At 69.7% G+C, this 57671-nt stretch carries 47 protein-coding genes (1 of these 47 running past the window's edge); 18 read left to right on the top strand and 29 right to left on the bottom strand.

What is annotated here, in order from left to right; genetic code table 11:
• On the bottom strand, positions 1-1169 hold the 5' portion of the coding sequence (murC, locus tag AMS65_RS08375) for a UDP-N-acetylmuramate--L-alanine ligase (RefSeq protein WP_053383725.1). It extends 304 nt beyond the left edge of the window; the window shows 1169 of its 1473 coding nt (coding positions 1-1169); the start codon lies at positions 1167-1169; its stop codon lies off the left edge, out of view.
• 530 nt (positions 1170-1699) lie between these two features.
• Here murC and AMS65_RS08370 point away from each other — a divergent pair.
• Entirely contained in the window at positions 1700-2617 is a 918-nt protein-coding gene (locus AMS65_RS08370) for a type IV toxin-antitoxin system AbiEi family antitoxin domain-containing protein (RefSeq protein WP_169787577.1), read from the top strand.
• Between the two features lie 111 nt (positions 2618-2728).
• Here AMS65_RS08370 and AMS65_RS08365 read toward each other — a convergent pair whose 3' ends face one another.
• From AMS65_RS08365 to AMS65_RS08315, 12 genes are all read right to left on the bottom strand, one after another.
• Positions 2729-3802: a UDP-N-acetylglucosamine--N-acetylmuramyl-(pentapeptide) pyrophosphoryl-undecaprenol N-acetylglucosamine transferase gene (locus AMS65_RS08365; protein ID WP_053383724.1), complete on the bottom strand. Its 1074-nt coding sequence runs from the start codon at positions 3800-3802 to the stop codon at positions 2729-2731.
• Complete coding sequence (locus tag AMS65_RS08360) at positions 3799-5046, bottom strand: FtsW/RodA/SpoVE family cell cycle protein (RefSeq protein WP_053383723.1); 1248 nt, start codon at positions 5044-5046, stop codon at positions 3799-3801. The genes AMS65_RS08365 and AMS65_RS08360 overlap by 4 nt, the downstream gene beginning before the upstream one ends.
• On the bottom strand, positions 5043-6131 hold the full coding sequence (locus AMS65_RS08355; protein WP_241489386.1) for a Mur ligase family protein: 1089 nt from the start codon (positions 6129-6131) through the stop codon (positions 5043-5045). The genes AMS65_RS08360 and AMS65_RS08355 overlap by 4 nt, the downstream gene beginning before the upstream one ends.
• Positions 6113-7195 (bottom strand): phospho-N-acetylmuramoyl-pentapeptide-transferase, encoded by a 1083-nt coding sequence (gene mraY / locus AMS65_RS08350; RefSeq protein WP_053383722.1) that lies wholly within the window; start codon positions 7193-7195, stop codon positions 6113-6115. Before mraY ends, AMS65_RS08355 begins: the two co-directional genes overlap by 19 nt.
• Positions 7192-8625 (bottom strand): UDP-N-acetylmuramoyl-tripeptide--D-alanyl-D-alanine ligase, encoded by a 1434-nt coding sequence (locus AMS65_RS08345; RefSeq protein ID WP_053383721.1) that lies wholly within the window; start codon positions 8623-8625, stop codon positions 7192-7194. Before AMS65_RS08345 ends, mraY begins: the two co-directional genes overlap by 4 nt.
• Positions 8622-10187, bottom strand: coding sequence for a Mur ligase family protein (locus AMS65_RS08340; RefSeq protein WP_053383720.1), 1566 nt, complete (start codon positions 10185-10187; stop codon positions 8622-8624). The genes AMS65_RS08345 and AMS65_RS08340 overlap by 4 nt, the downstream gene beginning before the upstream one ends.
• A gap of 26 nt (positions 10188-10213) precedes the next feature.
• The gene (locus AMS65_RS08335; protein ID WP_053383719.1) at positions 10214-12013 is read right to left on the bottom strand and encodes a peptidoglycan D,D-transpeptidase FtsI family protein; all 1800 of its coding nucleotides are present in this window, start codon (positions 12011-12013) and stop codon (positions 10214-10216) included.
• A 56-nt stretch (positions 12014-12069) separates the two neighbouring features.
• Entirely contained in the window at positions 12070-12678 is a 609-nt protein-coding gene (locus AMS65_RS08330; RefSeq protein ID WP_053383718.1) for a hypothetical protein, read from the bottom strand.
• On the bottom strand, positions 12675-13661 hold the full coding sequence (gene rsmH, locus AMS65_RS08325; RefSeq protein WP_053383717.1) for a 16S rRNA (cytosine(1402)-N(4))-methyltransferase RsmH: 987 nt from the start codon (positions 13659-13661) through the stop codon (positions 12675-12677). Before rsmH ends, AMS65_RS08330 begins: the two co-directional genes overlap by 4 nt.
• 12 nt (positions 13662-13673) lie before the next feature.
• Positions 13674-14105, bottom strand: coding sequence for a division/cell wall cluster transcriptional repressor MraZ (mraZ, locus tag AMS65_RS08320; protein ID WP_053383716.1), 432 nt, complete (start codon positions 14103-14105; stop codon positions 13674-13676).
• Positions 14106-14492: 387 nt separating this feature from the next.
• Positions 14493-14621, bottom strand: coding sequence for a hypothetical protein (locus tag AMS65_RS20470; RefSeq protein ID WP_277620061.1), 129 nt, complete (start codon positions 14619-14621; stop codon positions 14493-14495).
• A 63-nt stretch (positions 14622-14684) separates the two neighbouring features.
• Positions 14685-15071: a DUF3040 domain-containing protein gene (locus AMS65_RS08315; protein WP_053383715.1), complete on the bottom strand. Its 387-nt coding sequence runs from the start codon at positions 15069-15071 to the stop codon at positions 14685-14687.
• 93 nt (positions 15072-15164) lie between these two features.
• On the opposite strand from AMS65_RS08315, the gene AMS65_RS08310 reads away from it, so the two are divergent.
• The gene (locus AMS65_RS08310) at positions 15165-16265 is read left to right on the top strand and encodes a polyprenyl synthetase family protein (protein ID WP_053383714.1); all 1101 of its coding nucleotides are present in this window, start codon (positions 15165-15167) and stop codon (positions 16263-16265) included.
• 19 nt (positions 16266-16284) lie between these two features.
• Here AMS65_RS08310 and AMS65_RS08305 read toward each other — a convergent pair whose 3' ends face one another.
• Positions 16285-16632 carry an Rv2175c family DNA-binding protein gene (locus tag AMS65_RS08305; RefSeq protein ID WP_053383713.1) on the bottom strand — a complete coding sequence of 116 codons (348 nt, stop codon included), beginning with the start codon at positions 16630-16632 and terminating at the stop codon, positions 16285-16287.
• A 118-nt stretch (positions 16633-16750) separates the two neighbouring features.
• Between AMS65_RS08305 and pknB the strand changes: the two genes are divergently transcribed.
• Complete coding sequence (pknB, locus tag AMS65_RS08300; protein WP_053383712.1) at positions 16751-18859, top strand: Stk1 family PASTA domain-containing Ser/Thr kinase; 2109 nt, start codon at positions 16751-16753, stop codon at positions 18857-18859.
• A 175-nt stretch (positions 18860-19034) separates the two neighbouring features.
• On the opposite strand, the gene AMS65_RS08295 is transcribed toward pknB, so the two are convergent.
• Positions 19035-20405, bottom strand: coding sequence for a class II 3-deoxy-7-phosphoheptulonate synthase (locus tag AMS65_RS08295; RefSeq protein ID WP_053383711.1), 1371 nt, complete (start codon positions 20403-20405; stop codon positions 19035-19037).
• 102 nt (positions 20406-20507) lie between these two features.
• Complete coding sequence (locus AMS65_RS08290) at positions 20508-21179, bottom strand: lysophospholipid acyltransferase family protein (protein ID WP_075200922.1); 672 nt, start codon at positions 21177-21179, stop codon at positions 20508-20510.
• Between the two features lie 138 nt (positions 21180-21317).
• Between AMS65_RS08290 and AMS65_RS08285 the strand changes: the two genes are divergently transcribed.
• A complete protein-coding gene (locus tag AMS65_RS08285; protein ID WP_053383710.1) occupies positions 21318-23147 on the top strand; it encodes an AMP-dependent synthetase/ligase in 1830 nt (609 codons plus the stop codon).
• A gap of 91 nt (positions 23148-23238) precedes the next feature.
• Here the strand turns inward: AMS65_RS08285 and def are convergent, their stop codons facing one another.
• The gene (def, locus tag AMS65_RS08280) at positions 23239-23730 is read right to left on the bottom strand and encodes a peptide deformylase (protein WP_053383709.1); all 492 of its coding nucleotides are present in this window, start codon (positions 23728-23730) and stop codon (positions 23239-23241) included.
• A gap of 110 nt (positions 23731-23840) precedes the next feature.
• Entirely contained in the window at positions 23841-27239 is a 3399-nt protein-coding gene (locus AMS65_RS08275) for a pyruvate carboxylase (RefSeq protein WP_053383708.1), read from the bottom strand.
• Between the two features lie 327 nt (positions 27240-27566).
• Between AMS65_RS08275 and AMS65_RS08270 the strand changes: the two genes are divergently transcribed.
• A complete protein-coding gene (locus AMS65_RS08270) occupies positions 27567-30350 on the top strand; it encodes a M1 family aminopeptidase (protein ID WP_157502159.1) in 2784 nt (927 codons plus the stop codon).
• Between the two features lie 121 nt (positions 30351-30471).
• A complete protein-coding gene (locus AMS65_RS08265; RefSeq protein WP_053383706.1) occupies positions 30472-31281 on the top strand; it encodes a ParA family protein in 810 nt (269 codons plus the stop codon).
• Between the two features lie 50 nt (positions 31282-31331).
• Here the strand turns inward: AMS65_RS08265 and AMS65_RS08260 are convergent, their stop codons facing one another.
• The 4 genes from AMS65_RS08260 to AMS65_RS08245 form a co-directional block, all read right to left on the bottom strand.
• Positions 31332-31934 (bottom strand): MerR family transcriptional regulator, encoded by a 603-nt coding sequence (locus AMS65_RS08260; protein ID WP_083451569.1) that lies wholly within the window; start codon positions 31932-31934, stop codon positions 31332-31334.
• 155 nt (positions 31935-32089) lie between these two features.
• A complete protein-coding gene (ftsR, locus tag AMS65_RS08255; RefSeq protein ID WP_053383705.1) occupies positions 32090-32767 on the bottom strand; it encodes a transcriptional regulator FtsR in 678 nt (225 codons plus the stop codon).
• A gap of 1 nt (position 32768) precedes the next feature.
• On the bottom strand, positions 32769-33233 hold the full coding sequence (locus tag AMS65_RS08250; RefSeq protein WP_053383704.1) for an FHA domain-containing protein: 465 nt from the start codon (positions 33231-33233) through the stop codon (positions 32769-32771).
• A gap of 125 nt (positions 33234-33358) precedes the next feature.
• On the bottom strand, positions 33359-34840 hold the full coding sequence (locus AMS65_RS08245; RefSeq protein WP_053383703.1) for a helix-turn-helix domain-containing protein: 1482 nt from the start codon (positions 34838-34840) through the stop codon (positions 33359-33361).
• A 145-nt stretch (positions 34841-34985) separates the two neighbouring features.
• Between AMS65_RS08245 and aceB the strand changes: the two genes are divergently transcribed.
• The 12 genes from aceB to AMS65_RS08185 all read left to right on the top strand — a co-directional run bounded on the left by aceB (position 34986) and on the right by AMS65_RS08185 (position 49012).
• Positions 34986-36638 (top strand): malate synthase A, encoded by a 1653-nt coding sequence (aceB, locus tag AMS65_RS08240; protein WP_075200921.1) that lies wholly within the window; start codon positions 34986-34988, stop codon positions 36636-36638.
• Positions 36639-36833: 195 nt separating this feature from the next.
• Positions 36834-37586, top strand: coding sequence for a DUF1266 domain-containing protein (locus AMS65_RS08235; RefSeq protein WP_053383702.1), 753 nt, complete (start codon positions 36834-36836; stop codon positions 37584-37586).
• On the top strand, positions 37574-37759 hold the full coding sequence (locus tag AMS65_RS08230) for a hypothetical protein (RefSeq protein WP_053383701.1): 186 nt from the start codon (positions 37574-37576) through the stop codon (positions 37757-37759). Before AMS65_RS08235 ends, AMS65_RS08230 begins: the two co-directional genes overlap by 13 nt.
• The gene (locus tag AMS65_RS08225; protein ID WP_241489385.1) at positions 37756-38892 is read left to right on the top strand and encodes an ankyrin repeat domain-containing protein; all 1137 of its coding nucleotides are present in this window, start codon (positions 37756-37758) and stop codon (positions 38890-38892) included. Before AMS65_RS08230 ends, AMS65_RS08225 begins: the two co-directional genes overlap by 4 nt.
• Positions 38893-38976: 84 nt before the next feature.
• Positions 38977-39465, top strand: a complete 489-nt coding sequence (locus tag AMS65_RS08220) for a type III secretion system chaperone family protein (protein ID WP_053383699.1) — start codon at positions 38977-38979, stop codon at positions 39463-39465.
• Between the two features lie 72 nt (positions 39466-39537).
• The gene (locus tag AMS65_RS08215) at positions 39538-41427 is read left to right on the top strand and encodes an HSP90 family protein (RefSeq protein WP_053383698.1); all 1890 of its coding nucleotides are present in this window, start codon (positions 39538-39540) and stop codon (positions 41425-41427) included.
• Positions 41424-43367 carry a hypothetical protein gene (locus tag AMS65_RS08210; protein WP_053383697.1) on the top strand — a complete coding sequence of 648 codons (1944 nt, stop codon included), beginning with the start codon at positions 41424-41426 and terminating at the stop codon, positions 43365-43367. The genes AMS65_RS08215 and AMS65_RS08210 overlap by 4 nt, the downstream gene beginning before the upstream one ends.
• Before the next feature lie 199 nt (positions 43368-43566).
• A complete protein-coding gene (locus AMS65_RS20755) occupies positions 43567-44217 on the top strand; it encodes an HPr family phosphocarrier protein (protein WP_394324724.1) in 651 nt (216 codons plus the stop codon).
• Between the two features lie 21 nt (positions 44218-44238).
• Positions 44239-45897 (top strand): phosphoenolpyruvate--protein phosphotransferase, encoded by a 1659-nt coding sequence (ptsP, locus tag AMS65_RS08200; protein WP_053383696.1) that lies wholly within the window; start codon positions 44239-44241, stop codon positions 45895-45897.
• Positions 45898-45912: 15 nt separating this feature from the next.
• Positions 45913-47421: a PTS mannitol transporter subunit IICB gene (locus tag AMS65_RS08195; protein WP_394324723.1), complete on the top strand. Its 1509-nt coding sequence runs from the start codon at positions 45913-45915 to the stop codon at positions 47419-47421.
• Positions 47418-47855 (top strand): PTS sugar transporter subunit IIA, encoded by a 438-nt coding sequence (locus tag AMS65_RS08190; protein ID WP_053383694.1) that lies wholly within the window; start codon positions 47418-47420, stop codon positions 47853-47855. The genes AMS65_RS08195 and AMS65_RS08190 overlap by 4 nt, the downstream gene beginning before the upstream one ends.
• Positions 47852-49012 carry a mannitol-1-phosphate 5-dehydrogenase gene (locus tag AMS65_RS08185; protein ID WP_053383693.1) on the top strand — a complete coding sequence of 387 codons (1161 nt, stop codon included), beginning with the start codon at positions 47852-47854 and terminating at the stop codon, positions 49010-49012. Before AMS65_RS08190 ends, AMS65_RS08185 begins: the two co-directional genes overlap by 4 nt.
• A gap of 94 nt (positions 49013-49106) precedes the next feature.
• Here AMS65_RS08185 and AMS65_RS08180 read toward each other — a convergent pair whose 3' ends face one another.
• The 7 genes from AMS65_RS08180 to AMS65_RS08150 are packed head-to-tail and all read right to left on the bottom strand — an operon-like array spanning position 49107 to position 57447.
• On the bottom strand, positions 49107-51023 hold the full coding sequence (locus AMS65_RS08180; protein ID WP_053383692.1) for a BglG family transcription antiterminator: 1917 nt from the start codon (positions 51021-51023) through the stop codon (positions 49107-49109).
• A gap of 10 nt (positions 51024-51033) precedes the next feature.
• Positions 51034-51408 (bottom strand): monovalent cation/H(+) antiporter subunit G, encoded by a 375-nt coding sequence (gene mnhG, locus AMS65_RS08175; protein ID WP_053383691.1) that lies wholly within the window; start codon positions 51406-51408, stop codon positions 51034-51036.
• A complete protein-coding gene (locus AMS65_RS08170) occupies positions 51401-51703 on the bottom strand; it encodes a monovalent cation/H+ antiporter complex subunit F (RefSeq protein ID WP_241489384.1) in 303 nt (100 codons plus the stop codon). Before AMS65_RS08170 ends, mnhG begins: the two co-directional genes overlap by 8 nt.
• An 8-nt stretch (positions 51704-51711) precedes the next feature.
• Positions 51712-52272: a Na+/H+ antiporter subunit E gene (locus tag AMS65_RS08165; RefSeq protein WP_053383689.1), complete on the bottom strand. Its 561-nt coding sequence runs from the start codon at positions 52270-52272 to the stop codon at positions 51712-51714.
• The gene (locus AMS65_RS08160) at positions 52269-53951 is read right to left on the bottom strand and encodes a Na+/H+ antiporter subunit D (protein WP_053383688.1); all 1683 of its coding nucleotides are present in this window, start codon (positions 53949-53951) and stop codon (positions 52269-52271) included. The genes AMS65_RS08165 and AMS65_RS08160 overlap by 4 nt, the downstream gene beginning before the upstream one ends.
• Entirely contained in the window at positions 53948-54571 is a 624-nt protein-coding gene (locus AMS65_RS08155; RefSeq protein ID WP_075200920.1) for a Na(+)/H(+) antiporter subunit C, read from the bottom strand. Before AMS65_RS08155 ends, AMS65_RS08160 begins: the two co-directional genes overlap by 4 nt.
• Complete coding sequence (locus tag AMS65_RS08150) at positions 54568-57447, bottom strand: Na+/H+ antiporter subunit A (protein WP_241489383.1); 2880 nt, start codon at positions 57445-57447, stop codon at positions 54568-54570. The genes AMS65_RS08155 and AMS65_RS08150 overlap by 4 nt, the downstream gene beginning before the upstream one ends.
• Between the last annotated feature and the right edge of the window lie 224 nt (positions 57448-57671).

The raw sequence follows: 57671 nt of genomic DNA, 5'->3' as shown, positions 1-57671 counted from the left end.
TCGAGCGCCGCGGCGAACTCGCGGTGGAACAGCCGGGTGCGGCTGTAGAGGTGCGGCTGATGGATCGCGATGAGCCGCCCGTCCCCCACCACGGCGCGCGCGGAGTCGAGCAGCGCGGCCACCTCGGTGTGGTGGTGCGCGTAGTCGTCGTAGACGCGCACGCCGCCCACCTCGGCGTGGAACTCGAATCGCCGCTTGGTGCCGGCGAAGTCGGCGATGGCCGCGAGCGCCGCACCGGCGTCGAATCCGAGCCCGGTCAGCACGGCGAGCGCCCCGACCGCGTTGACGGCGTTGTGGCGCCCGTAGACGGCGAGCTGCGCCTCATGCCGCTCGGACACGCCGTCGGCACCGGTCAGCTCGACCACGAATCGCACCGGCCCCGAGTCGTCGATGGACACGATGCGCACGTCGGATCCTGCGGCCTCGCCGAAGGTGCGGATCGGCACGGATCCGCCGGATGCGCGGAGCGCGTCGAGCACCTCGAGCGCGCCGGGGTCATCGGCGGAGATGACGACCTGCTCGCGGGCACCGCGCGCGAAGTCGACGAAAGCCTGCATGAAGGCCTCGCGCGAGCCGTAGAAGTCGAGGTGCTCGGGGTCGACGTTGGTGATGAGCGCGACCGCGGTGTCGTAGAGCAGGAACGACTTGTCGCTCTCGTCCGCCTCGATCACGAAGAGGTCGTCGGAACCCGGTCCCGAGCTCACTCCGAGCGACTCGATGATGCCGCCGTTCACGAAGGACGGATCGGCGCCGAGGCCGAGCAGCCCCGTCACGATCATGCCGGTCGAGGTCGTCTTGCCGTGGGCGCCCGCCACCGAGACGACGCGCTTGCCGCGGGCCAGCCAGGCGAGCCCCTGCGAGCGGTGCAGCACCGGCAGCCCCTTCGCCAGGGCGAGCTGGTACTCGGGGTTGTCCTGCCACAGGGCACCGGTGACCACGAGCGTGTCGGCCTCCCCCACGTTCGCCGCGTCGTGGCCGATGGCGACGGGGATCCCGATCTCCTCGAGCGCGGCCGTCGAGTAGTTCGCGCTGCGGTCGGATCCGGTGACCGGCACACCGGCCTGGTGCATCATGCGTGCGATGCCGCTCATGCCCGATCCGCCGATACCCACGAAGTGCACCCGTCCGAGGTCGTCGGGGATCTCCATCTCGAGATCGGGGTAGATCATGTGTCCTCCTAGTCGATTCTCAAGGGTATCGCTCCTGCCCCGGGTGTCTGCCCGGAAACCCCGCTCAGTCGGATCCTCGATCGTCGGAACCTGCTCGACCGGAGGCCCCCGAGGCCCCACCCCCGGAACCCTCGCCTCCGGAGACCCCGCCCGGAGCCTCCCGGAGACCCTGCCCGGAGCCTCCCGGAGACCCTGCCCGGAGACTCCTGGAGACCCCGCCCGGAGACTCCTGGAGACCCCGCCCGGAGACTCCTGGAGACCCCGCCCGATTTCTCGCCCCACCATTGCTTCGGCGCTCACCGTTCTTTCGGATGAAAAGCCGTGGCGCCATCCGAAACAACGGTGAGCGCCAGGGGCGGGTTCGAGCAGGCTCGGGCAGGGCCGCGAGGGCTCAGGCAGGCTCGGGCAGGCTCGGGATCGGGAATCAGCGCTTCGCTCACAGCAGCGGCAGAGCGGTCGACGGGTTGAAGTTCTCCACAATTCGCGAATCGAGGCGCCCGTGCCTCCCGCCGAGGACCATGCTGGAGCGCATGACGATCAGAAGTGCTCTGCAGCGCAGCGGTGGGATCGCGCGCACCTCCACGCTGACGAGGGCAGGAATCAACCGCCCGCAGCTGCGCGCCGCGTTCGAGGCAGGCGAGGTCGTGCGCCCGCGGAAGGGCTGGGTCGCGCTGCCCGAGGCCGATCCGGCGCTGCTGCAGGCCGCGCGCCGCGGCGCGCTCCTGAGCTGCGCCACTCAGGCCGCTCGGCTCGGTCTGTGGGTGTTCGCCGAACCCGATGAGCCGCACTACGCCGCACCGCACCGGCACAGCCACGTCGCGCGCGGACCGGGCATCGTGCACTGGCGATCCCCCGTGGTACCTCGCGCCCCGGAGCTCCTCGAGGATCCTCTCGAGAACGTGCTCGTACTCGTCGCCGTGTGCCAGCCGCAGGAGACCGCCCTGGCCATCATCGATTCGGCGCTCAACACCGGGCTGACGACCGTCCCCGCGCTCGAGCAGCTGGCGGTCCCGAGCTTGAGCGCGCTGCTGCGGCAGGCATCCCCGTTCACGGATTCCGGGCTCGAGTCCTTCTTCAGGTCGCGGCTCGCCTGGCTGCGCATCCCGATACATGCGCAAACCCACCTGCACGGCCACCGCGTCGATTTCCTCATCGGGGAGCGTCTGGTGGTGCAGATCGACGGCAAGCAGCACTCCCGCGCGCAGCGCGACGCCGATATCCGTCACGACGCTCTGCTGCGCCGCGAGGGATACACGGTGATCAGGGTGACCTACTCGCTCGTGGTGTTCCACTGGCCCGAAGTGCAGGACATGATTCTGTCGGCGGTCGCACGGGGCCATCACCTGCGCGGAACGGGCCCGCCAGGTCGGTCGAGCGGGCTGCAACCCTCACGGCGCAGCCGGGCCGTTCCCTCGGCGCTCACCGTTCGTTCGGACGGAACGCCGTGAATCCATCCGCACGAACGGCGAGCGCCGAAGAACGGGATGGGCTGAACGCAGTGCGGCCGCCGCCAGCGAGGCTCGGCCGGCGAAGACGAGGCTCGGCCGGTGCCAGCGGGCTCAGCCCGCGAGCGCGGTGCGCACCAGCGCGAGCAGGCGTTCGGTACCGTCGAGGGATCCCGCCCCCCTGGCGCGCTCGGCCATGTCCGCGAGCCGGGCCTCGTCCCCCACGAGCGGGATCAGCGTGTCGCGCACCCACACGGGGGTGAGCTCCTCGTCCTCCACGAGCAGGGCGCCGCCGGCCGCGATCACTCCGGCGGCGTTGAAGCGCTGCTCGCCGTTGCCGTGGCTGTAGGGCACGAACACTGCGGGGATCCCGAGCCCGGCGAGCTCGCTCACGGTCGTCGACCCGGCGCGGGAGACGGCGAGGTCGCAGGCTGCGAGGGCCAGGTCCATGCGGTCGCAGTACGGGATCACCTCGTAGCCTGCGACGCCGGGATCCTCGAGCTCGGTGAGTCCACCCCAGATGTGCAGCACCTGGATGCCCGCAGCGGTGATCTCCTCCGCCGCGGCCGAGATGCCGCGGTTGATCGCTCGGGCGCCGAGCGATCCCCCGGTGACGAGCAGCGTGCGGCGCTCGGGGTCCAGCCCGAAGTGCTCGCGCGCCGAGGCGCGCAGACCCGCGCGGTCGAGGCCCGTGATCTCCGGGCGCAGCGGCATGCCCGTGAGCTGGGCGTTCCGGATCGGGGTCCCGGCGAAGGTCACCCCCACGTAGGGGGTGCTGCGCGCGCCGAGCTTGTTGGCCATGCCCGGCTTCGCGTTGGCCTCGTGGATCACGACGGGCACGCCCTCTTTCGCACCGGCGCGATAGGCCGGTGCCGACGCATAGCCCCCGAACCCCACCACCACGTCGACGCCGCGCTCGCGGATGAGCGCGCGCACCTGCCGCACGGCGCGCGAGAAGCGCGCCGGGAAGCGCAGCGCGGCGAGATTCGGGCGCCGCGGGAACGGGAGCCGCTCGATGTGCACGAGCTCGTAGCCCCGCTCGGGCACGAGCCGGGCCTCGAGCCCCTCGCGGGTGCCGAGCACCACGATCCGGGCCTCGGGCTCCTCGGCTCGGATCAGATCGGCGAGCGCGAGCAACGGGTTCACGTGGCCGGCGGTCCCCCCGCCGGCGAGCAGGTAACTGGTCATCCGGATGTCCTTCCTGGTCCACGCCCGCGCGTCGTGCCCGGCGCGGCCGCGGCGAGCTCCTCCTGGTACTGTGCGCCGTCGCGCGCGATCGAGATCACGACGCCGATGGCCGCGAGACACACGACGAGCGCGGTGCCACCGGAACTGATGAGCGGCAGCGGCACCCCGAGCACGGGGAACACCCCGATCACGACGCCGATGTTCACGAACGCCTGCCCGACGATCCACACGAGGATGCCGCCGACGACGGCGCGCCCGAAGCGATCGCGGGCCCGCGAGATGATGCGCAGCATGATGAAGGTGAGGGCCACGAACAGCGCGATCACGAGCAGCGCCCCGATGAGGCCCAGCTCCTCGCCGATGATGGCGAAGATGTAGTCGTTGTCGGCGGCCGGCAGCCACGACCACTTGGCCTTCGAATTGCCGAGCCCCACGCCGAGGACGCCCCCGTTCGCGAGCGCCCACCTGCCGTGCGTGGCCTGCCAGTCGATACCGCTGTAGTCGTCCGTGCCGCCGGAGTGGCTGAGCAGCCGCCGCATGCGGTTCTCGCTGGTGACCACGAAGAGCACCACGGCGAGCACACCCGCGAACACCGTGACCCCCAGGCTCTTCCAGCTGATGCCGCCGAAGTACATCGCGCCGAGCATCATCGCCGCCATGATGAGCACCGTGCCGAGGTCGTGGCCCAGCAGCACCGAGCCGAGCGCGATGAGCGCCCCGGGAATCACCACGGGGATCAGCTCGTGGCGCATCTGCCCGAGCAGCGGCTCCTTGCGCAGCAGCACGGCGCCCACCCACACGACGAAGGCGAGCTTGAGCGCCTCGGAGGGCTGGGCGCTGAAGCCGCCGATCTGGATCCAGTTGCGGTTGCCGTAGACCTCGATCCCGAGCGGCGTGAACACCAGCGTCTGCAGCGCGAGGCCGAGAGCGAGCAGCCCCCAGGCCCACCGCTTCCAGAAGCCGATCGGCATCGCCGCGGCGATGAGCATGAGCGGCAGCCCCACGAGCGCGAACGTCGCCTGACGCCAGAACCCCCCGAAGAAGCCCTGATCGGCCAGGTACGAGGTGATCGAGGACGACGAGAGCACCATGATCAGGCCGAAGCCGACCAGCAGCAGCGTGATGGCGTAGAGCGCCACCACCGTGCGGTCGGTGCCGGTGCGCAGCATCGAGCCGAGGCTGATCCGGGCCTGGCCAGGAGCACGCCCCGTCGATTCGGCGGATCCCTCAGCCACGCCGGTCACTCCTGCTCGCGCTCGATGCGATGGTAGTTCAGGATCGCCTGCGCGATCTCCGTCGGCTCCGCACCGCGGGCCCGCGCGAGCGCACTGGCGGCGAGCAGATTCTGCACGAACTGCGGTGTGGCGAGCCGGAGCTCGGCGAGCTCATCGAGCGTCACGAGTTCGTAGGCCTCGCTGCGCCGTTCGGCGTGGAAGCCGCGGTCGACGAGGATCTCCTCGACCACCCCGAAGCCGCTCGGCGGCGGTGAGTCGAGGCCGAAGCTGACGGCTCGTGCGCCCTCGATCACATCGGCGTCCTCGACCATGCGCTCGGTCTCGAGATCGGCGCGGTTGTACACGCAGGCGACCTGCGTGTGCTCGTACACGCGCGCCATCTCCGCCCACCTGGCCACGGTGTCGCCGCGCTCCTCGCCGAAGTTGAGGCAGGCGCTCGCGTACGGGGAGATCTCGCCGAGCCTCGCCAGCTGCACGGCCGAGAGCTCCACCACGATCGCGTCGTACCCCTGCGGGTCCCGCAGGGCGTCGAGGATCGGGGCCTCGTCGTCGCCCGCCGGCGCAACGCGCAGGCCCGCCGCCGCGAGCATGTGCGCGGCGAGTCGCCCCGTGGTCGTCTTGCCGCGCGCCCCCGCGATGCAGATCCAGTCGGCGATCCGGTTCGTCTTGTCGCGCAGCCGCCATCCGAGTTCGATATCGCCCCACACCGGGATTCCCCGTTCGCCGGCCCACGCGGTGAGCGGATGATCGAGGCGGAAGCTCGGGGAGGCGATCACGAGGTCGGGGCCGAAGGCCGCGAGGTCGCCGAGCTGCTCCGGGTGAGTCTCGGCGCGGAAGCGCTCGCTGCCGATCACGTCGAGCAGCCGCTCGCGATCCGGATCCGGATCGGCGTGGATCACCCGCACCCGGGAGCCCAGCTCGACGAGCGTGTCCGCGACCGAGAACCCGATCGCGCCGAGGCCCAGAACCGCGATGCGCAGCCCCGACCAGTCGTCGTGCCAGCTCGCCAGTCCGGCCACGCGGGCGCGGATGCGCTCCTGCTCGTCGCTCGCGTTCGTCTCCATGCCGTCCCCGCTCACTGCTGCAGCAGCCATTCGCCGTAGAAGGCTCCGACGCCCGCCATCACGAACAGGCCCGCGATGATCCAGAACCGCACGACCACGGTCACCTCGGCCCAGCCCTTGAGCTCGAAGTGGTGGTGGATCGGGCTCATCAGGAAGATGCGCTTGCCCTTGGTCACCTTGAAGTACAGCCGCTGCAGGATCACGGACCCGGTCTCGATGATGAAGAGGCCGCCGATGAGCACGAGCAGCAGCTCGGTGCGGGTGAGGATCGCGAGCGCGGCGATCGCGCCGCCGATGGCCATCGACCCGGTGTCGCCCATGAACACCTTGGCCGGGTTGGTGTTCCACCAGAGGAAGCCGACGAGGCCGCCGAGGAAGGCGGTGGCGACGACCGCGAGATCCATCGGATCGCGCACCTCGTAGCACCCGGGCTCGACCGTGAGCGCGCAGTTCTGGGCCGACTGCCAGAAGCCGATGACGAGGTACGCGCCGAACGCGAAGATCGCGGCCCCCGCGGCGAGCCCGTCGAGCCCGTCGGTCACGTTGACCGCGTTGGTCGTGGCGGTGACGATGACCATGATCCAGATGATGAACAGCGCGATGCCTGCGATGGCGCCGAGCGCCATGAAGTCGAAGTCGAGGTCGCGGAAGAGCGAGATGCGCGTCGAGACCGGCGCGACCCCGGCATCATTCGCGAACTGCAGGCCGAGCAGCGCGAACGCGACGGCGATCAGAACCTGACCGATGATCTTCGCCCAGCCGCTCAGACCCGCCGAGTGCTGCATCCGGGCCTTCATGAAGTCGTCGATGAAGCCGACGAGGCCGGCGCCCACCGCCATGAGGATGACGAGCAGCGCGGAGGGGGTGGGCGTCTCGCCCATCACCAGCTTGCCCACGAAGTAGGCGAGCACCGAGCCCGAGAGGAAGATGAGGCCGCCCATGGTGGGGGTGCCGCGCTTCACCTCGTGCTCCTTGGGCCCGTCGACGCGGATGGGCTGCCCCCAGCGCAGACGGTTGAAGCCGCGCACGAAGAGCGGCGTGAGCAGCAACGAGTAGAGCAGCGAGAAGCCGCCCGCGATGAGCAGCGCGATCATGCGAAGGCCTCCCCCAGTCGGTCGCCGAGCCGTTGCAGCCCGGCGGCGTTCGACGATTTCACGAGCACGGTGTCGTGCGGCTGCAGGGTGCGCAGCAGGTAGTCGTAGGCCTCGTCCTGCGTCTCGAAGAATACGCTCTCGCCGTCCCAGGAGCCCTCGTTGATGGCGCTGATGTGCAGGTGGCGCGCCTCCTTGCCGACGACCACCAGCTCGGAGATGCGCAGCCGCACCGCCTGCAGGCCCACGCGGATGTGCTCCTCGATGGAGTATTCGCCGAGCTCGCTCATCGCGCCCAGCACCGCGACCGAGCGTCCCTCGGGCCGGCGGATCTGCGCGAGCGTGCGCAGCGCGGCGCTCATCGAGTCGGGGCTCGCGTTGTAGGCGTCGTTGACGATGGTGACGCCGTCGCGGCCCCCGAGCACCTGCATCCGGCCGGGCGCGGCCAGCGTCGCGGCCTCGAGCACCTCGACGACGTCGGCGAGCGGGAGTCCCAACTCGAGGCCGACCGCGGCGGCGGCCAGCGCGTTCATCACGTGATGCTCGCCGAGCACCCTGAAGCGCACCGGCGCCGCCTCGACTTCGCCGTTCGACAGCGCGGCGTGCAGCGTGAAGCTGGTGCCCTCGGCGTCCGAGTCGACGTCGCTCGCGCGCACCTCGGCCTCCGGGTGCAGCCCGAACCAGCGCACACGGGCCGCCGTGAGATCGGCCATCTGCGCCACGCGCGGATCGTCGCGGTTGAGCACCGCGACCGCGCTCGGCGGCAGATCCCGCACCATCTCGCTCTTGGTGCGGAACGTGGTCTCGATCCCGCCGAACTCGCCGGCGTGGGCCAGGCCGACCGAGAGCACGACGCCGATGTGCGGGGGTGCCATGCGCGTGAGTCGTTCGATCTCACCCTGGGCGCTCGCGCCCATCTCGGCGACGAGCGTGCGGGTGTCGTTCTCCACGCGCAGCATCGTGAGCGGCCCGCCCACCTCGTTGTTGAAGGACTTCGCCGAGGCCACCGTCGGCCCCAGCCGCTCCGCCATGGCCGCGACCAGGTTCTTGGTGGTGGTCTTGCCATTGGATCCGGTGATCCCCACGATCGTGAGTCCGCCCCGTTCGCGCACGCGGCGCACCACCGCGGTGGCGAGCGCGCCGAGCGCCTCCGTGGCCTCCGCGACCACGATCTGCGGCACGCGGTCGTCGACCTCGCGCTCGGCGACGACGAGTGCAGCGCCGGCGTCGACGGCCTTGCCCGCGAAGAGGTGCCCGTCCGTCTCCTCGCCGCGGCGGGCGAAGAAGATCTGCCCGGGCTGCACCTCGCGCGAGTCCGTCTGCGACTCGCCCGCGACGGCGGCCTCGGCCCACTGCGCGCGGGATCCCCCGGTCCCGGGCACCAGCCGGCCGTTCACGGCGGCGGCGATCTCCGCCAGCGTCAGTTCAATCACGGAAGCAATCCTGCCTCGCGGAGCGCTCCGCGTACCTCGTCACGCGCCGAGTAGGGAAGGATCTGCCCGGCGACTTCCTGGTAGTCCTCGTGTCCGGGACCGGCATACAGGATAACGTCACCCGGTTCGGCGATCGAAACGGCGAGGCGCACGGCCGTGCGGGGATCGCCCTCCTCGATCACCCTGGCGCGCTTCGCGGAGCGCGCGCCCGCGATCAACTGCGCGCGGATCGCCTCGGGCGGCTCGGAGCGCGGATGGTAGTCGCAGACGATGACCGTGTCCGATCCGGCCCCGGCGATCCGGCCCATCTCCTCGCGCTTGGTGGTGTCGCGGTCGCCATCGGCTCCGAAGAGGAAGATGACGCGGCCGGGCGCCACCTCTCCGAGCGCGTCGAGCATGGCTTGGAAGGCACCGGGGGTGTGCCCGTAGTCGACGAAGAAGCGCGGCCCGGCCGCGAGCGGCAGCCCGGGGTTCATGCACTCCAGCCGACCCGGGATGTACACGGGGATGCGGCCGTTCTCGAGGCCGGCCTCGACGCGGGAGATCGGGATCCCCGCCTCGTGCAGCATGATCAGTGCGAGCGCCGCGTTCTCGGCCATGAAGCGCCCGAAGACGGGCACGCTGCCGCGGAAGTGGGCACCCTCCGGCCCCTGCAGCACGAAGGAGACGCCGTCGAGCGTCTGCCGGGTGACCGCGAGATGCCAGTCGGCCTGCTGCCCGTAGTCGGTCGCGAGCCGCGTCACGGGGATCCTCGACTCCCGCGCGATCCGCTGACCGTACGGCGAGTCGACCACCACGACGCCCCGCTCTGCGTGCTCCGGCGAGAAGAGCGCCAGCTTCGCCGCGAAGTAGCTCTCCATGTCGCCGAAGTCGTCGAGGTGGTCCTGCGAGAAGTTGTTGAAGGCGACCACGTCGAAGCGCACGCCGTCGATGCGGTGCCGTTCGACCGCGTGCGCGGAGACCTCGAGCGCCACGCCGTCGACGCCGCGCTCGCGCATGCGCGCCAGCAGGCCGTGCAGCTCGGAGGCCTCGGGGCTCGTGAGGTTCGACACGATCACCTCGTCGCCGATCCGCCGTTCCGCGGTCGAGCTGAGTCCGGGGGTGATGCCGGCGGCGAGCAGCAGCTCGGCCAGCATGTAGACCACGCTCGTCTTCCCGTTGGTGCCGGTGATGCCGAAGACCTTGGCCGGAAGATCGGCCGTGCCGTAGACGGCCGCCGCGACCTCGCCGAGCAACTCGCGCGGGTGCTCGGCCGAGACGAGCACGGAGATCCCGATCCCCTGTTCCCGAGCGATCTCGAGGCCGGCGGCGTCCGTGAGCATCGCTGCGGCTCCGCTCTGCTCCGCCTGGGGCGCGAACTCGGCGCCGTGGCGGCGGGCTCCGGGCATGCCGACGTAGAGATCGCCCGGTCGCACGTCGCGGGAGTCGAGCGTGACGCCGCTCGCGGTCGCCTCGCCGAGCTCGCCGGGAGCCGTCTCCAGCCCGTAGCGCTCGGCCAGCCGGACGAGCGGAAGGGGTCGGGGATGCTGCGGCCGAATGCTCAGCGCGTCTCCGGTACTCACGTGCGGGTGCCTCCTGGGCCTCGTGTTCAGTACTCCGTCGGCAGGGGCTCGTACTGCCCCGAGGACGGCGGGATCTGGAAGGTTCGAATGGTCGCCTCGGCGGCTTCGTGGAAGGCGGTCAGCGCGGCCGTCGCCCCGTCCCCCGACTTGGCGAACGCAATCGATGCTACCGCGACGTACTGGGGGTCGTCGGCGGGGAAGACGCCCGCGAAGGAGTTGACGAAGTCGCTGCGGTAGAGCCCGGTCGCGGGATCGACCTGCTCTGCCGTGCCCGTCTTGCCCGCGAGGCGGTAGCCGGGGATCGCGATGATGTCCTTGAACCACGCCTCGTTGGCCACCGTCTCGAGCATGTCCATGACCTGCTGCGCGGTCTCCGGGGTGACGGCCTGCACCGGGTCGCCGTGATCCGGCCGCTGCTCCTCGCCCTCCGCATCGGTGCAGCTGCTCACCAGGGTCGGCGGCACGCGCTCTCCGCCGTTCGCGATGGCCTGGTAGGCCCCCGCGGTCTGCACGATGGTCGAGGAGACGCCCTGCCCGAACATCGTGTTGTACGAGGTCTGGCGATCCCACTGCTCCACCGGGATGAGCATGCCCGAGTCCTCGAGCGGCATGCCGGCCTGCGTCGAGATGCCGATGCCGAAGCGCTGCAGGTAGTCGTAGCGCACCTCCTCGCTCAGCGCGCTGCCCAGCATGGAGGTGCCGACGTTCGACGACTGGGTGAGGATGCCGGTCAGCGTCCACTGGGTGGGTCCGTGCGAGAACGAGTCGCCGAAGCGCACGTTCGGCTCGGGTTCGAGGTAGTCGGGGGTGAGGTTCTGCGTGAGCGGGGTCGCCGCGCCCTGGTCGATGAGGGCCGCCGCGGTGATCGTCTTGAAGGTCGACCCGGGCTCGTAGGGCGAGGTGAAGGATCGCGCCTCGCGCTTCTCCGGGTCCGAGCCGTCGACGTCGTTGGGGTCGACCGAGCCATCCTCCGCCACCGCGACGAGCTCGCCCGTGCGCGCGTTCATGATCACGAGGTAGCCCGACTCGGCCGAGACCCGCTGCACCTGCTGGTTGATCGCCTGCTGCGCCTCCCACTGCAGGTCGCGGTCGATGGTCAGCTGCACGGTGCCGCCGTCGACGGCCTTCTTCTCGACCACGAGGCTGCCCGGCAGCGCCACTCCGTCGGCCCCGCGCTCGTACACCTCGGAGCCGTCGCTGCCGGTGAGGCACTCGTTCTGGGACAGTTCGACGCCCGACTGCGGCTCCTCGTCCTGCCCGGCGAAGCCGACGATGTTGCCACCGACCGCGCCGTTGGGGTAGGTGCGCTGGTGCTGCGGTGTGAAGGTGAGCCAGCCGATCCCGAGCTTCTTGAGCGCGTTGAGCTGCGAGAGGTCGACCCCCCGCTTCACGTAGGCGAAGTCCGACTTGGGGTCCTTCTCGAGCGCGTCGTCGACGATCTTCTGGATCTCCTCGGCGCTCTGTCCGGTGACCTCTCCGATCTCCGCGAACGCCTGCTCGGCCGTGACCTCCACCGTCGCCGCGCCGCCGCGCTCGGGGTCGGGCCGCCAGAACCGGCCCTTGTTGAGCTGCGTGTTCTTCGGCGAGAGCTGCACGTCGTAGCGCTCGTCGGTCGTGGCGAGCACGTTGCCGTTGCGATCGACGATGTCGCCTCGCACGCTCTCGATCGGCACGGGCACGGCCCGTTTGCCCTTCGCGTCCTCGTTCAGCGCTGCGGCCGAGACCACCTGCACGTCGACGAGACGCACGAGGAACAACGCAGCGGCCGCGATCACGATGACCACCGCCACCGCCCGACGCAGCGAGGAGCCGCGCAATCTTGGCATTCCGTGCTCCCTTCTCGCGTGCCGCCTCGTGTCCGTGCTGTCCCGGCCCGCGCCGATCAGTGGGTCTGCGGGGCGGGCAGCTTGCCCTTCCACCGTACCGGCGCCTCCGCCGGCGCGGCGGTGGATGCTTTCAGCTGATTCCGAGATACGAGCAGGCCGGCCGCGTCGACCACCGGCATCGACTCGAGAGTCGAGTTCGGGATCAGGTTGCCGCGCACCTCCGAAGTGGGCGATTCGAGGGAGCCGAGGATCGCGCCGTCGCTCAGGCGCAGGGTGGCCGGCCGGGCGTTCTGCACCATGCCCAGCGCCGCCGCGTTCTCCGCGAGGTTCTGGGGAGACGCCAGTCGATCGACGTTCTGCGAGAGCACGCGCTCCACCCGCGCCAGATCGCGCTGTTCGATCTCGAGCGCGCGCGTCTCGTACGCTCCCTGCGACACCGCGATGCTCAGACCGAGCTGGGTGGCGAGGATCGCGAGCACCACTCCGACGGCGACGAGCGCGCCGAGGAGCGGGCTGCCGCCGGGCCGCCGCGCGGCGCGCGGCGCCGGTGGAGCGAGACGCAGATGACGCTCGGAGGGATCCGCGGGAACCGACGGCTTCGGGGCCGCCGCGCCGAAGCCGAGCAGCGCTTCTCGTTCGATATCGATCGGAACCGTGTTGCTCATCGCACGTCCCTCACTCGCTCAGCGGCGCGCAGGCGCACCGGGATGGCCCGCGGGTTGCGGTCGCGCTCCTCCTCCTCGGCGAGTTCCGCTCCGCGCGTGAGCAGGCGGAACTCGGGACGATGCTCCGGCAGCTCGACCGGCAGCCCGGGCGGGGCCGTCGATCTGCTGCGCTTCGTCAGTTCGCGCTTGACCAGACGGTCCTCGAGCGACTGGTACGACATCACCACGGCGCGGCCTCCTACGCGCAGCAGCTCGAGCGCCGCGGGGATCGCGCGCTCGAGCACCGACAGCTCGCCGTTCACCTCGATGCGGAGCGCCTGGAACACGCGCTTCGCCGGGTGCCGCTGGTCGCGCACCGCGGCCGGCGTCGCCCGCTGCAGCACCTCGACCAGCTGTCCGCTGCGCAGAATCGGCGCCTCGGCCCTGGCCGCCACGATGGCGCGCGCGTATCGGCCGGCGAGCGGCTCCTCGCCGTAGCGTTCGAAGATCGCTCGCAGGCGGCCTTCCGGGGCGCTCGCGAGCACCTCGGCAGCGGTCTCGCCGCGGCTCTGGTCCATGCGCATGTCGAGCGGCGCGTCCTGCGCGTAGGCGAAGCCGCGCTCGACCTCGTCGAGCTGCAGCGAGGACACGCCGAGGTCGAAGAGCACGCCGTCGATGCGCTCGAAGCCGGCGCCGCGCACCGCGCGCTCGATCTCGTCGTAGACGGCGTGCACGCGCACCGCGCGGTCGCCGAAGCGCTCGAGTCGGCGCCCGGCGAGCGCGAGCGCCTCGGTATCGCGGTCGAGGCCGATCAGCGTCAGCTCGGGGTGGGCGTCGAGCAGCGCCTCGCTGTGCCCGCCCATGCCGAGCGTGGCGTCGACCACCACCGGAGTGCGGCCCTCGGCCGCCCTCCGCTCGATCGCGGGAGCGAGCAGTTCGAGGCAGCGCGCGAGCAGGACCGGTGTGTGCAGCGCGCTCGGGTCTCGTGATTCGTGCTGGGTCATCGTGGATCCGGGCTAGAACATGCCCGGGATCACCTCCTCCTCGATGTCGGAGAACGCCGACTCCTGCTCGGCCAGGTAGCTCTGCCACGCCTCGGCGTCCCAGATCTCGGCGCGCGAGCCCGCGCCGATCACCGCGAGTTCACGATCGAGACCCGCGTACTCGCGCAGGCTCTGCGGGATGGTGATCCGGCTCTGCTTGTCGGGGGTCTCCGGGTGCGCCCCGGAGAGGAACACGCGCAGGTAGTCCCGCGCCTGCTTCGAGGTGACGGGGGCCTGGCGGATGCGGTCGTGCATCTGGGCGAACTCCTGCTCGCTGAACACGTACAGACAGCGTTCCTGCCCCCGGGTGATGACGAGGCCGTCGGCGAGCTCGTCGCGGAACTTGGCCGGCAGGATCACCCGGCCCTTCTCGTCGAGCCTGGGCGTGAAGGTACCGAGAAACACGGATACCTCCCTCCCTCGACTTTGGAACCCCACACTACTCCACTTTCCTCCACTTCAATCGTTTTCCGCTCCATTTTCTCCCCCGCGGGCGCGAGTGCCGCATGATTCCGCGGCTCCAGGGACGCGCACCCGCACAGCCGCACGCCGACACTCCGCGCGTTTCGCGCCCGGAAGCGCATCGATCACCGCGGATTCACGCGGCTCGAGACGCATCCGCGACCCGAAGTGGAGCAAAGTGGAGGAGTCGCGCGACGGCAGCGCGGAATCACTCGCCAGACGCGATCGCGGCCGAGGCGCCGACCGACGCGCAGCCGCGCCCGCACGAGGCCCGCATCGCCCCGGGTTCGCGCGCCAGTAGTTGTCACCAAAAGCGACGCGAAGCAGCAACTACTGACGCGCGTTGGGGAGCGAGCCAGGGATTGCGGGATTGCGCAGCAGGAGCAGCAGGAGCAGCAGGAGCAGCAGGAGCAGCAGGAGCAGCAGCGCGGCGTCACCCGTCGGGCGCGCAGCGGGCACGAAAAAAGGACCGCGGTTCCCCGCGGTCCTTCGTTGTGGCAAGTGTGGGTGGCGGCCTCTGCGCTAGCGTTCGCCGCCCATGCGCTCGTCCCAGCGGCGCTCCATGCGCTCGCTGAGCGACTCGCGCCCGGCTGCGCCCTGCGCGCCGCCGCTCTTCGACTCACCCGAGAGCTCCGACTCGATGCCGGGCTCCGAGCCCCGCCAGAACATCAGCATCACTCCGCCGAGCATCACGGCGAAGCCGATGAGCCCCAGCCAGAGCTGCTGCGCCGCAACACCTCCGACGAGCACGCCGACTCCCACCAGCACCACGATGATGCCGAGGACCAGCGATCGGTAGTTGACCCGGCGGCGGCTCGCCGGAACCGTCTGCATCACATCGGCTTCGCTCTGGTAGAAGCCTCGTTCCATCTCGTCAAGCAGCCGCTGCTCGCGTTCTGACAGCGCCATGACGACCCTCCTGGAGTTGCTTCACTTTTCGAAAACTCGTACAGCCTTCGCTGAATACAGTCTACTTCTCCGGCCCGCGACTAGGCTAGTTGCGTGCAAGAAACGACGCGACTCGCAGGGCTTATTCAGGAGCGGATCGGCGACACGCTGGCCCGCCATCGCCGGGCTCTCGAACCGCTCGGTCCCGACGCGGCGCCGCTGCTCGACGAGGCGCTCGGCTTCCTCTCGGGCGGTAAGCGCTTCCGCGCGCAGTTCGCAGCCCTCGGATACCGCGCCGCACGGCCGCTCGACATCTCCTCCGACGTCGACCGCGAGCTGGGCGCCGTGCTCGACGCCGCCTGCGCGCTCGAGCTGTTCCACGCCGCGGCGCTCATCCACGACGATGTCATCGACCGCTCGGACACCAGGCGCGGCCGCCCGGCCGTGCACCGGCTCTTCTCGGGGCTGCATCAGCAGCACGGCTGGCGCGGCGATCCGGAGCACTTCGGCCTCGCCGGGGCGATCCTGCTCGGCGACCTGCTGCAGTCGTGGGCGGACGAGCTGCTGCAGGCCGCCTGCGACGCCGTGCCCGATCGCGAGGCCTCGCGGCGCACGCGGGAGCACTTCAACCGCATGCGCAGCGAGGTGGCGGTGGGCCAGTACCTCGACGTGCTCGAGGAGCAGCAGGCGACATTCGCGGAGCACACCGAGCAGCTCGAGCGGTCCACCCGTGTGCTCGTCTACAAGTCGGCGAAGTACAGCGTCGAGGCGCCGCTGCTCATCGGTGCCGCGCTCGCCGGGGCCGACGAGGCGCAGGAGCACGCCCTCTCCGACTTCGGCCTCCCCGTCGGCGTCGCGTTCCAGCTGCGCGATGACCTGCTGGGCGTCTTCGGCGACGAGGAGCTCACCGGGAAGCCCATCGGGGACGACCTGGCCGAGGGCAAGCGCACCGTGCTCGTCACGCTCGCCAGGGAGAATCTCCCACCCACCCAGCGGCGCATCTTCGACGACCTCCTGGGCAGCGAGCTGGATCGCGAGCAGGTGGCGATCCTGCAGCGCACGATCCGCGAGAGCGGCGCGGTGGAACGGGTCGAGGAGATGATCACCCGGAATGTCGACCGGGCGACGGACGCGCTGCGGAGCGCTCCGATCCGCTCCGACGCGGCAGAACTGCTCAGGCGGCTCGCGGAGCGTGCGGCGCGCCGCACCTTCTGAGCCTCAGAAGTCCTGAGCCTCAGAAGGCGAGAGCCTGCGTCGCGCGTCGCACCGCGCTCTTGCGGCCGGCTCGCAGCGCCTCCACCGGCCGCTCCCCCAGCTCGTCGTTGTGCGCGAGCAGCCAGGCCACCGCCTCGTCGTCGGCGAAGCCGGCATCGAGCAACACCAGCAGCGTGCCGCGCAGCGGGGGCAGCGGGTGGTCGTCCAGCACGAACTCGGCCGGCACCTTGAGCACCCCGTCGATGCGCACCGCGGCGAGCTGGTGATCTTCGATGAGGCGGTGGATCTTGCCCGGGGCGAGGCCGAAGCGCTCGACGAGTTCGGGAACCGTGAGGAAGGGCGTATCGGGTGCAATGTTCTCTGGCACGCTTCAACTCTGCCAGCGTCTCGCATCGTTCGCAATCCGCGACAGCTCGGCGCGGGTCGAACGAATCGCGATCGAACTTCCGTAGACTCTCGTCGTGACTTCTGCGCCTGTCGACCCGATGATCGGGCAAACGCTCGATGGGCGATACGCGATCCGCTCGCGCATCGCCCGCGGCGGCATGGCCATGGTGTACCTGGCCAACGACCTGCGGCTCGAGCGCCGCGTCGCGGTGAAGGTGATGCACGAGCACCTCGCCGAGGACGAGAACTTCACCCGGCGCTTCGAGCAGGAGGCCCGCAGCGCGGCGCGGCTCTCCCACCCGAACCTGGTGAACGTCTTCGATCAGGGGCACGACGCCGGGCGCACCTACCTGGTCATGGAGTATCTGCCCAGCATCACCCTGCGCGAGCTGCTGAAGCAGCAGCAGCACCTCACCACGGAGCAGGCGCTCGAGATCGGCGAAGCCGTGCTCTCCGGCCTCGCCGCGGCGCATCGAGCCGGCATCGTGCATCGCGACCTCAAGCCGGAGAACGTGCTACTGGCCGACGACGGCCGCATCAAGCTCGGCGACTTCGGGCTGGCCCGTGCGGTCAGCGCGAACACCACGACCGGTCAGGCGCTGCTCGGCACCATCGCCTACCTCTCCCCGGAGCTCGTCACGCGCGGGATCGCCGACGCCCGGAGCGACCTCTACGCCTTCGGCATCATGCTCTACGAGATGCTCACGGGCACCCAGCCGTTCACGGGCGAGCAGCCCATGCAGATCGCGTACCAGCACGCCCACTCCGAGGTGCCGATCCCCTCGCTCAAGAGCGGTGAGGCGACCCCCGAGCTCGACGAGCTGGTGCGCTGGACCACGCAGCGGGATCCCGAGCTGCGACCGCTCGACGCGGGCGAGGCGCTCGAGTTCCTGCGCCCGCTGCGCCACGGGCTCCCTCCGACCGCTTCCACCCGGGTCCTGCCCGAACTGAACGGGGAGCTCCCGACCCCCTCGACCACCGTGCTCGACGACGTTCAGCAGCAGGCCCTCGCGGCCGGATCCGGTTTGGCGGACGCCGCGTCGGAGACCGCCGCGCAGCCGCAGCTCCCGGCCTCACCGCTCGAACGCGCGGCGAGCTCCCAGCAGACGCGCAGCAGACGCGGACGGATCGTCGCGGCGCTCCTGGCGCTGCTCGTCGTGCTCGCGGGCGGCGCGGGTTGGTGGTTCGGTCAGGGACCGGGATCGCAGGTGTCCGTTCCCGACGTCGCCGGAAGCGAGATGGAGGCCGCGCAGGCGGTGCTCGCCCAGCATTCCTTGCGCGCGGACGTGTTCGAGTGCACGAGCGTCGACGTTCCCGCGGGGAAGGCCGGGCGCACCGAGCCCGAGGCCGGCACCAGGCTCGACCGGGGCAGCCCGATCCGCCTCTGCCGCTCCATCGGGCCCGAGATGAAGCCGGTCCCCACCATCGCGGGGCTCCCCCTCTCCGAGGCCGAAGCCGTCATCGAGGAGGCGGGATTCAGCGTGGGCGAGATCGACCGGCGCTTCGGCGAGGAACCGGACGACATCGTGCTCGCGGCGCTCAGCCCCGAAGGCGAACCGATGGGAGAGACCTACCCGGAGCAGGCGCCGGTGGACCTGGTCGTCTCGGCCGGGCCGCTGCCCGACGTCTCCGGCCTGTCGGAACAGGACGCGAGAACCGAGCTCGAAGCGAGCGAGCTGACCGTCGAGGCCTCGCTGAGCCGCAAGACGTTCCGGAGCGACGTGGAGCGCGGGCACGTCATCGCGCTCCTCACGCAGGACGACCCCGTGCGCCCGGGCGACGCCGTCGGCCTGGACGTCTCCGCCGGGTCCCTCCCCGACGTCGCGGGGCTCGGCGAGAGCGAGGCCGTCGACCTGCTCGCCGACGCCGAGTTGTCGGTGGATCCGGAACTGCGCCAGGAGGCGCACCACGACGACATCCCCGAGGGGCGCGCCATCGCCGTCATTCCCGCTACGGACCCCGTGCGCCCGGGCGACGCCGTCGGCCTGCAGATCTCGCTGGGCCCCGAGCTCTTCGAGGTCCCCGACGTCTCCGGCATGGCGCTGCAGGAGGCCATGGACACGCTCGCGGCGGCCGGGTTCCAGCCGACCACGCTCGTGCCCGACGCCCTGCGGGACTTCGCGAAGGCCACCGGAACCGAACCGGGTGCCGGCGAGCGCGTGCGCGCCGGCACCGAGATCCGCGTCAGGAGTACGATCTCGCTCTAGCTCTGCGGGTTTCGACTCGCTGCGCTCGTTCAACCGGCGGTACTTCGCTGGTTGAGCGGAGCGCAGCGGAATCGAAACCGAGAACTGCGGAGCTTCGATTCGCCTGGCGCAGCAGCGCCCCCGCGGATCACGTGATCCGCGGGGGCGCTGCCGGCGAGCAGTTGCTCTCCCGGCGTCAGCGACCGAGGCGCTTGAGCTCCTCGGCCACGAGGAAGGCGAGCTCGAGCGACTGCATGTGGTTGAGGCGCGGGTCGCAGAGCGACTCGTAGCGGGTCTCGAGCGCCGCCTCGTCGATGTTCTCGGAGCCGCCGAGGCACTCCGTGACGTCGTCGCCGGTGAGCTCGACGTGGATACCGCCCGGGAAGGTGCCGACCTCGCGGTGCGCCTCGAAGAACCCGAGCAGCTCGTCCATGACGTCGTCGAAGCGCCGCGTCTTGTAGCCGGTCGCGGTGGTGATGCCGTTGCCGTGCATCGGGTCCGTGATCCAGAGCGGCGTCGCACCTGCGTCGCGAACGCCCTCGAGCAGGCCGGGCAGCACGTCGCGGATCTTGCCGGCGCCCATGCGCGTGATGAAGGTCAGTCGGCCCGGCTCGCGCTCGGGATCGAGCTTGTCGATGAGACGCATCGCGTCGTCGACCGTCGCGGTCGGTCCGAGTTTGACCCCGATCGGGTTGCGCACGTGGGAGAGGAACTCGACGTGCGCGCCGTCGAGCTCGCGCGTGCGCTCGCCGATCCAGAGCATGTGCCCCGAGGTGTCGTACAGCTCGCCGGTGCGCGAATCCACCCGGGTGAGGGGGCGCTCGTAGTCGAGCAGCAGCGCCTCGTGGCTCACGTAGAACTCGGTCTGCGTGAGCGCGCTGCTCTCCACGCCGCAGGCCTGCATGAACTTGAGCGCGCGGTCGATCTCGGCAGCGAGCGACTCGTAGCGCTGGTTCGCCGGGTTCGAGACAAAGCCCTTGTTCCACTCGTGCACCTGGCGCAGATCGGCGAAGCCGCCCTGCGTGAAGGCCCGGATCAGGTTGAGCGTCGATGCCGACACGTGGTAGCCCTGGACGAGGCGCTGCGGGTTCGCGGTGCGCGAATCCAGGGTGAAGTCGTAGCCGTTGACGAGGTCTCCCCGGTAGGCCGGCAGCGTCACGTCCTCTCGCGTCTCGCTGTTGCTCGAGCGCGGCTTGGCGAACTGGCCCGCCATGCGACCCACCTTGATGACCGGCATCGAGGCGCCGTAGGTCAGCACGACCGCCATCTGCAGCAGGGTCTTCACGCGGTCGCGGATCTTGTCCGCGGTGGCGGCGGCGAAGGTCTCGGCGCAATCGCCCCCCTGCAGCAGGAAGGCCTCGCCGCGCGCCGCGGCGGCGAGCCGCTCGCGGAGCTGATCGGCCTCGCCCGCGAAGACGAGGGGCGGCTGCGAGGCGAGCTCGGCTGACGCTGCGGCGACCGCTGCGGGATCCGGCCAGCTCGGCTGCTGCTTCGCTTCGCGCTCGCGATACGCGTCGAGCTCCGCGAACGCTCGTGATGCAGCAGTGTCAGTGGTCTGGATCGTCATCAGCTCTTCCGGATCCTTCGTGTGAAATACGGGTACGCGGATGTCACGGTCCAAGACCGCAACCCTCTCAGCTTACTAGCCCGCGCCCGCCGATCGCGTGCGTTACCGGTTGCGTACGCTGGAGGCGTACACGTCGACGTACTGCTGCCCGCTCAGCTTCTGGATCTCGAGCATGATCTCGTCGGTTACGCTGCGCAGCACGAATCGGTCGGCGCTCATGCCCTCGAACCGACTGAAATCGAGGGGCTTGCCGATCACCGTTCCGATCCTGCGGATCTTCGGGATCTTCACCCCGATGGGCATGGCCTTCTCGGTGTCGATCATCACGATGGGGACCACCGTCGCGCCGGACTCGAGCACGAGGCGGGCCACGCCGGTGCGTCCGCGGTACAGTCTCGCGTCGGGGCTGCGGGTGCCTTCGGGGTAGATGCCGAGCACGTCGCCGCGGTCCAGCACGCTCAGCCCGGTGTTGAGCGACGCCTCGGACGCCTTGCCGCCGGAGCGGTCGATCGGCAGCTGGCCGACGGCGAGCATGAAGTTCTTCACCAGCCAGCCCCCCGGGCCGCGACCCGTGAAGTAGTCGCTCTTCGCGAGGAAGTACACGCGCCGGTCGATCATCAGCGGCATGAAGAAGGAATCGATCACCGACAGGTGGTTTCCCACAATAATTACCGGGCCCGACGCCGGAATATTCTCGGCACCCTCCACCCACGGGCGATAGATCGTTTTCAAGAACGGCCCGATGATCAGGTGTTTAAAAATCCAATAGAGCACGGCGGGCGATTTCCTCTCGTCTCAGAACAGAATAGCCGAGCCGGGGCGCCTCGACGGTATGCGTATAGGCTGAAGGCATGATCGCGGTGCTGCGGAAGCACCGCCGTGTTTCCCCGACGAGGTATCGAAGGAGCTGCCGTGCAACAGTCTGAGACCCCGATCCTGATCCCCTCCGTCCCGGAGGACAACATCACCGACCTGCTGGAGCAGCGCGTCGCCACGACCCCGGACCGGTCGCTCTTCGCAGTGCCGCAGGGCGAGGGATGGCGCGACATCAGTGCCGCGGAGTTCCGCGAGCAGGTGGTCGCGCTCGCGAAGGGCTTCGCCGCCGCGGGTGTGGAGCCCGGCGACCGGATCGCCTTCATCTGCAAGACGAGCTACGAGTGGACGCTGGTCGACTTCGCCCTGCACTACGCCGGCGCCGTCATGGTCCCCGTCTACGAGACCTCCTCCCCCCTGCAGATCCACTGGATCCTCGAGGACTCCGGCGCACGGGGCATCGTCACCGAGACGGCGGAGCACGCCGAGCGCTTCGCGGAGATCCGGGCCGAAGCGACCGGTATCACGCTGGACTGGCGTCTCGACCAGGGAGCGCTCGACGCGCTGCACGCCGCGGGCAAGGACGTGGCCGACGAGGAGATCGAGCGCCGTCGCTCCCTCGCGATCGGCAGCGACATCGCCACCCTCATCTACACCTCCGGGTCCACCGGGCGCCCCAAGGGCTGCGTGCTCACCCACGCGAACTTCGTCGACCTCTCGCGCAACTCCGCAGCGGCGCTCTCCGAGGTGGTGCAGCAGCCCGGCTCTTCGACGCTGCTGTTCGTCACCCTCGCGCACGTCTTCGCGCGCTTCATCTCCGTGCTCGCGGTCCACTCCGGCGTGCGGGTGGGCCACCAGGCCGACACCACGCAGCTGCTGCCCGCGCTCGGCACGTTCAAGCCGACGTTCCTGCTGGCCGTGCCGCGCGTCTTCGAGAAGGTCTACAACTCGGCCGAGCAGAAGACGGAGGCCGAGGGCAAGGGCAAGATCTTCCGCGCTGCCGCGAAGGTGGCCGTCGAGCACTCCGAGGCGCTCGACGCCGGCAAGGTGCCGTTCATGCTCGGCCTCAAGTTCAAGCTCTTCGACAAGCTCGTGTACGCGAAGCTGCGCGAGCGCCTCGGCGGCAACGTGCGCTTCGCGGTGTCGGGCTCGGCGCCGCTCAGCCACTACCTCGGCCACTTCTACCGCAGCCTCGGCGTGAAGATCCTCGAGGGCTACGGCCTCACCGAGACCACGGCCCCGGTCACGGTCAACCTGCCCGATAAGTTCAAGATCGGCACCGTCGGCCCCGCTCTGCCCGGTCACACCGTGCGCATCGCGGAGGACGGCGAGATCGAGGTCAAGGGCATCGACGTCTTCAAGGAGTACTGGAACAACCCCGAGGCCACGAAGTCCGTGTTCACCGAGGACGGCTTCTTCCGCACGGGGGATCTGGGGTCGCTCGACGAGGACGGCTACCTCTCGATCACGGGCCGGAAGAAGGAGATCATCGTCACCGCCGGCGGCAAGAACGTCGCTCCGGCGGCCCTCGAGGATCCGATCCGGTCCAACACCATCATCGGGCAGGTCGTGGTGGTCGGCGACCAGAAGCCCTTCATCTCGGCGCTCGTCACGCTCGATCCCGAGATGCTCCCCGCCTGGCTCAACAACAACGGCGAGGATCCGAACATGACGCTCGAGGAGGCCTCGGCGCATCCGAAGGTGCTCGCGGAGGTGCAGAGCGCCATCGATCACGGCAACAAGTACGTCTCCCGGGCCGAGTCGATCCGCAAGTTCGTGATCCTGCCGACCGAGTTCATCGAGGCCAACGGCCACCTCACCCCGAAGATGAGCATCAAGCGCGACAACATCCTGCGCGACTTCGCGGGCGAGATCTCGAAGCTCTACGGCGACAACCCGCAGACGGAGGCCGTCAGCGTCGGCAAGTAGCCCGGCGCCGCGCACAGCGGAGAGGGGCGGTGACCGGGTTCAACCGGTCACCGCCCCTCTCGCGTGTCCCGTCGCTGCGATCCGGCTCGGCTCAGAACCAGCTCGACTGGCGGATCTGCCGCATCGCCTCGCCGCGCGCCTCGCGGTCCAGGCGGTTGATGTAGAGCTTGCCGTCGAGGTGGTCGCACTCGTGCTGCAGCGCCTGCGCGAGCAGGCCCTCCCCCGAGATCACGACCTCTGCCCCGTCGAGGTCGATCCCCCGCACCGTCGCCCGCGGATAGCGCATCACGTCGAACCACAGATCGGGCACGGAGAGGCATCCCTCGCCGGTCGGCACCGGGTCGCCCTCGAGCGCCACGATCTCGGGGTTGATGAGGTAGCTGATCTCGCCGTCGATGTTCAGGCTGAAGGCGCGCTGCGTGTGGCCGATCTGCGTCGCCGCGAGACCGGCCCGCCCGTCCATGTCGACCGTTTCGCAGAGGTCGACGACCAGCGCTCGCACGCCGTCGTCGATCTCCGACACGGGATCGCACACCGTGCGCAGCACCGGGTCTCCGAACAGTCTGATCTCTCGAATCGCCATAGTCCCCTAAGGTATCGAATATCTGGGTTCCTCGATTTCGACTCGCTTCGCTCGCTCAATCAGCGGAAAACGCCGGTTGAGCGAGCGAAGCGAGTCGCAACCGCCGCAGCCTACGAGATGACGGCGATGAGGTCGCCCGCCTCGAGGGAGCGGGTGCCCGCGAACACGATGCGCTCGACGGTGCCCGCGACGGGTGCGGTGATCGCGGCCTCCATCTTCATGGCCTCGATCGTGGCGACGGGCTGTCCGGCCTCGACGGCGTCGCCGACGGCGACCTTCACCGTGACGGTGCCGGAGAACGGCGCCGCCGTGTGGCCGGGAATCGTACGATCGGCCTTCTCCGCGATGGCGGCCTCGACGGTCACCGATTCGTCTTTCACGAAGACCTGCCGGAGCTGCCCGTTGACGCGCACCATGACCGTGCGCACGCCCTTGTCGTCGGCCTCGCCGATGGCCTCGAGCCCGACGTAGAGGCGCACGCCGCGAGCGAGATCGATCGCGTGCTCCTGCCCGGCCTCGAGCCCGTACAGGTAGTCGGGGGTATCGAGCACGGACAGATCGCCGTACTGCTCGCGCGCCTGCTCGTACTGGCGGGTGGGCTGCGGGAACAGCAGCCGGTTGAGCGTGGCGCGCCGTTCCTCGCTGCCGCCGGCGAGCGCGGCCTCGTCGTCGTCGCTGATGGGGGCGACCTCGATGTTCACGTCGCGGCCGGCGAGCACCTTCGAGCGGAAGGGCTCGGGCCAGCCGCCGGGGATCTCGCCGAGCTCACCGGCGAGGAAGCCGACGACCGAATCGGGCACGTCGTAGTTCTCGGGGTTCGCCTCGAAATCGGCGGGGTCGGCATCGACGGCTGCGAGGTGCAGGGCGAGATCGCCCACGACCTTCGACGAGGGCGTGACCTTCGGGATGCGGCCGAGGATGCGGTCGGCCGCGGCGTACATGTCCTCGATCTTCTCGAAGTTCGAGGACAGCCCCAGCGCGATGGCCTGCTGGCGCAGGTTGGAGAGCTGCCCGCCGGGGATCTCGTGCGTGTACACGCGCCCCGTCGGCGACGGCAGCCCCGATTCGAACGGCTTGTACAGCGCCCGCACCGCATCCCAGTACGGCTCCAGGGCGTAGACGGCGTCCTGCGAGAGGCCGGTGTCGCGGTCGGTGTCGGCGAGGGCCGCGACGAGCGCCGACAGCGAGGGCTGCGAGGTCGTGCCCGACATCGGCGCCGAGGCCGCGTCGACGGCGTCCACGCCGGCCGCGGAGGCCGCGAGCAGGGTCGCGAGCTGACCGCCCGGGGTATCGTGCGTGTGCAGGTGCACCGGCAGGTCGAAGCGCTCGCGCAGCGCGGTCACGAGCTTCGCGGCCGCAGCGGGCCGCAGCAGGCCGGCCATGTCCTTGATCGCGAGCACGTGCGCGCCCGCCTCCACGATCGAGTCGGCGAGGCGCAGGTAGTAGTCGAGGGTGTACTTGTCCTCCGCGGGCGAGAGCAGGTTGCCCGTGTACGCCATCGCGACCTCGGCCACGCTCGTGCCCGTCTCGCGCACGGCGTCGATCGCCACGCGCATCTGGTTCACGTCGTTCAGCGCGTCGAAGATGCGGAACACGTCCACACCGGTCTCAGCGGCCTCCCGCACGAACGCACGCGCCACCCCTGCCGGGTAGGGCGTGTACCCGACCGTGTTCTGGCCGCGCAGCAGCATCTGGATCGGCACGTTCGGCAGCGCCTCGCGCAGCGCCGCCAGTCGCTCCCACGGGTCCTCTCCCAGGAAGCGCAGCGCGACATCGTAGGTCGCGCCGCCCCACGCCTCCACCGACCACAGCTCGGGCGTCAGACGCGCGACGTGGGGTGCGATGCGGACGAGATCCTTCGTGCGCACACGGGTGGCGAGCAGGCTCTGGTGCGCGTCCCGGAACGTCGTCTCGGTGACCGCGAGCGCCGTCTGCTCCCGCAGGCTCCGCGCGTACCCCTCCGGCCCCAGGTCCAGCAGCCGCTGCCGGTATCCGTCGGGCGCGGGCAGCGCGAGATCGGCCGCGGGCAGCTTCGCCGCAGGATCGGCCGCGCCCGGCCGGGCGCCGTTCGGCTGGTTCACCGTCACGTTCGCGACATGCTGCAGCAGACGCGTCGCACGGTCCTTGGGCTTGTTCATCGCGAGCAGCTCCGCGCGCTCCTCGATGAACGACGTCGCCACATCCCCCGCTTGGAAGGCGGGATCGGCGAGCACGGCCTGCAGGAACGGGATGTTCGTCGCGACGCCGCGGATCCGGAACTCGCCGAGCGCACGCCTGGCCCGCACCACCGCGTCCTCGAAATTGCGGCCCCGGCAGGTCAGCTTCGCGAGCATCGAATCGAAGTGCGGGCTGATCTGCGCGCCCACGTTGATCGTGCCGCCGTCGATGCGCACCCCGCCGCCGCCCGGCGAGCGATACGCCGTGATGCGGCCCAGATCCGGCCGGAAGCCGTTCGCGGGATCCTCCGTCGTGATCCGGCACTGCAGCGCCGCCCCCCGCAGCTGGATCCGATCCTGCGTGAGATCCAGCTCCGCGAGCGTCTCCCCCGCTGCGATCCGTATCTGCGAGCGAACGAGGTCCACGTCCGTCACCTCCTCGGTGACGGTGTGCTCCACCTGGATGCGCGGATTCATCTCGATGAACACGTGCTCGCCGGCGCGCTCGCCCTCGGTGTCCAGGAGGAACTCGACCGTGCCCGCGTTCTCGTACCCGATCGACTGCGCGAACGCGACCGCGTCCCGCGTCAGCTCATCGCGCTTCTCCTGGGACAGATTCGGGGCCGGCGCGATCTCCACGACCTTCTGATGCCGCCGCTGCACCGAGCAGTCCCGCTCGAACAGGTGCACCGTCGCACCCGTCCGATCCGCCAGCACCTGCACCTCGATATGGCGGGGACGCAGCACCGCCTGCTCGATGAACATCGTCGGATCGCCGAACGCCGACTCCGCCTCCCGCATCGCCGATTCCAGAGCGTCGCGCAGATCCTCCTCGCGCTCCACACGCCGCATCCCGCGACCGCCGCCACCGGCAACCGCCTTCGCGAACACCGGGAACCCGATCCCGCGCGCACCCTCGACCAGCGCGTCGATATCCGTCGACGGCGGCGTCGACCTCAGCACCGGCACCCCCGCCGCGATCGCGTGCTCCTTCGCCGCGACCTTGTTGCCCGCCATCTCCAGCGCGACACGACCCGGTCCGATGAAGCGGATCCCCGCGGCCTCCGCCGCGGCCGCCAACTCCGGGTTCTCCGACAGGAAGCCGTAGCCCGGGTAGATCGCGTCGGCACCCGACTCCACCGCCACCCTGACGATCTCCGCGACGTCGAGATACGCCCGCACCGGATGCCCGACCTCACCGATCAGGTACGCCTCATCGGCCTTCAGCCGGTGCAGCGAATTCCGATCCTCGAACGGGAACACCGCCACCGTCGACACGCCCAACTCATGCGCCGCACGAAACGCACGGATCGCGATCTCACCACGATTGGCAACCAGAACCTTCTTGAACACGCGGAATACTCCTCTTGTCATCAGTGATCAGCGGCTGCCCAGGCCGGGAAATCGTTCGATATCAAGATACATGGTAGCCATTCCCGAAGGCGTACGAGACGCCGCAGCGCGGTGTCTCGTACGCGCGACCCGGCAGGCCGGCCGTCTCCGTCCGACGTCCCCCTCCTCGCAGACCGTCTCCATAGAACGACTGGAGGGGTGCAGAACAGCGGCCTCATCAGCGACTTCCCACCGAAACATTCACCCAATAGGTTGGTCGCAACCTGCGCGGATCGTCATCGTCGACCCCCCGGGTCACCACTTACACATCTCCGTCCGAAGGATGCCATGAACATCACCAGACCAGATAGCGGCGTGCGCACACGCCGCTCGCTCTCAGGAGCGGCAGTGCTCGCGCTCGCTGCAGGGTTGCTCGCACTGCCCGCATCTCCCGCCTTCGCCCACGAACCCATCGATGGTGCTCGCACCTCCGGCGACGCCATGTTCCCGAACGTCGGGAATGGCGGCTACGACGCGCTGGACTACGACGTCGCCATCGCGTGGTCGCCCGACGAGACCCAGCCCGGACCTCCCCCGTCCGGCCCGCATCTCCTCGCGGGCAGCATCTCTGCGGCGACGACCACGATGACCGCCACCACGTCCGAGCACCTGCGCTCGTTCTCGCTCGATTTCGAGGGTATGGAAATCGACTCCGTCCTCGTCAACGGAGAGCCCGCGGAATGGACACGCGACATCGACGCGGCGGCGATCAAGTACAAGCTCATCGTCACGCCAGAGGAACCGGTGAGCGGTACCTTCACTACGACGATCGGCTATCACGGCAAGCCCGTGGCGCACATCGACGCCGACAACTCGCAGGAGGGGTGGAGCGCCACCACCGACGGCGCCGTGCTGCTCGGGCAGCCCATCGGCATGATGGCCGGCTACCCCCACAACAACACCCCGGCCGACAAGGCGAGCTACACCTTCACCATCGACATCCCGAGCCAGCTGTCGACCGCTACGGGTGCAGGAACCTCTGCCTCGGCCGCCGTCAGCAATGGCGAGCTCGTCTCGCGCACGACGTCGGAAGACGGACAGCGCACCACGTGGAAGTGGCGCCAGAACAAGCAGATGGCGTCCGAACTCGCAGTGATCGGCATCGGGCGCTACGACGTCATCGAGGGCGACATCACCCTGACAGACGGCCGTGTCATCCCGAGCTGGTCGTTCATGGATTCGACCCTCTCCACGGCGAACAAGACGACGATCACCAACCGTGTCGCCCAGCTGGAGACCCTCACCCAGAACCTCGAGAAGGTCTACGGACCCTATCCGGGCAACAGCACTGGGGTGATCGTCGACACGGTTCCCAGCGCCATCAACTACGCGCTCGAAACGCAGGATCGGTCCTTCTTCCCGTCCGCGAATTCCGTCGGGGGCAACACGCTCATCCACGAACTCGTGCATCAGTGGTACGGCAACAACGTTTCGCCGACCACCTGGACCGACATCTGGATCGCGGAGGGCATGGCGACCTGGGGCCCCACCCACTACAACAGCGCGGCCGGCTTCGGCAGCGGCAACTCCACCGAGCAGACCTACTTCAACTCGTGGAACGGCACCGCGCCGACGAGCGCCAATTGGAACATCCCCCCGGGCGCGCAAACCGATTCCTCGCGCCTCTACAGCTACCAGACCTACACCCGCAGCGCGCAGTTCTGGGAGGCGCTGAAGATCGCCATCGGCGATGACGCCTTCTTCACGCTCGTCAAGGAGTGGCAGGCACGTCACGCAGGCACCAGCGTCACCGGAGCGGACCTGAAGTCGCTCGCCGAGGATCTCTCGGGCCGCGATCTGACCGCGTTCTGGGAGGACTGGATCCTGACCCCGGGCAAGCCCGCCTGGCCCGAGAAGCTGACCGTGACGCTCACCACCCCGGACCGCGAGGAGGCGCTCGAGCGCGGCGACGAGGTCGAGTACACGCTCACCGCGGCGAACACCGGCAGGATCCCGCTCGCGACCTCGGTAGTGACCATCGATGCGACCTCGCTGCTCAACAGCGCGACGCTCGCGGACCCGCTGCCCGAGGGCCTCACCCTCGACGGCAAGACGCTGTCGTGGGCGGTTCCCGCCACCGCGACCGGCGCCGACGCCTCGGTGACCTTCTCGGCGACCGTGCGCAGCTCGGCCTCCGGCGGCACGCTCGACGCAGCCGCGCACGTGGCCACGCTCGGCGGCACCTGCACCGAGTGCTCCACCTCGCTCGCGGTGACCGAGTACGCACTGGATCCAGCGCCGAAGCCGGCCATCTCGGGTGAGCCCCGCGAAAGCCTGACGCTCACCGCCAAGGCGTCCGGCTGGCCCTCGGGCACGGCGCTCGCCTACCAGTGGAACGTCGCGGGCAAGGCGGTCGCCGGCGCCACCGGCGCGACCTTCGTCGTGCCGGCCTCCGCAGTCGGCAAGACCGTCACCGTCACCGTCACCGGCACGAAGGACGGCTTCCTGCCGACGACCGCGACGAGCGATCCGACCGCGCGCGTGCTGAAGATGCCGTTCCGCGACGTGAACGCCTCCTCGAAGTTCGCGAAGGAGATCTTCTGGATGTCCGACAGCGGGCTGTCGACGGGCATCAAGAAGACCGATGCGCAGGGCAACGTCTACTCCGTGTACGAGCCGAAGGCCAACGTGACCCGCGAGGCGATGGCGGCGTTCCTCTACCGACTCGATGCGCCGCAGGGTTACCAGCCCCCGCGGACCTCGCCGTTCTCCGACGTGCGGACGACCGACAAGTTCTACACCCAGATCGCCTGGATGTACGAGACGGGCCTGTCGACCGGCATCCGGAAGGCCTCGGGCAAGCCGGCCTATGCGCCGAAGTCGACGATCACCCGCGAGGCGATGGCGGCGTTCCTTTACCGCATGAACGCGCCGAAGACGTACCTCCCGCCGAAGACGTCTCCGTTCGCCGACGTGCGTCCGGGAGACAAGTTCTATCGGGAGATCTCGTGGATGCATGCGTCGGGCGTCTCGACCGGCATCAAGCAGCCCAGCGGCAAGCCGGCCTACGGGCCGTCGAGCAGCGTCACCCGCGAGGCCATGGCCGCGTTCCTCTACCGTTCGGAGCACTGACCGCAGTCTCGAGCGATTGAAGCGCCGTGCTTCCGGGGAGTGCGCCCCGGAAGCACGGCGCTTCTCCGTTCCCTGCGGGTGGTCTAGGCACGGCACAGCTCGAATCGACTAAACTTGTCGCGTGCATGTATTGAGTGTGAGTTCCCTCAAGGGCGGGGTCGGCAAGACCACCGTGACGCTCGGCCTCGCTTCGGCGGCGTTCTCCCGCGGCCTGCGGACGCTGGTGGTCGATTTCGACCCTCAGTCCGACGTCTCGACGGGACTCGCGGTCAACCCCGAGGGCTTCGCGAACGTCGCAGACGTGCTCGAGAGCCCCAAGGAGAAGACGGTGCGCTCGGCGATCGCCCACAGCGGCTGGAACGAGTATCACGAGGGCGGGGTGATCGACCTGCTCGTGGGCAGCCCGTCGGCCATCAACTTCGACGGCCCGCATCCCTCGACGCGAGACATCTGGAAGCTCGAGGAGGCGCTCGCCGTGGTCGAGTCGGAGTACGATCTCGTGCTCATCGACTGCGCGCCCTCGCTCAACGCGCTCACCCGCACGGCCTGGGCCGCGAGCGATCGTGTACTCGTGGTCGCCGAGCCGAGCCTCTTCGCCGTCGCCGCGACCGACCGCGCCCTGCGCGCGATCGAGGAGATCCGCCGCGGCGTGAGCCCCCGCCTGCAGCCGCTCGGCATCCTCATCAACCGCACGCAGCCGCAGTCCATGGAGCATCAGTTCCGCATCCGCGAGCTGCGCGAGATGTTCGGCCCGCTGGTGCTGAACCCGCAGCTGCCCGAGCGCCCGTCGCTGCAGCAGGCCCAGGGCGCCGCGAAGCCGGTGCACATGTGGCCCGGCGAGGCCTCTCAGGAGATGGCCGCGAACTTCGACCTCGTGCTCGACCGGATCCTCCGCTCCGCGGGCATGGACGCCGCACGCACCTCCAAGTAGGCTCGAGGACGCTCCCGGGCGGATCTCGCGTTCCGCGGGGGCCTCGCCCGCTAGGAGATCTTCTTGCGGCCCTGCCGACGAGCCGCGAGTTCGTCCGTGGTCGGCTCGACCTGCTCGCGGTGCTCGTCCATGTCGACGAGCGAGCTCTCGACCTCGCGGAGCACCTTGCCGACCGCGATGCCGAAGACGCCCTGCCCGCGGCTCACGAGGTCGATCACCTCGTCATTCGACGTGCAGAGGTAGACGCTGGCGCCATCGCTCATGAGCGTGGTCTGCGAGAGGTCGTGCACGCCCGCCTCGTGCAGCTGCGCCACCGCCGTGCGGATCTGCTGCAGCGAGATGCCCGTATCGAGCAGGCGCTTGACGAGCTTCAGCACGAGGATGTCCCGAAACCCGTAGAGGCGCTGCGACCCCGATCCCTTGGCCCCTCGCACGGTCGGCTCGACGAGACCCGTGCGCGCCCAGTAGTCGAGCTGCCGGTAGCTGATACCGGCCGCTCGCGCAGCCGTGGCACCCTTGAAACCGCCATCCTGGTTGGGGCGCGGAAGTCCGTCGTCGAAGAGCAGATCGGAATCGATCGAGAGCGGCTGAGCACCCGGAACTGGCGTCGACGGAGAGACCGCGTCACCGGACGGCTGCTGGGTGTGCTCCATCGTGTTCCTCTCTCCGCGGCGCCGCATGCACGTGCGCCGAACTCCATCAACGCTACCCAGATGAACACCCCCGTGCAACGACCGCCGACGATCAATTTCAGCGTGTCGACCTCTACCTGAAGTTGAAGGTTGAAATCACGCCGATCGAGCACCGTTCAGAAGCTGCCGAACCGCCTGCGCAACACGCCGGAGCGCACCGTGTCGAGGTATCCCGCGAGTTCGAGAGCCCCCTCTGTACCCGCGGGAGTGCCGTTCTTCATACCCCGCGTCGAAACGGCGTGCGAGATCAGCTCCGCCTCTCGTTCGGCCGAGACGCGCAGCGAGCGCAGATGCCGCGGAGTGATCCCCTGCTCGGCGAGCTTGAGGAGCGCGGACAGCTGGGCGACCGCATCGTGCGGGAACACCTCGGCAGCGGGCAGCAGCCCAGCGGCGATGGCCTCGCCCAGGAAGCGCGCGCTCGCACCGGTCGAACGTCGCAGCTCCTCGCTGCTCAGCACCCGCTTCGGTGCGAGAATGCTCGACGCGCTGCGAGACGCAGCGCCGGGGATGAGCGGGTCGCGTCCCGCGTCCATCTCCTCGAGCAGCTCGGCGATCACCTTGAGCGGCAGATAGTGGTCGCGCTGCAGGGTGAGGATCAGGCGCAGACGCTCGATGTGCTCCTGCGAGAACTTGCGGTACCCCGACTTGGTGCGTTCAGGCGTGACGAGGCCCTGCTCCTCGAGGAAGCGCAGCTTCGACGGAGTGAGGTCGGCGAAGTCGTCCTGCAGGCGCGCGAGCACCTGGCCGATGCTGAGAAGACCCGGAGCTTGCTGGCTGGCCTGTGCGGCCGCCATGCTAGGCGTCCTCGCCCAGGTCGAAACGCGAGGCGAAGAAGGTGAAACGGAATTTGCCGACCTGCACCTCGGCGCCGTCTTCGAGCTCGATCTCGCCGTCGATGCGGGCACCGTCGCAGAAGGTGCCGTTGAGCGAGCCGAGATCGACGACCGAGAACCCCGTGCCGCGACGGTGGAACTCCGCGTGCTTGCGGGAGACCGTCACATCGTCGAGGAAGATATCGACGGCCGGATGACGGCCCGCTACGGTGACATCCTGATCCAGCAGGAAGCGCGCACCGAGATCCGGTCCGCGACGCACCACGAGCAGAGCGGCGCCGGAGGGCAGCGCTTCGACCGCCTCGCGCTCGTCGATCGTCAGATCGGTCGCCCGCGTGCGGATCATCGCACCGAGATCATCGCGGAACTGCTGAGTGGAGCGTACCTCGGTGTTGTCGGCGCGACGAGCATGATTCTCACTGTTCACGTCATCACCCCTTCTTCAATCTCGAACGGCAGCGGGCCGTGCGGCCCTGTTCCTCTACGCTATCGCAGCGGCGGGCGGCCGCGCACCTCCGTAGCGGAAAAATCGGACGGGGATCTTCGTCGGTCTCACTCGTGCGATTCGAGAAAGGCGTAGACCTCGTTCGAGTCCACTCCGGGAAAGGTCCCGGTGGGCAGTGCGGCGAGCAGACTGGTCGGGGTCGCCGCCTCGGGCCAGGCGGCCGCCTCCCACTTGCGGGTGAGGTCGCTCGACGCGCGCCGGCAGCACCGGTCATCGGGGCAGAACGACTGCGAACGGTGCGGGGTCTCACGCCCGCGGAACCACTTCACGTCTTCGAAACGCACCCCGACGCTCACGGAGTACAGGCCCTCCTTCGCCTTCTCCACGCGCGAGGTGCACCAGTAGGTGCCGCCCGAGGCCATGTCGGTGTACTGGTACCAGGGGTTGAAGCGGTCGGGCTGCGAGAACACCGTGCGCGCCGTCCAGTTGCGGCACACCGTCGCGCCCTCGAAATTGCCCAGCGCGTCGGACGGGAAACGCACGCCGTCGTTCTCGTAGGCCTTGATGAGCGTGCCCGACTCGTGCGCCTTCATGAAGTGCACCTCGAGACCGAGGCGCTCCGTGGCGAGGTTGGTGAAGCGGTGGGCGGCCATCTCGTAGGAGACCGCGAACGCGTCGCGCAGATCCTCCATCGAGATCTGACGCTGCTGCTTGGCCTCCGAGAGCAGCGACACCGTCGCCTCCTCCGGCAGCAGCACGGCGCCCGCGAGGTAGTTGGCCTCGACGCGCTGCCGCAGGAAGTCGCCGTAGTTGCGCGGCTCCTCGTGACCGCACACGAGGCTCGCGAGGGCACGCAGGATCGGCGCCCGCGCGTCGCGGGAGGGCAGGTTGCTGCTGAGATAGATGCGACCGTTGCGACGATCGATCACCGACCGCGTCGAGTGCGGCATGTCCGACACGTAGTGCAGGCTGAATCCCGACTTCTCGGCGACGTTCGAGACGGTCTGCTGCGAGACGGGCCCCCCGGTGTAGCCCACGCTGTCGAGCAGGCTGGTCGCCGTCCGCTCGAGGTCGGCGAAGTAGTTGCCCGCCACTCGCATCTCCCGCCGCAGCTCGGTGTTCGCCCGGCGCGCCTCCTCCGGGGTCGCGGCCCGCTCGCGATGCAGTCGCTCCACCTCCTGGTGCAGCCCGAGGATCGCCTGCAGCGTCTCGTCGCTCGTGGCCTTGGAGACCCGAATGGGCTGGATGCCGAGGGAGCGGAAGACGGCCCCGCGCTGCGCGCGCTCCACCGCGATCTCGAGCGCCGCCCGCTCGTTCGGCGCCTCATCGACGAGCAGTTCGTCGACGGTGGAGCCGAGCGCGGCGGCGAGCGCGCGCAGCAGCGGCAGCCGGGGCTCGCGCTTGCCGTTCTCGATCGCCGAGAGCTGGGAGGGCGCGCGGTCGACCGCCGCGGCCAGCTGCTCGAGGGTCATCCCTCGCCCGGTACGCCGCTCGCGGATGCGCCGGCCGAGCGTAAGGGCGTCGCCGCCCTCCTCCGCTTCGATGTCCGCGCCGCGGGGGGTGCCGACGCCTGTTTCGAGAAGTGTCATGCACCCATGGTGCCAGAGCCGCATTATTCCGGCAAGCAGAATAAATCGAGAATTTCACCCCCGGAATCGCTCTATTCGGAGGGTGCGGCGCCCCCAGGATGGAACTACACCGCATCAGCACACCTCTCACGCAAAGGACCAGATCATGACCACCATGCAGGCGGCTCCGCAGTCCACGTCGACCGCCATCTCCTCCGGCACCGCCCGCATCGAGGTGCTCGGCCGTCCCTTCGACCGGAGCGACGAGATCCTCACCCCCGAGGCTCTGCAGTTCCTCACCGAGCTGCACCACCGCTTCGCCAGCACCCGTCATGAGCGGCTCGCCGACCGCCAGCGCCGCCGCTACGAGATCGGCAACGGACGCGATCCGAAGTTCCGCGACGACACCCGCAGCATCCGCGAGGATGCGAGCTGGCGCGTCGCCGGTGCGGGCCCGGGGCTCGAGGACCGCCGCGTCGAGATCACCGGCCCCACCGACCCGAAGATGACCGTCAACGCCATGAACTCCGGCGCGCGCGTGTGGCTCGCCGACCAGGAGGACGCCACGAGCCCCACCTGGCACAACGTGATCGGCGGACAGCTGTCGCTGCACGACGCCATCCGGGAGCAGCTCGAGTACACGAGCCCGGAGGGCAAGGAGTACCGCGTCACCGCGGAGCGCACCCCCACGATCGTGATGCGCCCGCGCGGCTGGCACCTCGTCGAGAAGCACATCCGCTTCGTCGACGCGCAGGGCCAGGCGGGGGCCGCCTCCGGCAGCCTCGTCGATTTCGGCCTCTACGCCTTCCACAACGCCCGGGAGCTCGTCGAGCGCGGCCGCGGCCCCTACTTCTACATCGCCAAGCTCGAGTCGAGCGAGGAGGCGAAGCTGTGGGACGACATCTTCACCTACACCGAGCAGGCGCTCGGCCTCGATCACGGCACGATCCGCGCGACCGTGCTCATCGAGACCCTGCCCGCCGCGTTCGAGATGGAGGAGATCCTCTACGTGATGCGGGATCACATCGCCGGCCTCAACGCCGGCCGGTGGGACTACATCTTCTCGATCATCAAGAACTACCGCGGCCGCGGCGCGCGCTTCGTGCTCCCGGACCGCAGCGAGGTCACGATGACCGTGCCCTTCATGCGGGCCTACACCGAGCTGCTCGTCAAGACCTGCCACCGGCGCGGGGCGCACGCGATCGGCGGTATGAGCGCGTTCATCCCGAACCGTCGCGATCCCGAGGTCACGGCTCGCGCCGAGGAGAAGGTGCGCGCCGACAAGCACCGCGAGGCGAACGACGGCTTCGACGGCACCTGGGTGGCGCACCCGGATCTCATCCCGGTCGCGCAGGCCGAGTTCGACGCGGTGCTCGGCGGCCGCGCCAACCAGGTGGATCGCCAGCGCGACGACGTGGAGGTGACCGCGGCGCAGCTGCTCGACGTGCGCATCGGCCGCGACATCACCGAGGCCGGGGTGCGCGACAACGTGTCGGTCGGAATCCGCTACATCGAGGCGTGGCTGCGCGGCCTCGGCGCGGTGGCGCTCGACAACCTCATGGAGGACGCCGCGACCGCGGAGATCAGCCGCTCGCAGATCTGGCAGTGGATCCACCAGGACCAGTCCACCGCCGAGGGAACGCCGATCACCCGCGACTGGGTGGCCGGGCTGGTGCGGGAGGCCGTCGCCGGTTTCGATCGTTTCGAGGGAGACCGCTACGACGACGCCGCGGAGCTCTTCGCCGACGTCGCGCTGGGCGACGACTTCCCCACCTTCCTGACCGTACCGGCGTACAGCCGCTACCTCGTGGACGGCTGATCGCGTCGCGAGCGCACGGACGGGAATGGCCCTGGGGATATCCGCCCCGGGGCCATTCCCGTCCGTGCGCTCGCCTCTGGCCTGAAGACGCGATCGTGCCCTAAGATGGCGCTGGGGTCGCCCGAACCGCACGGTCCGGACGATAGTGAGGGAGAACCACCGCAGATTCTCGTCGAGAGGCAGCTCCCACCGCTCATGAACCCCATCACCAGCCCCGAGCGGCTCCTCGCGCACACGGAGCACCCGGTCGATTCCCGCGAGGCAAACCTGCTGGCGCTCGGCATCCAGCAGCTCGTCGCCGCGGGGAGCCCCTGGAACGACCCGACCGCGAGCACGCTCTCCGAAGCGGAGCAGCAGCGAGTGCGAGAGGACTGGCGGCTGCACACCACCGCCGACCTGCTCATCGCGGCATACGACCTCGTCAATCACCGGCACCGTCGCCCGCAGTGGAGGCACCTGCTCGAGCTGCGCGTCGACGCCGGGCGCGCCACCCGCGGCGCGGCGCGCTCGTCGGCCCGGCTATGGGATCGGGCGCTCGAGCGCGCCGGGATCGACGGGAACGACGCGCGCAGCTTCGTACGCGCGGTGCTGGCCTACGAGGACGGGGTCGGAGAGCACGCGTTCCCGCCGGACGAGCCGGTGGTGAGCCTGGACGCGTACCCGCTGGGCCAGGCGGTCGCCGTGAGCGTCTGGGGTGTCGGCCTGGGCCTCCTCTCCCAGACGGAATCGCTGCGACTCATCGGCTACGTGAACGCGATCGCCCGGCACGAGTTCGACTCCTGGGAGGCGTTCGGCCGCAGCTATGCGCTGGGCTCCGCGATGGTCCCGAACGACGGGGCGTTCAGCCGCCGCGGGCTGCGCCGGGCCGTCGCGGCCGCGGGGATCATGTCGGACGCACTCGACGCGACGCTCGACGGCCCCTGGGCGGTGCTCCCTTGGCGCATCTGAACGGATCGGAGCCGCACTCCCGCGAATACCTGCTCACCGGCCCCTTCGTCGACCGGTGGACCGACGACGGCCTGACGCGGTGCAAGGATCCGAACGCGCCGAACCTCGTCTGCATCGGCTTCGCACCCGCTCCCTCCCCCGGTCGCGACGCGCGGTTGGGGCTCCCCTCGTGAGGCCCGCCATCGGAACGGCCCCGCCGCCCCTCCGCCCGGCCGAAGCGCGAGAGCCGGGAACGGGGAAGCGCACCGGGCGACGGCTGCCGGGCGGCTTCGACAAGATGCTGCGCAGGGCTTCGATCGACGAGCTCACGGCGGTGTTCGACACGCGCCCGCTCGACGCGCGCGGAGGCCAGACCAGAACCACCGCCATCGGGTTCCCGGATTGTCCGGACGAACTGGTGATCTGGCTGGTCGAGCACGGGCTCGATGTCGACACGGCCGACGAGCACGGCGCGACCCCGCTGTGGGAGCGCGCCGCTGCGGGCCGCGCCGAGCAGATCCCCCTGCTGCTGTCGCTCGGAGCCGATATCCAGCGCGCGCGGCGTCGCGGCGGTACGCCGCTGCACGCCGCGGCGGCGCGCCAGAAGCCCGAGACCACACGGGCGCTCCTCGCGCACGGCGCCGATGTCCGCGCCGTCGACGACTTCGGGGAGACGTCGCTGCTGCGCGCGCTCAGGTCCACCGCCAACAGCACGATTCCCGGTATGGCCCGGGTGGCCGAGCTGCTCCTCGACGCGGGCAGCGCGGTGACACCGGAGATGCGCGCGGCGGTCGAGCGCATCGGGAGGAACTTCGAGCTCCATCGTCCGAGCTTCAGCGCGGCCCTGCTGCCGAAAGCCGACGCCGGGCTCCGCGAGCTGTACCGGCTCTTCGGCACGGCACCGATGCAGACCCGGATGCTGCACGACGGCACGGCACCGATCCCCGTACCCGCGGGGAGCTGGCAGGACAGGCACCAGGCGTTCTGGGAGCTCCTGGTGCCGGCGAGCGGAGCGGCCCGGACCGTGCAGGGCGAGGTGATCCGGATCACCGGGAGAATCGCCCGAGAGATCCTCGACAATCGGAGCCGGAATTGGGATCGCGATTTCAGGAGCATGCTCGGCGCGCTCCCCGCCCATCTCGACAGCGGGTCGCCGCTCCCCGAGGGCGACCTCGCCGAGGCGCTGCGGCTCACGAGCGCGCTCCGCTCGGGGCGCGGAAACGAGCAGCAGGTCTACCGTCTGAGCGAACTCGCGGTCGCCTGGGTCTGCACGAACCCCGAGCCGGCACCGCTGCGAACGGTCGCCGATGCGCGGTGGCTGCCGTGATTCCGGTGCGGAACCTGCCTCTCCCGGTAGGACCCTGCGACCCTACCCGATACTCTGAACGCACCGCACGAAAGGACACACCCCATGGGATTCTTCACGAAGGACGACGGGCCGACGTCGAGCGCACCAGGTGCTCTCGCGCCGCTTTCGAAGGACCGCATCAAGACCGCGCTCGAGAGCGCGGGCTGGTCGTACAACGTCGACTCCGACGGCGATATCGGCGGAGGCTGGGAGTACGGCTCCTTCTACTTCTTCGTCAACGGCAACAGCGACGAACTGCTGTGCGTACGCGGCTTCTGGCGCGGCCGCCTCGAGAGCGACGACTACGGGCGAGCGCTCGAGACCTGCAACATCTGGAACGCCGACAAGCTGTGGCCCAAGACCTACGTCGGGCGCGACGACGAGGGCATGGTGCGCATCAACACCGAGCACAACGTCGACTACGAGCACGGCATCACCGACGAGCAGCTCATGCAGCACCTCGTCTGCGTCGTCAACACCAGCATGGCCTTCTTCGAGCACATCAACGAGCAGTTCCCCGAGGCCTGGGAGAAGTACCGGCCGGTGGAGTGAACCGACGGTGGCGCGCTGCTCCCGCGCGCCACCGCCCGCACCCCGCCTACGCCGCCGATTCACAGGAGCCACGTGTCCGAACGATTCCAAGTCGATCTCGCCGGCATGGTCGACCTGCTCTCGCGTCATCTCTACTCCGGCCCGCAGGTGTACCTGCGAGAGCTCATCCAGAACGCGGTCGACGCCGTCACCGCGCGGCTCGAGCTCGATCCACGGGCCGCGGCGACGATCCGGTTGAGCACCGACGTCGATCCCGATGGTGATGCGACGCTGAGCGTCAGCGACACGGGCGTCGGCCTCACGGCGACCGAAGCCGCGGAGCTGCTCGCCACGATCGGCCGATCCTCGAAACGGGACCCCGCACTCGGGCTCGGCCGCACCGAGTTCATCGGCCAGTTCGGCATCGGCCTGCTCGCGGCGTTCATGGTCGCCGACCGCATCGAGGTCCGGTCGCGCTCGGCTCGCGACGACGCCCCCGCGATCCTCTGGGAGGGCCGCGCCGACGGCACCTTCGAGGTCTCGGAGGATCCGGATCCCGCCGCGCCGGTCGGCACGACGGTCACGCTCACCGCCAGACGCGACGCCGCGCACTGGCTCGAGAACGGCACGGTGCTCGAACTGGCACGGGAGTACGGATCCCTGCTGCCGTTCGACATCGCGGTGCGCGTGCCCGTCGCCGGATCCGCTCCGCTCTGGCGGCGCATCACCGAGCCCCAGCTGCCCTGGCGCGCGGAGCACCCCTCCGACGACGCCCGCGACCGTGCGCTCGCCGAGTACTGCGAGCGCACCCTCGGTTTCACCCCGCTCACGCACATCGACCTCGATCTTCCGGTGGCCGGTCTGAGCGGGGTGGCGTTCGTGCTGCCGCAGGCGGTGTCACCCGGTTCGGGCCAGCATCGCGTCTACACGAAGCGCATGCTGCTCGGCCCCCGCGTCGACCGCGTGCTGCCCGAGTGGGCATTCTTCACCAGGGCCGTGCTCGACACCGAGACGCTCTCCCCCACGGCCTCTCGAGAGCAGCTGCACGAGGACGAGGTGCTGCTGGGCGTGCGCGAGGCACTCGGCGAACAGCTGAAGCGCTGGGCGCTCGACACGCTGCGCCGTCCCGGCCCGCTCGCCGGTGCCGTGCTCGAAACGCACCATCTCGCGCTGCGCGCACTCGCACTCACCGACGGCGACATGCTCGAACTCGTCGCCGAGGTGCTGCCCTTCGAAACCACCGACGGTCCGCTGACGCTGGCTCAGGCGGCGCGCAGCACCGATGCCGACAGCACCGATGCCGAACGCACCGATGCCGACAGCACCGAGATCGTCTACACGACCACCACCGAGGCCTACCGACGCGTCGCGGCCGTGGCCCGCGCGCAGGGACTCGTCGTCGTGAACGCGGGCTACGTCTACGATGCCGACATCATGCAGCGGCTCGCCGGGCGGCACGGCTGGCGGGCGCGCGAGCTGCAGAGCTCCGACCTCGTGCACGTGCTGGGCGCGGTCGACGTCGGCCGCGAGATGGAGGTCGCCGCCGCGCTCGGCCGCGCGCGCGAGGTGCTCGCCGCCGACGACTGCGACGCGATCGTGCGCACCTTCTCCCCCGACTCGGTTCCCGCGATCCTGCTGCGCGACTCCGAGGGAGAGCACCGGCGCGAGCTGGATCGCGAGCGCGCCGCCTCGCCCGATCTGTGGGGCGGACTGCTCGACGCCTTCGCCGAGCGCGGCACAGCCCGCACCCGCACCCTCGTGCTCAATGATGAGGCCCCGGTGGTCCGCCGGCTGCTCGCCGCACCTCTCGGAGAGGTGTTCGACGCCGGGCTGCGCTCCCTGTATCTCTCCGCGGTGATGCTCGCCGGCGAGGGCCTGCGCTCGGCCGAGTCGATAGCCCTCTCCGATGCCCTGAGCGTGCTGCTCGACGCGTCACTCACATCCGCCGGAACCGAGCATCCCCCTCAGGAGGACACCCCGTGAACGCTGCAGTCGAACGCGAACTCCGGGATATCCGGAACATGCCCTACGGAGTCGCCCGTATCTCCGCCGCCGAGGCGGTGAGCCGCCGGATCGAGGCCGAGGGCCCGCGGGAGAAGCTCGCCGAGGCGCTGCTCGACCTCGTCGAGGCCTACACCTTCTCGGACGAGGGGGCGAAGGCCTTCGTCGTCTTCGCCCGCCTGCTGCGCCTCTGGGACGAGAGTCCCGAGCTCTTCGACGAGGGCGACGAGCGCAACCTCTTCTGGGAGTTCAAGTGGATCGCGGGAGATCTCCCGGACTACCCGCAGATCACGCTGTCGCAGGCCGAGTCCCTGCTCTCGGATATGCAGCGCCGCTTCGAGCTCGCGGGACACGGGCTGTCATCGGTGCGGATGAGCCGGTTCCGCTGGCTCTGGCACACCGGCCGGCCCGCGGCCGAGACCGCTCGCATCGAGTGGATCACCGGCCTGCGCGACGAGTTCGAGGACTGCCGCGCCTGCACCATCGGACAGCAGGTGGACTACCTCTCGGAGAGCGGCCGCCACGCCGAGGCCGTCGAACTGGCGCTGACGCAGGACGCCTCCTGCAATCTCGAACCCGCGCGCACCCGCTACGCGCTGGCACTCTCGGCGCTGCTCGTCGGCGATCCGGTGCTCGCGCAGACCTCCCTCATGGAGGCCGTGGCCAGCGACGACGGCGACACGAGCGATTTCGCGCCGGCGCGCGGGCAGGGCTTCGAGATGCTTGCGCTGGGCGGGCAACTCGAACAGGCGCTCCGCCGGCTGCGCAACGACTACCCGGGCCTGCTGCGCCGGGCGTCCACGCCGCTCTTCCGCCTGCGCTTCCTGCTGGGCGTGCTCTCGGGCCTCTCGGCGAACTCCGACAGGGGCGAGCTGACGACCGGCCTGCACGAGCCGGAGTGGCGCACGGTGCGCGAGCTGCACGGCTGGGTGCACGCCGAGGCCGCTGCTCTCGCTTCGCAGTTCGACGCCCGCAACGGCAACGCCCACTACTCGGAACGGGTGTCCCGTGCGCTGGCCGCGAGACGCGCACCGCTGCCCCTGCCGACCACCGCCGTCCCGTCGACGCCGGGCGGCGCGAGCGTCGAGACCGTCCCCGCCGCCGCGCCGGCAGACCGACGGGCCGAGCGCCCGGCTACCGGGCCGGCCACGGCCGTGGAGCTCTTCCAGCGGGCCGAGGCGATCGCCGCCGAACGCGACTATCACGGTGCCGGAGCCGCCTATCTCGAGGCCGCCCGAGCGTCGGAAGCCGAGGGGCTGATCGCAGAGGCGGGTCTCGCATACGCCGAAGCTGCGCAGTGCTCCTCGGTCTCCGACGATGACGCGTCGGCTCACGAACGGTTCGGCCTGGCGGTTCCGCGGCTCATGGCGGGCGAGGCCGACCCCGAGGTGCGAGTCGCCGTGCTCGCAGCGTGGGCGCCCATCGCTGCCCGCATGGCCGACTCCGGCGCCCAGATCACCGCGACGGCCGCCGAGCTCGACGGCTGCGCGGAGTTCGACGGCACCGGGCTCAGCGACGAGCTCGCAGAACGTCGACGACACGACTGGAGAGGCAGGCGCGCGACCCTGCGCGACACGCTCGCCCGTTCGATCGCCGCGGCCGATCCGACCGATCTCGTCGGCGAGCTCGAAGCGCTCGGTTCCGAGCGGGCCTCCGCGGAAGCGCTGACCGCAGCAGAGGAGTTCGCCGCGATCGGCCGTATCTCCGACGCGGCGCACGCATTCTGGCTCGCCGGCCGTGTGCAGCGCGACTCCGGTGATGTCGCCGCCTCCCTGTGGTCGCTCGAATCGGCCTTCGAGGGCTTCACCGTCGCGAGACAGCAGGCCGAGCGCACCCGGGTGGCCGGCGAGCTCATCGAGCTGCTGCGCGATACCGGCCAGCCCGACCGGGCCGACGAGATCACCGCCCAGCTCACGAGCTGAGGGCTGCGCGGCCTCTCCGTTCCGCGCCCCGCGCCTCACCCCGCCTCGCGCCTGCTGCTCTCCCCGCATCGCGCCCCTCCGAGCCGCGTTCCTCGCCGCGCTCAGCGCGCTTTCCGCACCCGCGGAAAGGACCTTATTGGCGCGCCCTGAAAAGCCCGAGCACAATGAGGAGAGATCGACAACGGCAAAGGAGCTGATCGTGAAGCAGGTGGTGCTCGTGTGCGGCGCTGGCGCCTCCAGCCAGTTCATCGTGCAGCGGATCCGCTCGATCGCGGATCTCCCCTTCTCCCTCGCGGCAGCGGCCCTCGATCTCCTGCCGGGCGAACCCGATCTCATTTACCTCGGCCCGCACCTCTCCTCGGCCGTCGCCGAACTGCGGCAGCGCTACCCCGCTGCCCGGATCGCCGTGATGTCGTCCGAGGAGTACGCCGATCGCAGCGGCGAGCTCCCCTACCGCCGGCTTCTGCTCGAGCTCGGCGGCCCGGATCCGGTCGCGTCCGCGACCCCGCCGGCCCCGGCCGTGCAGGCCGTTCCCGAGCATCCTGTCCCCACCGATCCATCCATACAGACGGAGAACCCCATCATGCCCGAACGCACTGTCATCGTCCGCTCCGCACACGGTCTCCACGCGCGCCCCGCGGCGCTCTTCACCCAGGCCGTCGCCGCGACGGGCGCCGCCGTGACGATCCGGAAGTCAGGCGGAGACCCCGTCGACGCCGCGAGCATCCTCAGCGTGCTCTCCCAGGGGATCAACCACGGCGACGAGGTCGTACTGGCCGTCGCGGACGGCGAGGAGGCGGTGCTCGACGAACTCGTGCGCCTGCTCGAGACCGACCACGACGAGTCATAACCCCGATTCGAGGATGACGTCATGAAGATCACAGGCACCGGGATCGGCACGAGGATCGCGATCGGCCCGATCGTGCGCATGCCCGACCCGCTCCCCGACCCGCCGTCCGGCCCCAGCTCCCTGGGCGCCGATGCAGAGCTCGCCCGCGCCGAGCACTCGCTCTCCGCCGTCGCGGAGGAACTCACCGAGCGGGGTGCTCAGGCCGGCGGCCAGGCCCAGGAGGTACTGCTCGCGCAGGCCCAGATGGCCGCCGATCCAGCACTCGGATCCGACATCGAGAAGCGCCTGCAGACCGGGATCACCGCCGAGCGCGCGGTGTTCGAGGCTTTCGCCGCCTTCCGCGAGCTGCTCGCGGGCATGGGCGGCTACATGGCCGAGCGCGCCACCGACCTCGACGACATCTCGCAGCGCGTCAGGGCTCACCTGCAGGAACTGCCGCCGCCCGGCGTCCCCTCCCCCGATTTCCCGTTCGTGCTGCTGGCGACCGACCTGGCACCGGCCGACACCGCGCTGCTCGACCTGGACAAGGTGCTGGGGCTCGTGACCGTCGAGGGAGGCCCCACCTCGCACACCGCGATCCTCGCGCGGGAGAAGGCGATCCCTGCCCTCGTGGGCGCCCGCGACGCCGCGCAGCTGCGCGATGGGCAGCGCGTGATCCTCGACGCCGCTCGCGACGCGCTCATCGTCGGACCGCACGAGGCGCAACTGCTCGACGCCGAGCAGCGCATCGCCGCGGCGGCGCGGCGCATCACGGCGGCGCTCTCGCACGGGGCGCTCGCCGACGGAACACCGGTCCCCCTGCTCGCGAATCTGGGCTCGCCCGAGGGCATCGCGAAGGCCGTGGAGCAGGGCGCCGAGGGCGTGGGACTGTTCCGCACGGAGTTCATGTTCCTCGACGCGACGCGGGCTCCCTCCGTGGCCGAGCAGCAGGAGCAGTACCGCACGCTGCTCGCCGGCTTCCCCGGCAAGAAGGTCGTGGTGCGCCTGCTCGACGCCGGAGCCGACAAGCCGCTGTCGTTCCTCAACGACGCGCCGGAGGAGAATCCTGCGCTCGGCGTGCGGGGCCTGCGCGCGTTGCGGGCGCACGAGAACGTGCTGCGCGATCAGCTCACCGCCCTCGCGGCGGCCGACGCCGAGACGGATGCCGATCTCTGGGTCATGGCCCCGATGGTCGCAACCGTGGAGGAGACCGCCTACTTCACCGGGCTCGCCCATGAGATGGGCATCAAGACCGCCGGCGTCATGATCGAGGTGCCGTCGGCGGCGCTGCTGGCCCGGCGGGTGCTGCGGGTCGCCGATTTCGGCTCCATCGGCACGAACGACCTGACGCAGTACGCGATGGCGGCCGACCGTCTGCTCGGCGCGGTGTCCCACCTGCAGAGCCCGTGGCACCCCGCGGTGCTGAAGCTCGTGTCCATGGTGGGCAAGGCCGGCCAGACCGTCGGCAAGCCCATCGGCATCTGCGGCGAGGCGGCCGCGGATCCCCTGCTCGCCGTCGTTCTCGTGGGTCTCGGCGCCACGAGCCTCTCGATGTCCCCCAGCGCGCTCGCCGAGGTCCGCGCAGAACTCGCGAACCACACCCTGGCCGGAGCTCAGACGCTCGCGCGGCTCGCGCTCGATACCAGCGACGCGGATGAGGCGAAGGCCGCCGTCCGATCCGCAATCTCTCACACACAGTAAGTAAGGATGACGACCATGACGACAACGACGACGTCTCAGCGGGGCGGGGCACGGGTAGCCGTGCAGCGCTTCGGCACGTTCCTCTCCGGCATGATCATGCCGAACATCGCGGCATTCATCGCGTGGGGCTTCATCACCGCGCTCTTCATCCCCGTCGGGTGGATGGGCGCGGAGAGCCCGGTCCCGGCCTGGCGCTGGGACGGCAGCGCACTGCTCGAGGGCCTGGTCGGCCCCATGATCACCTATCTGCTGCCCCTGCTCATCGCCAACACGGCCGGACGCATGGTCTACGACGCGCGCGGCGGGGTGGTGGCGACGATCGCAACGATGGGCGTCATCGTCGGCACCGACATCCCCATGTTCCTCGGCGCGATGATCATGGGCCCGGTCGCGGCCTGGCTCATGAAGCAGGTCGACCGCATCTGGGAGGGCAAGATCAAGGCCGGCTTCGAGATGCTGGTCAACAACTTCTCGGCGGGCATCCTCGGCATGCTGCTCGCGATCGCCGGCTTCTTCGCCTTCGGCCCGATCTTCAGCGCCATCTCGCAGGCGCTCGGCACGGCCGTCGACTGGCTCTTCAACCTCGGCCTGCTGCCGGCGCTCTCGCTCATCGTCGAGCCCGCGAAGGTGCTGTTCCTGAACAACGCCATCAACCACGGAGTGTTCACCCCGATCGGCACGCAGCAGGCGATCGAGACCGGCAAGTCGATCCTCTTCCTCGTCGAGGCGAACCCCGGCCCGGGCCTCGGGATCCTGCTCGCCTTCATGTTCTTCGGCGTCGGAATGGCGAAGGCCTCGGCTCCGGGGGCCGCGATCATCCACTTCTTCGGCGGCATCCACGAGATCTACTTCCCGTACGTGCTCATGAAGCCCGCGATCATCATCGCGGCCATCGCTGGCGGCGCGACCGGTGTCGCCACGAACGCGCTCTTCGGCAGCGGTCTGCGGGCGCCGGCCGCACCGGGATCGATCATCGCGGTGCTGCTGCAGACCGCGAGCGACAGCTACGTGGGAGTCGTGCTGTCCGTGGTGCTGTCGACCACCGTCTCCTTCGTCATCGCCTCCATCATCCTGCGTGCGTCGCGCAAGCGGGACCTGGAGACCGCGGACGCGGGCGACCTGAGCCGGGCGGTCGCGCAGACCGAGGCGAACAAGGGCAAGTCGAGCGACGTGCTGTCGACGCTGGGAGAGACCTCCGCTCCGACGGCCGTCGCCACCCGCATCGAGACGATCATCTTCGCCTGCGACGCCGGTATGGGATCGAGCGCGATGGGTGCCACCGTGCTGCGCGGCAAGCTGAAGGCCGCAGGCGTCGAGGGCGTCGAAGTCACCAACCGGGCCATCGCGAACCTCCAGCCGGGCGACGCGGAGATCGTCATCACGCATCAGGATCTGACCGACCGGGCGCGGGATCGGATTCCCGGCGCTCACCACGTCTCAGTCGACAACTTCATGTCCAGCCCTCGCTACGATGAGGTGCTCGAAACCGTGAAACGCAGCAATGGAGGAGAGGAAGCACGATGACCGAGATCCTGGAGCGGCGCAACGTCATAGCGGCGGGTACGGCGAACGATCGCGACACGGCGATCCGCGAGGCGGGCGGGCTGCTGCGCGACGCGGGGGCCGTCACCGATGCCTACGTCGCGGCGATGCTGGAGCGCGAAGCGTCGGTGTCGACCTTCATGGGCAACTTCCTGGCGATCCCGCACGGCACCAATGAGGCGAAGGACGCCATCGTGCGCTCGGCGCTCTCGTTCGTGCGCTACGCCGATCCGATCGACTGGGACGGCCAGGAGGTGCGCTTCGTGGTGGGGATCGCCGGGCGCGATAACGAGCACCTCGACATCCTCTCGAAGATCGCGATGATCTTCTCCGACGCGGCCGCGGTCGACCGGCTGCTCGCGCTGCCCGATGCCGACGCGCTCTACGCCGAGCTGTCGAACGTGAACGCCGCATGACCGTACGAAAGGCGGTGCACTTCGGGGCCGGCAACATCGGTCGCGGCTTCGTGGGCTTCCTGCTGGGCCGCGCGGGCTACGAACTCGTCTTCGCAGACGTCAACGCCGCGCTCATCGACGAGCTGGCCTCGTCGACGGGCTACCGCGTGCACGAGGTCGGCGAAGCGTCGATCAGCCACGAGGTCACGGGGTATCGCGCCCTCAACAGCGCCGCGGATCCCGAAGCGGTGGTGCACGAGATCGCGACGGCCGACGCCGTGACCACGGCCGTCGGCCCGAACATCCTGAGATTCATCGCGCCGCTCATCGTCGCCGGGCTCCGGGCGCGCTCGTCCGGGGCTCCGCGCCTGCACGTCATGGCCTGCGAGAACGCGATCGGCGCGACCGGGATGCTCGTCGGCGAGATGCGGGCGCTCGTCTCCGAGGAGGAGTGGCCGGAGCTCGCGGCCGGGGCGGTCTTCGCGAACACGGCCGTCGACCGGATCGTACCCGGCCAGAGTCCGGACGCCGGGCTCGACGTCACCGTCGAGAGCTACTTCGAGTGGGCGATCGAGTCGGAACCGTTCGGTGAGGAGCGACCCGAGATCCCCGGGGTCACCTGGGTCGAGGATCTGGCGCCGTACATCGAGCGGAAGCTGTTCACCGTGAACACGGGGCACGCGACGACCGCCTACCTCGGCCGGGCCGCCGGGCACACCGGGATCGCCGAGTCGCTCGCGGACCCGGAGGTGCACGCGCGCGTGCTCGCGGTGCTCCGCGAGACGAAGGAGATGCTCGTGCGAGTCCACGGCTTCGACCCCGAGGCCCAGGAGGCGTATCTGCAGAGGATCCTGGAGCGCTTCGCCAATCCGGGGATCACGGACACGGTGCAGCGCGTCGGCCGGCAGCCCCTGCGCAAGCTCTCGCGCCACGAGCGATTCATCGAGCCCGCGGAGAGGCTTGCCGGTTTCGGCGTCGAGCCCGTCGCTCTGCTCGACGCTATCGGCGCGCTGCTCGAGTTCGATGTGCCGGAGGACCCCGAGAGCGTCGAGCTGCAGCAGATGCTCGCCTCCCGCTCCCCCGAGGAGTTCGTGCGCGAGGTCGCAGGAGTCGACGCCGAGTCGCCGCTGCAGGCGCCGCTCGTGCGGGTGGTCGGCGCGTCGCAGCAGGCGGCCTGACGGGCACCGCCGCCGCTGGTCGAGCAAGCGAGGCGAGTCGAGGCCAGTCTCGACTCGCCTCGCTCGCGCGCTCGCTCGACCAGCGGCGCCCTAGCTAGGTCTCCTCCATGAAGACGGTGAGCTGTTCGACCAGGCTGTCGAAGTCGGTGACGGTGCGCAGCAGCAGCTGCACCCTCCCGGGCTCGGAGAACACCGCGACGAGCTGGTTGAAGACGCCCTGGAAGAGCCTGCGGTCCTCCTTGGAGAACGCGATCTGGCAGACGAGCTGCACACCCGAGTCGTTCCATCGGATCGGTTCGTCGTTCAGCACGATCGCGATGGCGGTCTGGGTCGCGTCCATCGTCATCGCGTGCGGCATCGCCACCGACTCCGAGAACACCGTCGACGACAGCCGCTCGCGTTCGAGCGCCCCCGCGATGTAGCTCTCGTCCACCACCCCGGCCTCGGTCATGACCGCGCCGAGCCTCGTGATGACCTCCGTCGCGTTCCCGGCGCTCTCGAGGTTGCGGAAGAACATCTCGGGGCGCAGGTACTGCAGCAGCCTCGTCCGGGTGTGCTCGCGCAGCCGGCGTTGCCGGATGGTGCGGATCATCCGGCGTACGCGTTCCACGTCGCTCTCGGCGAAGAACGGCTGGATCAGCAGCACCGACTCCTGGTAGCGCGACGGCGGCACCGTCGTCACGACGAGCTCGGTGTCGAGTCGCTCCCAGTCCACGTCGCTGCCGGACACCACTGCGGTCACTTCGAGCTCCGCTCCCAGCGCGTCCTCCAGACGATCGCGCAGCAGCTGATGCATCCCGTAGTAGTTCGGGCACACGAGCGTGCAGCTGACCGGCCGCTCCCCCGCGGCGTGCCGCTCCAGGTGCGAGCCGACGTGCAGCGCGATGTAGGCGATCTCGTCATCGTCGAAGGAGACGTCGTAGGCGCGCTGCAGCCCGCTGGCGATGTACACGGAGAGGTCGTACACCACCGGGTAGCCCGACTTGATGGTGTTGGTGATCGGGTTGTACTGCACCTCGCGATCCCGAGAGCGCGCGAGCACGTTGCCGACGTGGGTCGTGAGCCGCGACAGGAACTCCTCGTCGTCGAGCGAGACCGAGTAGTTCTCCGCTGCAGTGGCGACGATCTCGCGCACGGTTAGCGCGACATCGGCTGCCACGAGCCCCTCCTGCCGCTGGGAGCGGGCGAACGCGGGTGTGGCGGCGCGCGTGCTCAGCGCAACGGTCGCCTGGACCAGCTCCGCTTCGGGCACGCGCAGTCCGAGGTGCCGTTCGAAGAGAGCGCCGAGGATCTGAGACAGCAGCTGCTCGTGCGGCTCGAGCCAGTCGCGCACCGGCGCTTCGAGCTCGCAGCCGGCGAGGATGCGGGATCCCGCGATCGCGAACTCGAGCAGCACATCGGGGAGTGAGAGCTCGTTCACCTGGAAGCCGTTCGCGTCGAGCGCCTCCGAGAGCTCGCGGCTCAGCGCCGACAGGCCCGGTGCGTCGAACGCCTCGGCGATCCGCGCGAGATCCAAGAAGCCCGAGGTGTGCGACTCCCGGTGCAGCCGCGCGATCAGGCGCCGCCGGTCGTTCTCGCTGCCGCGGGGCACGAGCAGCCCGCCGGAGCGCGCGAGTTCCAGGTCGTGCTCGGCGAACAGCGCACGCAGCACCGGCAGGTCGAGTTCGATCGTCGCGTCGCTGACGTAGCAGCGCTCCGCGAGCTCGTAGACCGTGCACCCCTCCGGTGCCTCGAGCAGCGCGTGCGCGAGTTGCGGGATCCGCTCGGGTCGCTGCGGCGCGTCGTCCTTCCGCAGCGGCAGCTCGGTGTAGCGGGCCATGTCGAGCCGGTAGCCGTGCTCGGAGGAGACGATCAGCTCGTCGCCGTAGGCCTGTTTGAGCGCCGCGACGTAGTTTCGCACGCTGCGCGTGCTCACGCCGAGCGTGTCTGCGATCTCCGACGCGCTCACCCAGTCGTCGCGTCCGGCGAGCCGGCGCATCAGCCTGACGTGCTTCTCCGTGATCGCGGTCACGAGACGGCCTCTACTGCTTCAGCTCGTTCGCCCGCTCGATGGCGGGGCCGAGTTCGTCGACCACCAGTGTTCCGGTGTCGAGCTGCCCGGTGCGGTACGCGGCTCGACCGACCATGTGCGCCGCCACCGGAGCGGTGAGCGACTGGAACACGAACACCGGCACGAGCGCGAGCAGGGTGGCGACGGACCTCTGGTCGAGCGCGATCGCCGCGATCACGAGCAGCAGCCCGAAGATCTGCGGTTTGGTGGCCGCGTGCAACCGGCTCAGCGCGTCCGGGAAGCGCAGCAGCCCGACCCCTGCCGCGACCGACAGCACGGCGGCGAGGAAGACGCACACCATGGCCGCGAGATCCATGATCTGCTCGAGGAGTGCCGTATCAGACATGCCCGGCCCCCTTCGTGGGTTCCTGAATGGTCGGTTGCTCGGCACGGCGCTTCACGAACCGCGCCACCACGATCGTCGCGAAGGTCGCGGTCGCCGCGATCACGGTCATGAGCGGGATCGTATCGGTGTGACCGCGCACCACCATGTCGATGCCCACGGCGAGCATGAGCGTCGTCAGCAGCACGTCCGAGGCGATCATGCGGTCGAGGATCGTCGGCCCCCGCACGATCCGCACGATCGCCGCGAGCGCCGTCGCCGTGAGACCCACGCCGGCCGCGATCGCGAGTGCCGTCATCACCGCGCTCATCTCAACCCCCTGATCTCCTGCTTCGAACCGACGGTGAGCACCAGCAGACGCTCGATCCGGCGCACCTCTCGGCGCATCGAGGTGATCTCGCGCTGGGTCGGCGTGTTCAGCACGTGCAGGTACAGGATCGAGCTGAAACGATCGACCTCGGCGACGAGCGATCCCGGGATCAGGGAGATCGTGAGCCCCACCATCGTCAGGATGAAGTCGTTCCGGGTGCGCAGTCGGATCGAGATGATCGACGTCGGCGGCGGCGGCCCGGGCCGCACCGCGAGCCAGGCCACCTGCCAGGACGCGACGGCGAGGTGCCAGAAGAAGTAGCCCAGGTAGAGCAGGGCGTACCAGGGGTGGAAGCGGCCGGCGAGCTCCACCGGCGGCAGGTAGAAGACGCGCATGACGACGATCGCGACGACGAAGCCGCTCGCGAGCGACAGCGGCGATATCTCGTGCCACAGCATCATCCACAGCAGCACGAGTCCGATGAGCAGCGGCAGCTCGTGCAACCGCACCCACCATTCGACCCGGCGCGCGGCGCGCGGCGCCTCCGCCCGGATCACGGCGCACCCTCCTCGGGTCGTGTGTCCCCGCTGCCGCCGCCCAGCTGACCGGGGGTGTCGCCGAGCACCAGCTGAGCCATCTCGCCCGGCGCCGCCATGTCTTCGCCCGCACGATCGGCATAGGCGTACAGGGGGCCGGCGAACACCGTCAGCGCGACGCTCACGGTCACCATGCCGGCGGTGGCCGCGATCATGAGGCGCGGGATCTCCTTCTGCTCCTGCGTCGGCCGCGCATCCGGGGCGTCGTGCAGCCGCTCGAAGAGCGCCTCCTCGCGCTGGCGCAGCACCGTCGCCTCGGCGCTCGGCTTGGCCTCCGCCGTCGGCTTCGGCAGCGCGCCGGTTTCGACGGGCGGCTCCGGTCGCTTCCGCGGCCGCCAGAAGGCCAGCACCCAGGCGCGCGCGAGCGCGTAGAGCGTGAGCAGCGACACGAGCGCCCCCACCCCGATCAGCCAATACGCGCCCGGCGTCGCGAGGTCCGCGGCGACGGTGAACAGCCCGACCTTGCCGATGAAGCCCGAGAACGGAGGGATTCCTCCGAGATTGAGCATGGGGATGAAGAAGAGCACCGCGATCACGGGCGCACTGCGCAGCATGCCGCCGAGCCCGGAGATCGAGGTCGTGCCGCCCTGCCGTTCGAGCAGTCCCACCGCGAGGAACAGCGTCGTCTGCACGATGATGTGGTGCGCGATGTAGTAGATCGTGGCCGCGAACCCCGCGGCGTTCGCCATGGCGATGCCGAAGATCATGTAGCCGATGTGGCTGATGAGGGTGAACGAGAGCAGACGTTTGATGTCGAGTTGCGAGACCGCGCCGAGGATGCCCACGATGAGTGTGAGCCCGGCCACCACCATCAGCACGCCGTCGACGCTCGAATTCGGGAACAGCAGCGTCTGACTGCGGATGATGGCGTACACGCCCACCTTCGTCAGCAGACCCGCGAACACCGCCGTGACGGGAGCCGGCGCTGTCGGATAGGAGTCGGGCAGCCAGAACGAGAGCGGGAACACGGCGGCTTTGATCCCGAACGCGATGAGCAGCGCCAGGTTGAGCAGCAGCTGTATCTCGCTGGGCAGTTCGGCGATGCGCACCGTGAGCTGCGCCATGTTGACCGTACCGGTCGCCCCGTAGATGAGTGCGATGGCGGCGAGGAACAGCACCGAGGAGACCAGCGACACGATGACGTACGTCACGCCGGCCCGGATGCGCTGCACGGTACCGCCCAGGGTGATGAGCACGTAGCTCGCCACGAGCAGGATCTCGAAGCCGACGTACAGGTTGAAGAGGTCGCCGGCGATGAACGCGTTGAATACGCCGGCGCCCAGCACCAGGTAGGTCGGGTAGTAGATCGAGACCGGGGTGTCCTCGTCGCCGTCGGCGAGGCCCTGGCCGATCGAGAACAGGAAGACGCCCAGCAGCACGATCGAGGAGACCACCAGCATGAGCGCGGAGACCCGGTCCACGACGAGCGCGATTCCGAACGGTGCGGCCCAGCCGCCCACCTCCATGACGAGCGTGCCCTGCGCGTCCACGAGCCACATCAGCACACCGCTCAGCACGAGCACGAAGCTCAGCGCGACGAGCGTGATGCCCTGCTGGAGCTTGCGGTGCCCGGGCACGGCGAGCGCCAGGGCCGAACCCGCGAGCGGGATCAGCACCACGAGGGGGACGAGGGCGATCATCGGGCTCCCTCCCCTGCAGTGGAATCGGCGGCCCCTGCGGGCCGATCGGCGTTCTCGCGGAGGCGCTCACGCGCTGCGCCGTCCCGGGTCTCGGTGGCGTGCTGCTCGTCGGCGTCGTCGTGGTCGATGCCGTCTTGATCGGCGCCATCGTGATCGGCGCCATCGTGATCGGCGCCATCGTGATCGTCCGCGTCGTTGTCGTCGGAGAACTCCGGCGCCTCGGCCAGATCCTCGTCCGTGACCTCGACCGTGGTGAGCGCCTCCGTGGAGGCGATCTCGAGATCCGCCTCGTCGTCCTGCACCGTATCGTCCATGTCATGAGCCAGGCGCCACGATCGGTAGATCAGCGCGAGCAGGAACGCGCTCACACCGAAGGTGATCACGATGGCGGTGAGGATGAAGGCCTGAGGCAGCGGGTCGCTCATCTCCTCCGCGGATCCCTCGCCCACGATGGGTGCGAGGCCGAAGGAGCCGGACATGAGGAAGATCAGCAGATTCGTCGCGTTGCCGACCATCAGGAAGCCGAGCAGCACCCGCGTCAGGGTTCGGTCGAGCATGAGATAGACGCCGCAGGCGTAGAGCACCACCATGGCGGCGACGAGTACGAGAGGCATGGTCATCGGGCGCCCACCTCCTCTTCCTCGAAGGCGGCGACTTCGGCCTCCTCGTGTTCGTCGATCTCGGCGCCGAGACTGCGCAGAACGTCGAGGATCAGACCGAACACCACGAGGTACACGCCGATGTCGAAGAGCGTCGAGGTGACGAGCGGCAGGGTGCCGAAGGGGCCGAGGTCGACGTCGACCCAGGCCGAGGCCAGCGCGGCCTGCCCGAACAGCATCGGCAGCAGCGCCATGGAGACCGCGAGAGCCAGGCCGACCCCGAGGATCCGGCCGGCGTCGAGCGGCACTGTCGCTCCGAGCTCGTAACGTCCGCCCGCGAGGTAGCGCGCGACCAGGGCGAGGCCCGCGACGAGTCCGCCGGCGAAGCCTCCGCCAGGCGTGTTGTGGCCGGTGAGCAGCAGGTAGATCGACAGGATGATGAGCGCGTGGAAGAGCAGCCTCACCACGACCTCGAGCAGGATCGAGCGCCGGGCGGGGTTGAGGTGGCGCCCCGCGAGCAGCCAGGAGACGCGGGTCGCCGAGTCGTCGGGGTCGGCGATGCGCAGCAGGTGCTCACGGGCCTGCGATCGCGCGTCGCGACGGCTGATCTTCGGCCGGAGGTCGGCGCGGGTGCTGAGGAACACGAGCGACGCGACACCCGTCGCGGCCGCCAGGATCACCGAGAGCTCGCCCATCGTGTCCCAGCCGCGGATGTCGACCAGCATCACGTTCACCGCGTTCGTGCCGTGGCCGCCGGAGTAGGCGAGACCCGGGATCTGCAGGGAGATCGGCTCCGCGATGCGGGAGCCGAGCGCGACCACGGCGAACGCGCCGATCACGAGCCCCACCGCGGACCCGATGAGCATCCGACCCCAGCGCACCTTGCGGCTCGGCCGGCTGCCGAGACGCTGCGGGAGACGGCGGATCACCAGCACGAACGCGATGAGCGTGACGGTCTCGACGAGGGCCTGGGTCAGCGCCAGGTCGGGGGCGCCGTGCATCGCGAAGATCGCCGCCATGCCGTACCCGGTCACGCCGACGAGCACCACGGCCTGGAATCGAGTGCGCGCGCGGAGCGAGAAGATCGCGGCCACGATCATGATGATCGCGATGGGCAGCTGCACCGGCGAGCTGATGAGCTCGAACTCGTCGGGCCACTCACCGGTCACGAGCAGCGTTCCGCCGAGCGCTGCGACCACCACGATGAGGATCACCGCGAGGTAGAAGGGCAGCGATCCGCGCTGCGTGAGCGAGGTGACCTTCACGGCCAGGCTGTCGACCCAGTGGGTCACGACCCAGTAGGCGTGCGAGGCCGAGAACCGCTCGGGAAGCGCCGGGAGCTGGCTCCTGCTGCGCGAGAGCAGGACGGCGAACAGCACGCCGAACGCGATCACCGCGGCCGAAGCGCCGAGCGCCGGGGTGAGGCCGTGCCACAGCGCCAGGTGCTCCGGGTGTGCGCCCGGCACGGTCGCCTGCAGCACCGGATCGACGGCCGAGGACAGGAGTCCGCCGGCGAGCGTCGCCAGCACGAACGCGGCGGGAGCGACGTAGATCCCCCAGCTCGGCCGGTGGATGACGGCGCACTCGACGGTATCGGGCTTATCGGCGAAGGCCCCCCACAGGAAGCGGCCCATGTAGGCCACGGTCAGCACGCTCCCGAGCACCGCGACGCCGAACGCGACGTAGCCGAGGGGCTCGTCCGCGCCGATGCGGAGCAGCTCGGTGAATGCCGATTCCTTCGCGACGAAACCCACGAACGGGGGGATGCCGGCCATCGAGAGCGCGGCCCCCGCCGTGATGACGGCGAGCACCGGCATGCGCCGGCCGACGCCGCACAGTTTGCGCAGGTCGCGCGTGCCCGTGGAGTGGTCGATGATGCCCACCGCGAGGAACAACGGCGCCTTGGCGAGGGCGTGCGCGAGGAGCAGCGCGAGTCCCGCGAACGACGCGCGGGGGTCGGCCACGCCGAACACCATGACCAGCAGCCCGAGCTGGCTGACCGTGCCGTGCGCGACGATGAGCTTGATGTCGAACTGCTTGAGCGCGCGGATGCCGCCGTTGAGCATCGTGACGGCACCCAGCACCACCAGCGTCTCCCGGTAGCCGGCGACATCGCCGAACCCTGGGCCGATGCGGGCGATGAGGTACACCCCGGCCTTCACCATCGCAGCGGCGTGGAGGTAGGCGCTGACCGGAGTGGGGGCGGCCATCGCGCCGGGCAGCCAGAAGTGGAACGGGAAGATGGCCGACTTCGAGAGCGCGCCCGCCAGTACCAGGAAGACCGCGACGGTCGCGACCGGTCCCTGCGGGGGGTTCGCGATGATTTCGGAGAGCAGCGAGGTGCCGGTCTGCTGGGCGAGGAGCACGAAGCCGACCAGCATGGCCAGACCGCCGAGGGTCGTCACCATGAGCGCCTGCAGGGCGGCCGCGTTCGCGGTGCGCAGGCGTGTGACGTGCCCGATCAGCAGGAAGGAGAAGACCGTGGTCCCCTCCCAGAAGATGAAGAGCAGGTACAGGTCATCCGCGAGCACCAGTCCGAGCATGGAGGTCGCGAAGCCCATGAAGACGGCGGCGAAGCGGGCCAGGCCGGCTTCTCCGTCATCGAAGTAGTTCCTGCAGTAGAGCAGCACCAGTGCACCGGCGCCGGTGACCAGCAGCGCGAAGAGCGCGGAGACGGCGTCGAGGCGCAGGGAGAGGGTCATGCCGAGCTGCGGGATCCATTCGACGGACTCCGTCAGCACCTCCCCGGAGAAGACCGGCTGGGCGAGCCAGAGGAGCATCACGAAGGCTGCAGTCATCAGCAGCGCCAGCGCGATGAAGGTGCGGCGTCCGAAGCGTTGCACGATGGGGTGGATCAGGATGGCGCTCAGAGCGAGAACGAGCAGCATGCTCATCATCGCTCCCATAGGCAGCCCGCTTTCGTCTGTCCGGCCATGTGCTGTTCTCCGCGTCGATTCTATCGGAAACGCGTCTGTGAAACCTGCACGGCGGCGGGGCCGGGCGCGGCGTCCGCTCCCCTGCGCGCGGGCGCCGAAAACGGCGCGGAAATGGAAGAAGCCCCGAGACGCTCACCTGCGATGGTGAGCCTCTCGGGGCTTCTGAAAAGGTGTCCGGCGGTGTC

Source organism: Leucobacter celer subsp. astrifaciens, from assembly GCF_001273835.1.
In the GTDB taxonomy this organism is placed as follows: domain Bacteria; phylum Actinomycetota; class Actinomycetes; order Actinomycetales; family Microbacteriaceae; genus Leucobacter; species Leucobacter celer.
The sequence above is the reverse complement of the archived record's forward strand: the minus strand, read 5'-3'. Positions and strand labels throughout refer to the sequence as shown.

Coding starts and splice junctions, on each gene's coding strand:
- AMS65_RS08370 (WP_169787577.1), top strand. CDS start 1,700: ATGACGATCAGAAGTGCTCTGCAGCGCAGCGGTGGGATCGCGCGCACC.
- AMS65_RS08365 (WP_053383724.1), bottom strand. CDS start 3,802: ATGACCAGTTACCTGCTCGCCGGCGGGGGGACCGCCGGCCACGTGAAC.
- AMS65_RS08355 (WP_241489386.1), bottom strand. CDS start 6,131: ATGGCTGCTGCAGCAGTGAGCGGGGACGGCATGGAGACGAACGCGAGC.
- mraY (WP_053383722.1), bottom strand. CDS start 7,195: ATGATCGCGCTGCTCATCGCGGGCGGCTTCTCGCTGCTCTACTCGTTG.
- AMS65_RS08335 (WP_053383719.1), bottom strand. CDS start 12,013: ATGCCAAGATTGCGCGGCTCCTCGCTGCGTCGGGCGGTGGCGGTGGTC.
- AMS65_RS08330 (WP_053383718.1), bottom strand. CDS start 12,678: ATGAGCAACACGGTTCCGATCGATATCGAACGAGAAGCGCTGCTCGGC.
- rsmH (WP_053383717.1), bottom strand. CDS start 13,661: ATGACCCAGCACGAATCACGAGACCCGAGCGCGCTGCACACACCGGTC.
- AMS65_RS08315 (WP_053383715.1), bottom strand. CDS start 15,071: ATGGCGCTGTCAGAACGCGAGCAGCGGCTGCTTGACGAGATGGAACGA.
- pknB (WP_053383712.1), top strand. CDS start 16,751: ATGATCGGGCAAACGCTCGATGGGCGATACGCGATCCGCTCGCGCATC.
- AMS65_RS08295 (WP_053383711.1), bottom strand. CDS start 20,405: ATGACGATCCAGACCACTGACACTGCTGCATCACGAGCGTTCGCGGAG.
- def (WP_053383709.1), bottom strand. CDS start 23,730: ATGGCGATTCGAGAGATCAGACTGTTCGGAGACCCGGTGCTGCGCACG.
- AMS65_RS08270 (WP_157502159.1), top strand. CDS start 27,567: ATGAACATCACCAGACCAGATAGCGGCGTGCGCACACGCCGCTCGCTC.
- AMS65_RS08260 (WP_083451569.1), bottom strand. CDS start 31,934: ATGGAGCACACCCAGCAGCCGTCCGGTGACGCGGTCTCTCCGTCGACG.
- ftsR (WP_053383705.1), bottom strand. CDS start 32,767: ATGGCGGCCGCACAGGCCAGCCAGCAAGCTCCGGGTCTTCTCAGCATC.
- AMS65_RS08245 (WP_053383703.1), bottom strand. CDS start 34,840: ATGACACTTCTCGAAACAGGCGTCGGCACCCCCCGCGGCGCGGACATC.
- aceB (WP_075200921.1), top strand. CDS start 34,986: ATGACCACCATGCAGGCGGCTCCGCAGTCCACGTCGACCGCCATCTCC.
- AMS65_RS08235 (WP_053383702.1), top strand. CDS start 36,834: ATGAACCCCATCACCAGCCCCGAGCGGCTCCTCGCGCACACGGAGCAC.
- AMS65_RS08220 (WP_053383699.1), top strand. CDS start 38,977: ATGGGATTCTTCACGAAGGACGACGGGCCGACGTCGAGCGCACCAGGT.
- ptsP (WP_053383696.1), top strand. CDS start 44,239: ATGAAGATCACAGGCACCGGGATCGGCACGAGGATCGCGATCGGCCCG.
- AMS65_RS08195 (WP_394324723.1), top strand. CDS start 45,913: ATGACGACAACGACGACGTCTCAGCGGGGCGGGGCACGGGTAGCCGTG.
- AMS65_RS08190 (WP_053383694.1), top strand. CDS start 47,418: ATGACCGAGATCCTGGAGCGGCGCAACGTCATAGCGGCGGGTACGGCG.
- AMS65_RS08185 (WP_053383693.1), top strand. CDS start 47,852: ATGACCGTACGAAAGGCGGTGCACTTCGGGGCCGGCAACATCGGTCGC.
- mnhG (WP_053383691.1), bottom strand. CDS start 51,408: ATGTCTGATACGGCACTCCTCGAGCAGATCATGGATCTCGCGGCCATG.
- AMS65_RS08170 (WP_241489384.1), bottom strand. CDS start 51,703: ATGACGGCACTCGCGATCGCGGCCGGCGTGGGTCTCACGGCGACGGCG.
- AMS65_RS08160 (WP_053383688.1), bottom strand. CDS start 53,951: ATGATCGCCCTCGTCCCCCTCGTGGTGCTGATCCCGCTCGCGGGTTCG.
- AMS65_RS08155 (WP_075200920.1), bottom strand. CDS start 54,571: ATGACCATGCCTCTCGTACTCGTCGCCGCCATGGTGGTGCTCTACGCC.
- AMS65_RS08150 (WP_241489383.1), bottom strand. CDS start 57,447: ATGATGAGCATGCTGCTCGTTCTCGCTCTGAGCGCCATCCTGATCCAC.